This is a genomic window from Mycobacterium sp. SP-6446 (genome assembly GCF_001954045.1).
Taxonomy (GTDB): Bacteria; Actinomycetota; Actinomycetes; order Mycobacteriales; family Mycobacteriaceae; genus Mycobacterium.
The window spans coordinates 1-44,359 of record NZ_MBEM01000230.1 but is presented as its reverse complement, the minus strand read 5'-3'; the positions used below and the strand labels follow the sequence as shown (position 1 = coordinate 44,359).

At 66.3% G+C, this 44,359-nt stretch carries 46 protein-coding genes and 1 pseudogene; 20 read left to right on the top strand and 27 right to left on the bottom strand.

The features are described 5' to 3' along the window. Both A5736_RS20445 and A5736_RS20440 read right to left on the bottom strand, forming a co-directional pair. A partial coding sequence (locus tag A5736_RS20445; RefSeq protein WP_175611346.1) for a ribonucleotide-diphosphate reductase subunit beta occupies positions 1-536 on the bottom strand: 536 nt, incomplete at its 3' end. A gap of 195 nt (positions 537-731) precedes the next feature. Further along, on the bottom strand, positions 732-1,346 hold the full coding sequence (locus A5736_RS20440) for a TetR/AcrR family transcriptional regulator (RefSeq protein WP_076248249.1): 615 nt from the start codon (positions 1,344-1,346) through the stop codon (positions 732-734). A gap of 80 nt (positions 1,347-1,426) precedes the next feature. On the opposite strand from A5736_RS20440, the gene A5736_RS20435 reads away from it, so the two are divergent. From A5736_RS20435 to A5736_RS20425, 3 genes are read left to right on the top strand one after another with little or no spacing between them, the layout of a single operon-like run. Continuing rightward, the gene (locus A5736_RS20435) at positions 1,427-3,007 is read left to right on the top strand and encodes an NAD(P)/FAD-dependent oxidoreductase (RefSeq protein ID WP_076248247.1); all 1,581 of its coding nucleotides are present in this window, start codon (positions 1,427-1,429) and stop codon (positions 3,005-3,007) included. Between the two features lie 34 nt (positions 3,008-3,041). Next, positions 3,042-3,488, top strand: a complete 447-nt coding sequence (locus A5736_RS20430) for an SRPBCC family protein (RefSeq protein WP_076121673.1) — start codon at positions 3,042-3,044, stop codon at positions 3,486-3,488. Then, positions 3,472-4,014, top strand: a complete 543-nt coding sequence (locus tag A5736_RS20425; RefSeq protein WP_076248245.1) for a TetR/AcrR family transcriptional regulator — start codon at positions 3,472-3,474, stop codon at positions 4,012-4,014. Before A5736_RS20430 ends, A5736_RS20425 begins: the two co-directional genes overlap by 17 nt. An 8-nt stretch (positions 4,015-4,022) precedes the next feature. On the opposite strand, the gene A5736_RS20420 is transcribed toward A5736_RS20425, so the two are convergent. The 7 genes from A5736_RS20420 to A5736_RS20385 all read right to left on the bottom strand — a co-directional run bounded on the left by A5736_RS20420 (position 4,023) and on the right by A5736_RS20385 (position 10,972). Beyond that, positions 4,023-4,481 (bottom strand): universal stress protein, encoded by a 459-nt coding sequence (locus A5736_RS20420; protein ID WP_076121678.1) that lies wholly within the window; start codon positions 4,479-4,481, stop codon positions 4,023-4,025. Between the two features lie 31 nt (positions 4,482-4,512). Then, positions 4,513-6,057 carry an NAD(P)/FAD-dependent oxidoreductase gene (locus tag A5736_RS20415; RefSeq protein ID WP_076248244.1) on the bottom strand — a complete coding sequence of 515 codons (1,545 nt, stop codon included), beginning with the start codon at positions 6,055-6,057 and terminating at the stop codon, positions 4,513-4,515. A gap of 101 nt (positions 6,058-6,158) precedes the next feature. Then, positions 6,159-6,890: a TetR/AcrR family transcriptional regulator gene (locus tag A5736_RS20410; RefSeq protein ID WP_139333467.1), complete on the bottom strand. Its 732-nt coding sequence runs from the start codon at positions 6,888-6,890 to the stop codon at positions 6,159-6,161. Between the two features lie 134 nt (positions 6,891-7,024). After that, positions 7,025-9,190: a class 1b ribonucleoside-diphosphate reductase subunit alpha gene (gene nrdE / locus A5736_RS20405; RefSeq protein WP_076121683.1), complete on the bottom strand. Its 2,166-nt coding sequence runs from the start codon at positions 9,188-9,190 to the stop codon at positions 7,025-7,027. Beyond that, positions 9,160-9,612, bottom strand: coding sequence for a class Ib ribonucleoside-diphosphate reductase assembly flavoprotein NrdI (nrdI, locus tag A5736_RS20400; protein WP_076121685.1), 453 nt, complete (start codon positions 9,610-9,612; stop codon positions 9,160-9,162). Before nrdI ends, nrdE begins: the two co-directional genes overlap by 31 nt. A gap of 35 nt (positions 9,613-9,647) precedes the next feature. Beyond that, positions 9,648-9,887 (bottom strand): redoxin NrdH, encoded by a 240-nt coding sequence (locus A5736_RS20395; RefSeq protein ID WP_076063331.1) that lies wholly within the window; start codon positions 9,885-9,887, stop codon positions 9,648-9,650. Between the two features lie 515 nt (positions 9,888-10,402). Then, positions 10,403-10,972, bottom strand: coding sequence for an NAD(P)H-dependent oxidoreductase (locus A5736_RS20385; RefSeq protein ID WP_139333466.1), 570 nt, complete (start codon positions 10,970-10,972; stop codon positions 10,403-10,405). Positions 10,973-11,062: 90 nt separating this feature from the next. On the opposite strand from A5736_RS20385, the gene A5736_RS20380 reads away from it, so the two are divergent. Together A5736_RS20380 and A5736_RS20375 are read left to right on the top strand one after the other, a co-directional pair. Beyond that, positions 11,063-11,671: a TetR/AcrR family transcriptional regulator gene (locus A5736_RS20380; protein WP_076248242.1), complete on the top strand. Its 609-nt coding sequence runs from the start codon at positions 11,063-11,065 to the stop codon at positions 11,669-11,671. Further along, the gene (locus A5736_RS20375) at positions 11,659-12,699 is read left to right on the top strand and encodes a DNA polymerase IV (RefSeq protein ID WP_175611347.1); all 1,041 of its coding nucleotides are present in this window, start codon (positions 11,659-11,661) and stop codon (positions 12,697-12,699) included. Before A5736_RS20380 ends, A5736_RS20375 begins: the two co-directional genes overlap by 13 nt. On the opposite strand, the gene A5736_RS20370 is transcribed toward A5736_RS20375, so the two are convergent. Continuing rightward, the gene (locus tag A5736_RS20370) at positions 12,661-13,557 is read right to left on the bottom strand and encodes an SDR family oxidoreductase (RefSeq protein ID WP_076248240.1); all 897 of its coding nucleotides are present in this window, start codon (positions 13,555-13,557) and stop codon (positions 12,661-12,663) included. The two genes, A5736_RS20375 and A5736_RS20370, sit on opposite strands and share 39 nt — an antisense overlap. A 27-nt stretch (positions 13,558-13,584) precedes the next feature. Next, positions 13,585-14,217 carry a TetR/AcrR family transcriptional regulator gene (locus tag A5736_RS20365; protein ID WP_076248238.1) on the bottom strand — a complete coding sequence of 211 codons (633 nt, stop codon included), beginning with the start codon at positions 14,215-14,217 and terminating at the stop codon, positions 13,585-13,587. A gap of 117 nt (positions 14,218-14,334) precedes the next feature. Here A5736_RS20365 and A5736_RS20360 point away from each other — a divergent pair, with 117 nt between their 5' ends. After that, complete coding sequence (locus A5736_RS20360; protein WP_076248237.1) at positions 14,335-15,816, top strand: cytochrome P450; 1,482 nt, start codon at positions 14,335-14,337, stop codon at positions 15,814-15,816. A gap of 10 nt (positions 15,817-15,826) precedes the next feature. On the opposite strand, the pseudogene A5736_RS20355 reads toward A5736_RS20360, so the two are convergent. Next, positions 15,827-16,255 (bottom strand): annotated as a pseudogene (locus tag A5736_RS20355) (homocitrate synthase); the annotation flags it as partial. A gap of 418 nt (positions 16,256-16,673) precedes the next feature. On the opposite strand from A5736_RS20355, the gene A5736_RS26125 reads away from it, so the two are divergent. Beyond that, positions 16,674-16,844 carry a hypothetical protein gene (locus A5736_RS26125; protein ID WP_158070244.1) on the top strand — a complete coding sequence of 57 codons (171 nt, stop codon included), beginning with the start codon at positions 16,674-16,676 and terminating at the stop codon, positions 16,842-16,844. Between the two features lie 70 nt (positions 16,845-16,914). On the opposite strand, the gene A5736_RS20350 is transcribed toward A5736_RS26125, so the two are convergent. Next, positions 16,915-17,673: a prolipoprotein diacylglyceryl transferase gene (locus tag A5736_RS20350; protein WP_175611345.1), complete on the bottom strand. Its 759-nt coding sequence runs from the start codon at positions 17,671-17,673 to the stop codon at positions 16,915-16,917. A 450-nt stretch (positions 17,674-18,123) separates the two neighbouring features. Here A5736_RS20350 and A5736_RS26120 point away from each other — a divergent pair, with 450 nt between their 5' ends. Beyond that, positions 18,124-18,303, top strand: a complete 180-nt coding sequence (locus tag A5736_RS26120; protein WP_139333463.1) for a hypothetical protein — start codon at positions 18,124-18,126, stop codon at positions 18,301-18,303. A gap of 64 nt (positions 18,304-18,367) precedes the next feature. Here A5736_RS26120 and A5736_RS20345 read toward each other — a convergent pair whose 3' ends face one another. The 3 genes from A5736_RS20345 to A5736_RS20335 form a co-directional block, all read right to left on the bottom strand. Next, positions 18,368-19,363 (bottom strand): sensor histidine kinase, encoded by a 996-nt coding sequence (locus A5736_RS20345; protein WP_076248233.1) that lies wholly within the window; start codon positions 19,361-19,363, stop codon positions 18,368-18,370. A 120-nt stretch (positions 19,364-19,483) separates the two neighbouring features. Then, positions 19,484-20,932: a FadR/GntR family transcriptional regulator gene (locus A5736_RS20340; protein WP_076248232.1), complete on the bottom strand. Its 1,449-nt coding sequence runs from the start codon at positions 20,930-20,932 to the stop codon at positions 19,484-19,486. Positions 20,933-20,936: 4 nt separating this feature from the next. Beyond that, positions 20,937-22,127 (bottom strand): thiolase family protein, encoded by a 1,191-nt coding sequence (locus A5736_RS20335; RefSeq protein WP_076248230.1) that lies wholly within the window; start codon positions 22,125-22,127, stop codon positions 20,937-20,939. 59 nt (positions 22,128-22,186) lie between these two features. Here A5736_RS20335 and A5736_RS20330 point away from each other — a divergent pair, with 59 nt between their 5' ends. The 3 genes from A5736_RS20330 to A5736_RS26910 all read left to right on the top strand — a co-directional run bounded on the left by A5736_RS20330 (position 22,187) and on the right by A5736_RS26910 (position 24,203). Next, positions 22,187-22,537, top strand: a complete 351-nt coding sequence (locus A5736_RS20330) for a Zn-ribbon domain-containing OB-fold protein (protein WP_076121706.1) — start codon at positions 22,187-22,189, stop codon at positions 22,535-22,537. A gap of 533 nt (positions 22,538-23,070) precedes the next feature. Then, complete coding sequence (locus tag A5736_RS26915; RefSeq protein WP_254848417.1) at positions 23,071-23,775, top strand: hypothetical protein; 705 nt, start codon at positions 23,071-23,073, stop codon at positions 23,773-23,775. Continuing rightward, the gene (locus tag A5736_RS26910) at positions 23,718-24,203 is read left to right on the top strand and encodes a hypothetical protein (RefSeq protein WP_254848416.1); all 486 of its coding nucleotides are present in this window, start codon (positions 23,718-23,720) and stop codon (positions 24,201-24,203) included. The genes A5736_RS26915 and A5736_RS26910 overlap by 58 nt, the downstream gene beginning before the upstream one ends. A gap of 28 nt (positions 24,204-24,231) precedes the next feature. Here A5736_RS26910 and A5736_RS20315 read toward each other — a convergent pair whose 3' ends face one another. Both A5736_RS20315 and A5736_RS20310 read right to left on the bottom strand, forming a co-directional pair. Then, positions 24,232-26,394, bottom strand: coding sequence for an acyl-CoA dehydrogenase (locus A5736_RS20315; RefSeq protein WP_076248228.1), 2,163 nt, complete (start codon positions 26,392-26,394; stop codon positions 24,232-24,234). Positions 26,395-26,510: 116 nt separating this feature from the next. Then, the gene (locus A5736_RS20310) at positions 26,511-27,269 is read right to left on the bottom strand and encodes an SDR family NAD(P)-dependent oxidoreductase (protein WP_076121712.1); all 759 of its coding nucleotides are present in this window, start codon (positions 27,267-27,269) and stop codon (positions 26,511-26,513) included. A gap of 112 nt (positions 27,270-27,381) precedes the next feature. Here A5736_RS20310 and A5736_RS20305 point away from each other — a divergent pair, with 112 nt between their 5' ends. The 6 genes from A5736_RS20305 (at position 27,382) to A5736_RS20280 (ending at position 34,691) form a co-directional block, all read left to right on the top strand. Further along, positions 27,382-28,911 carry an ATP-dependent DNA ligase gene (locus tag A5736_RS20305; RefSeq protein WP_076248253.1) on the top strand — a complete coding sequence of 510 codons (1,530 nt, stop codon included), beginning with the start codon at positions 27,382-27,384 and terminating at the stop codon, positions 28,909-28,911. A 44-nt stretch (positions 28,912-28,955) separates the two neighbouring features. Further along, positions 28,956-31,199 (top strand): carbon starvation CstA family protein, encoded by a 2,244-nt coding sequence (locus A5736_RS20300; RefSeq protein WP_254848415.1) that lies wholly within the window; start codon positions 28,956-28,958, stop codon positions 31,197-31,199. A 90-nt stretch (positions 31,200-31,289) separates the two neighbouring features. Beyond that, a complete protein-coding gene (locus tag A5736_RS20295; protein WP_076248225.1) occupies positions 31,290-32,120 on the top strand; it encodes an oxidoreductase in 831 nt (276 codons plus the stop codon). A 119-nt stretch (positions 32,121-32,239) separates the two neighbouring features. Next, positions 32,240-32,482 (top strand): DUF1918 domain-containing protein, encoded by a 243-nt coding sequence (locus A5736_RS20290; protein WP_076248224.1) that lies wholly within the window; start codon positions 32,240-32,242, stop codon positions 32,480-32,482. Between the two features lie 112 nt (positions 32,483-32,594). Continuing rightward, positions 32,595-33,371, top strand: a complete 777-nt coding sequence (locus A5736_RS20285; protein ID WP_076248222.1) for an enoyl-CoA hydratase/isomerase family protein — start codon at positions 32,595-32,597, stop codon at positions 33,369-33,371. Between the two features lie 24 nt (positions 33,372-33,395). Next, positions 33,396-34,691, top strand: coding sequence for an acyl-CoA dehydrogenase family protein (locus tag A5736_RS20280; protein WP_076248220.1), 1,296 nt, complete (start codon positions 33,396-33,398; stop codon positions 34,689-34,691). A 7-nt stretch (positions 34,692-34,698) separates the two neighbouring features. Here the strand turns inward: A5736_RS20280 and A5736_RS20275 are convergent, their stop codons facing one another. Further along, positions 34,699-35,385 carry an MspA family porin gene (locus tag A5736_RS20275; protein WP_371328398.1) on the bottom strand — a complete coding sequence of 229 codons (687 nt, stop codon included), beginning with the start codon at positions 35,383-35,385 and terminating at the stop codon, positions 34,699-34,701. A gap of 170 nt (positions 35,386-35,555) precedes the next feature. Here A5736_RS20275 and A5736_RS20270 point away from each other — a divergent pair, with 170 nt between their 5' ends. Next, entirely contained in the window at positions 35,556-35,807 is a 252-nt protein-coding gene (locus tag A5736_RS20270; RefSeq protein ID WP_076121726.1) for a hypothetical protein, read from the top strand. On the opposite strand, the gene A5736_RS20265 is transcribed toward A5736_RS20270, so the two are convergent. Next, entirely contained in the window at positions 35,804-36,754 is a 951-nt protein-coding gene (locus A5736_RS20265) for a phosphotransferase family protein (protein ID WP_076248251.1), read from the bottom strand. The genes A5736_RS20270 and A5736_RS20265 overlap by 4 nt on opposite strands. Positions 36,755-36,764: 10 nt before the next feature. Continuing rightward, complete coding sequence (locus A5736_RS20260) at positions 36,765-37,565, bottom strand: SDR family NAD(P)-dependent oxidoreductase (RefSeq protein ID WP_076121728.1); 801 nt, start codon at positions 37,563-37,565, stop codon at positions 36,765-36,767. Positions 37,566-37,741: 176 nt separating this feature from the next. Here A5736_RS20260 and A5736_RS20255 point away from each other — a divergent pair, with 176 nt between their 5' ends. Then, positions 37,742-38,377 (top strand): HD domain-containing protein, encoded by a 636-nt coding sequence (locus A5736_RS20255; RefSeq protein ID WP_076121730.1) that lies wholly within the window; start codon positions 37,742-37,744, stop codon positions 38,375-38,377. A gap of 2 nt (positions 38,378-38,379) precedes the next feature. Here the strand turns inward: A5736_RS20255 and A5736_RS20250 are convergent, their stop codons facing one another. Beyond that, entirely contained in the window at positions 38,380-38,808 is a 429-nt protein-coding gene (locus tag A5736_RS20250; protein ID WP_076121733.1) for a DoxX family protein, read from the bottom strand. A 70-nt stretch (positions 38,809-38,878) separates the two neighbouring features. After that, on the bottom strand, positions 38,879-40,363 hold the full coding sequence (locus A5736_RS20245) for an MFS transporter (RefSeq protein WP_076248216.1): 1,485 nt from the start codon (positions 40,361-40,363) through the stop codon (positions 38,879-38,881). Between the two features lie 65 nt (positions 40,364-40,428). On the opposite strand from A5736_RS20245, the gene A5736_RS20240 reads away from it, so the two are divergent. Further along, positions 40,429-41,040, top strand: a complete 612-nt coding sequence (locus A5736_RS20240; RefSeq protein ID WP_076248214.1) for a hypothetical protein — start codon at positions 40,429-40,431, stop codon at positions 41,038-41,040. On the opposite strand, the gene A5736_RS20235 is transcribed toward A5736_RS20240, so the two are convergent. From A5736_RS20235 to A5736_RS20215, 4 genes are all read right to left on the bottom strand, one after another. Continuing rightward, positions 41,034-41,846 carry an SDR family oxidoreductase gene (locus A5736_RS20235; RefSeq protein WP_076121903.1) on the bottom strand — a complete coding sequence of 271 codons (813 nt, stop codon included), beginning with the start codon at positions 41,844-41,846 and terminating at the stop codon, positions 41,034-41,036. The two genes, A5736_RS20240 and A5736_RS20235, sit on opposite strands and share 7 nt — an antisense overlap. Continuing rightward, positions 41,843-42,562 carry an MBL fold metallo-hydrolase gene (locus A5736_RS20230; RefSeq protein ID WP_076248212.1) on the bottom strand — a complete coding sequence of 240 codons (720 nt, stop codon included), beginning with the start codon at positions 42,560-42,562 and terminating at the stop codon, positions 41,843-41,845. The genes A5736_RS20235 and A5736_RS20230 overlap by 4 nt, the downstream gene beginning before the upstream one ends. 23 nt (positions 42,563-42,585) lie before the next feature. Continuing rightward, positions 42,586-43,326, bottom strand: a complete 741-nt coding sequence (locus tag A5736_RS20225) for an SDR family NAD(P)-dependent oxidoreductase (RefSeq protein WP_076248210.1) — start codon at positions 43,324-43,326, stop codon at positions 42,586-42,588. A 261-nt stretch (positions 43,327-43,587) separates the two neighbouring features. Beyond that, a partial coding sequence (locus A5736_RS20215; RefSeq protein ID WP_139333462.1) for an amidohydrolase family protein occupies positions 43,588-44,359 on the bottom strand: 772 nt, incomplete at its 5' end.

Genomic DNA, 44,359 nt, shown 5'->3' with positions numbered 1-44,359 from the left:
CTCGACCAGTACATCGGCAGATAGAACCCGGAGTAGAAGAGGAAACTCTCCAGCAGCGTGGAGGCCACCTTGCGCTTGAGCGGCTCGTCGCCCTTGTAGTACTGCATGACGATCTCGGCTTTGCGCTGCAGGTTGGGGTTCTCCTCCGACCAGCGGAACGCGTCGTCGATCTCGGCGGTCGAGCACAACGTCGAGAAGATGTTGCTGTAGCTGCGCGCGTGCACCGACTCCATGAACGCGATGTTCGTGTACACCGCTTCCTCGTGCGGGGTCAGCGCGTCGGGGATCAGGCTCACCGCCCCGACCGTGCCCTGGATGGTGTCCAGCAGCGTCAGGCCAGTGAAAACCCGCATGGTCATCTGCTTTTCGTGAGCCGTCAGCGTGCCCCAGGACGGGATGTCGTTGGACACCGGCACCTTCTCGGGCAGCCAGAAATTGCCGGTCAGCCGATCCCAGACCTCGGCGTCTTTTTCGTCTTGCAGCCGGTTCCAGTTGATCGCCGAGACGCGGTCAATCAGCTTCAATTTTTCGCTCACCAGAACCCCACTTCACCAGACGTTTGCCTGCGGTACTCAGGCTTCAAACACTACCCCTGGGGTGCGACAACCCGCCGCAACACAAGACGTTGTGCTTGCGTGTCGCGAACTCTCGCTTCACCGAGCGTGTACTCATTGCGAAAAACGGACCGAAATCTCGCAGTGAGTGCACGTTCGGCGCGGAGGCAGCGCGGCCTAGTCCAGTCCCACCTTGCGCAACGTGTGGGTGAGCCCATCCTCCAGTGCGCTCAGCGCCATGTCGGTCAGCCGGCCCAGGTCGTCGATGTCGTGCTCGTCTTTTGCCATCCACGCCTCCAGCGCGACGAACACCGCGGTCGCCAGGCTGTGCGCCGCGATGTCGGCGATCATGGCCCCGTCGGCGGCGGGCGCCGATCGTTCGTGGATGAAGCGCGCGATCTCGTCGGCGACCTGATCGCGCATCCGTCGAATGTGCGTGGTGATGATGTCCTGATCCAGGTCGCGAGATCGGATGGTGGCGGCCTCGCGGACCATCGCGAAGTCAAAAGGGAAGGCGTCCACGGCTTTTCGCACCGACGCCGTGATGGGCTCGCCGTGCGGGCGCAGCGCCAACGCGCGGGCGAACCATTCGAAGCCGATGTCGTAGTCGGCGAATATCACCGCGTGCTTGGACGGGAAGTGCCGATAGAAGGTCCGCTCGGTCACCCCGACGTCGCCGGCGATGTCGGCGACGCTGGTTTGGTGCACGCCGTCGGCGACGAAACGCTTCATCGCCGCGTGCAGCAACGCCTGACGCGTGCGCTGCCTACGCGATTCCACGCCTGCCAGCATGCCACAAAATGTCACCATTGACGCAAATATGTCATATGTGACATTGTGCGTTCAGATGCGCTCACACTCGAGGAGTCACCATGGCGGACTACGACGCGATCGTCATCGGGGCCGGTCACAACGGTCTGGTTGCGGCGAACGTGCTGGCTAAGGGCGGCGCGAAAGTGCTTGTGCTGGAACGGGCGCACTTCCTCGGCGGGATGGCCGCGACCCGGGAACTCTTCGACGGCTACAAGCACAGCGTCGGCGCGTGGGCGGTGCTGATCTGGCGCCAGGAGATGACCGAGCGCCTGGAGCTGACCAAGTGGGGCTTCGAGCTGATGGACCAATGGACGTCGACGTGCACGTTCGGCGAGCCCGGGGACACCCCCTTCGTGATGTACAACGACCTCGAACGCATGGCCCGCCACCTGCTCGACGATCATGGCGCCGACACGGCGGCGGCGCTGGGCGGCTTGTTCGCCCACATCGGCCGGTTCGCACCGTATTTCGTCGATTCGGCTTTCGGTCCCCCGCTGGACATCATCGAGGTGATCGCCGCCCAGCCCACGCCCGAGGACCGCCACGACTTCGCCCAGATGTGGTACGGCAGCACGATGGACACGGTCCGCCGCTTCCTGGCGCCGGACCAGGCCCGTTGCATCCAGGGCTCGCTGGCGGCGATGTCCATCGATGCGTTCGACGGCGGCCCGTGGACCCCGGGCTCGAACGCGTCGACGCTGTATCACTACCTGATCGGCGGCGGCAACGTCGAATACATCATGCCGCGCGGCGGCATCGGCTCACTCAGCACGGCGCTGTGCCGGCGCGCGGAATCGCTGGGCGCCGAGGTGCAGCTCAAACAGCACGTCAAGCAGATCCTGGTCACCGACGGGCGGGCCACCGGTGTCGAATTGCGCGACGGCACAACGATTTCGGCCGACGTCGTGCTCTCCTCGCTCGACCCGTACACCACCTTCGTGAATCTCGCCGGCGCGCAACATTTTCCGCCCGACTACATCCGGAAGATCAAGGAAATCAACTTCAATCTCGGATACATCCAGGCGCACCTGACGATCGACCAGGCGCCCCAGTGGATCGAGCGACTGCAGCCTTTCATGCACGACAATGGACAATGGTGTCCCACCGTCGCGTACGCGCCATCACCGGAATACATCAGCGACGCGTGGGAGCAATACCGCAAGGGCCAGCTTCCCGACGCCCCGCCCACCTACCTGTACATCCCCAGCATGGTCGACTCATCGCTGGCGCCCGAAGGCAAGCACAGCGCAACGATCTTCACGCCCTACTTCCCGACCGGGCTCGACGCCGACGAAAACCGAAGCTGGAAAGAGCAATACGCCGACACCTGCGTAAGAATCTTCGACACGTTCGCGCCCGGGTTCGCCGACTCCGTCACCAACCGGGTCGTGTTCTCCAACCGCTACTTCGGCAGCACCTTCAGCGCGCACGCCGGCGACTACTCGCATGGCCTGCTGCAGCCCAACCAGCTGTGGACCGGCCGCGTCGTCGAGGGAGCCGACAAGTTCGCCACGCCGCTCGACGGGCTCTTCCTCTGCGGCCAGTGCACCCACCCCGGTCCGGGAGTGACCGGCATCCCGGGATGGAACGGCGCCGAAGCGGCGCTCAAGCGTCTCGACGCCCGCATCGGCCAGGCCTAGGCAAAGCCCGACCCGTAGATGTACCATTTGGTACATGTTTAACGAGGACAGCATCGAGATCGACGCACCGCCGCAATTGGTATGGGAGGTCTTCAGCGACGTCGAGCACTGGCCCGACTGGACGGCATCAGTGACGTCGCTGGTCGGGCAGGACGGACCAGCGCTCGCCGTCGGCAGGCGGTTCGCGATCAAGCAGCCCGGCATGCAGAAGCTGGTCTGGCAGGTCACCGAGGTCGACCCGGGCTCGTCGTGGACCTGGGTGCAGCGCTCCCCCGGCTCGCTGGTGACCGCTCGCCACTACGTCGACGCCCAACCCGGCGGCCGCACGCTGGTGCGCCAGCAGCTCGACCAACGGGGTCCACTCGGTGCGCTCGTCGGGCGGCTGATGGTCAAGAAGACCAAGCGCTTCCTGCAACTCGAGGCCCAAGGTCTCAAGGCCCGGTCTGAACAGCTCAGCCGCGCCGATGGCCCGCACTCCTGACTCCCAACGGCGCCGCCAGCTCCTCGATGCGCTGATCGAGGAATTCGCCGCGAACGGCATCGGCGACCGGTCGCTGCGCGACGTGGCCGCCGCGGTCGGCACCAGCCATCGAATGCTGTTGCACCACTTCGGGTCTCGCGAGGATCTGCTGGTGGCGGTCGTCGAGGAGGTCGAGCGCCGGCAGATGGCTCTCGTCCCCGGCTTGCCGATCAACCCGGCCGAAGGCTTCGCCGCGATGTGGGCCGACCTCCGCCGCCCCGAATTGCGCCAGCTGGAGCGGCTCTTCTTCGAGTGCTACTCGCGGGCGGCCCAAGGCGAAAAGCCGTTCACGCGCATGATTCCCGGCGCCGTCGACGACTGGCTGCGCGAGGTCGAGGCTTCCGCCGACGTTCCCTACGACGGCGCGATGGCAAGGCTCGGGCTCGCGGTCACTCGTGGCCTGCTGCTGGATCTGGTGGCCACGAACGACGACGCCGCGGTGGATGCGGCTGCGAAAGCCTTCTCAGAGCTATTAGGCCGCGATTAACGAGTGCTTCAGCCGGTGGTGTGGACGATCAGCACGTCGGTCTTGGACCTGCGGGAGACTTCCGATGGGACTGATCCCAGCAGCCGCCCGGCGACGCTGCTGAGCCCGACGTTGCCGACGACCAGCAGGTCGGCATCGACGTCCTCGGCGAGCTGCACCAGCGCGTTGATGGGGGCGCCGACGATCGACTTCTCCTCCACGTTCCGGGCCCCGGCTTGATGCGCGCGCTCCCTGGCGTTCTGCAGGATCGCGTAGTAGGGGGCCTCGCCCACCGTCCGGTAGTCCTGGCCGTGGTCGCTCCCGGGCGGGATGGCGTAGCGGCCCTTTTCTTCCGGGACGGGCAGATGGGCCGTCGCAACGATCAATTTCGCGCCGTTGTCCGCAGCGATCGCGGCCGCGCGCTCCACCGCTCGCAGCGACGAGTCCGAGCCATCGGTGCCAACCACGACGGTCTGATAGGCGCTCATAAGCCTCCTAGCGTAAAGCGCGGTTCCCCTACTAGGAAGCCTGAACTCGGCTTCTGCCTACCTTGCCCACGCCGAAGAACTGGTATTCCTCCGGTTTGACCGAACGGGTCGCCATCCAGTACTGCCACGTGTAGCCACCCCAGAGCACGGTGTTCTTGCCGTGCTCGTCGAGGTACCAGCTGCTGCACCCGCCGGTGTTCCAGACCGAGTCGGCGAGCTTGCGCTGCAGCTCGTCGTTGAAGCGGTCCTGCGCTTCGCGGGTCGGAGCCAGCGCCTGCGCGCCCATCTTGTCGCATTTCGCGATCGCGTCGGCGACGTAGCGGATCTGCGATTCGATCATGAACACCACGGAGTTGTGGCCCAGCCCCGTATTCGGTCCCAGCAGGAAGAACAGGTTGGGCACGTCGGCGACGGTGATGCCGCGATGCGCACCGATGCCCTCGCGGTTCCAGCGATCGACCAAGTCTTCGCCGTGCTGCCCCTTGATCTGGACGTAGGTGTAGGAGTCGGTGACGTGGAAGCCGGTGGCGTACACGATCACGTCGGCCCGGTGTTCGGTGCCGTCCGCGGTGACGATCCCGTCGCGCGTGATGCGGGTGATGCCGTCGGTGATCAGTTTGGTCTTCGGGTCCGCGACGGCGCCATAGTAGGTGGAGGAGTTCAGGATTCGCTTGCAACCGATGCGGTACTTAGGCGTTAGCTTGCGGCGCAGCTCACGGTCTTTCACCGAGCGCCAAATGTTCCACTTGCAATACGCCTCAATGAATTTCAGCGCATTGGGGCGCTTGGTCATGCCGAAGGCCAGCGCCTCCTGCCCCCAGTAGATCGCCAGGCGCACCAGCGGACGAAGCCCGGGGACGTTTTCCATCGCCGTGCGCAGCGCCGACGGGATCTCGGGGTTGGAGCGCGGCACCACCCACGGGGGGGTGCGTTGGTAGAGCTGGAGCTCGGCGACCTGCCCGACGATCTCGGGCACGATCTGGATGGCGCTGGCTCCGGTCCCGATGATCGCCACCCGCTTGCCGGTCAGGTCGACGCTGTGATCCCACTCGGCGGAATGGAAAGCGGGACCGGCGAATTCGTCGCGACCCTCGATGTCGGGGAACGAGGGAATGTGTAACGCGCCGGCCCCCGAGACCAGGAACTGGGCGACGTATTCGCGCCCGTCGACGGTGAACACGTGCCAGCGATACTCGTCGTCGTCCCAATAGGCGCGATCGACCAGCGAGTTGAATTCGATGAAGCGGCGCAGGCCGTACTTCTCGGTGACTCCCTTGAGGTAGTCCCAGATCTCGGGCTGATACGAGAACGGGTTCTTCCAGTCCGGCTTGGGCTCGAAGGAGAACGAGTACAGGTGCGAGGGGATGTCGCACGCGCAGCCGGGATAGCTGTTGTCGCGCCAGGTGCCGCCGACGTCGTCGGCCTTCTCCAGGATGACGAAGTCCACGCTCTGCTGCTGCAGCGCGATGGCCATGCCCAACCCGGAGAACCCCGTCCCGATGATGACGACGCGGGTATGGACGGGCGGTTGGTCGGACTGCGGCCGCGGATCGGCTTCGGTTACGACATCGGTCATGGTGGATCGGGCTTCCTTCAGCTGACGCAATACCCAGTACCCAGGGTATCGGATAAGGCGAGTGTTATCGACGGCCGCGGCGATGTCAACGTCGCGGCCGCTCAGCTGGCGGCCGGGTTGCTGGGCACGACGCTGTGGATCGGCTGGTCGGGGTCCATCGTGATGCCCAGCGCCTCGGCGGTGCCGACGATGACCCCCATCATGATGGTGGTCAGATGGGCCACGAATTGTTCGCGCGGCATGCGTCGCGGGCTGTCGGGGTCGGGGCCCAACCACCACTCCGTGGCCGAGGCGGCCGATCCGAAGGCGGCGTGTCCGGCGAGTTCGATCGCCGCGTGGTCGAGCTCCATCTCACGGAGCTCGTTGTCGAACATGTCGGCCATGGCCAGAGTGATGCCCCGGCCCTCGTCGAGGATCTTTGGGCTCGCGGCGGAACGGCCCTGGATGAAGACCCGCAGGACGTTCGGGTGTTTGTCGACGAGGTTGACGTACTCCTCGACGCTGCGCTGGATCACGTCGCGGGCCGAATCGGTTTTCAGGTCGATCGACGGGAATATGGCCGCCCACAGCATGTCGCGGAGGCGTTGCCCGATCGCCTCGAACAGGTCGGACTTGTCGTGGAAGTGCCGGTAGATCTTCGGCTTGGCGGTGCCGGCCTCCTCGGCGATTTCCCGCACGCTCAGCTCGGGCCCGAGGCGGTCGATGGCGCGGAAGGCGGCGTCGACGATCTCGCCGCGCACCTTCTTGCGGTGCTCGCGCCAGCGTTCGCTGCGCGCGTCGACCTTGCGCCCGGGCTTCACGCTCGGGTGCGGTGGTCGCGGAATTCTCACCACGTCATGCACCATACCGCGCGGGCGCCGCTGACCAGGGCAGACCAGCTAATTCGCAGCTCGGCGAGTGTGAATTTCTCGACGCGACACGCCGTGAATCCGTCGCGAGATTCACGCTCGGCGAACCCGCCGCAGTGTCACAGCATGCAGGAGACGCAGCCCTCGACCTCGGTGCCTTCCAGCGCCAACTGGCGCAGCCGGATGTAGTAGAGCGTCTTGATTCCCTTGCGCCAGGCGTAGATCTGCGCCTTGTTCACGTCGCGGGTGGTGGCGGTGTCCTTGAAGAACAGCGTCAGCGACAGCCCCTGGTCCACGTGTTGGGTGGCCGCGGCGTAGGTGTCGATGATCTTCTCGTAGCCGATCTCGTAGGCGTCCTGGTAGTACTCCAGGTTGTCGTTGGTCATGTAGGGCGCCGGGTAGTAGACCCGCCCGATCTTGCCCTCCTTGCGGATTTCGACCTTCGACACGATCGGGTGGATCGACGACGTCGAGTGGTTGATGTAGGAGATCGACCCGGTCGGCGGGACCGCCTGCAGGTTCTGGTTGTAGATGCCGTGCGCCTGAACCGATTCCTTCAGGCGCTTCCAATCGTCCTGCGTGGGAATGCGGATCTCGGCATCGGCGAACAGCTGACGCACCTTGTCGGTCGCCGGCTCCCACACCTGCTCGGTGTACTTGTCGAAGAACTCGCCCGACGCGTACTTGGACCGCTCGAAACCCTTGAAGTGCGTGCCGCGTTCGATCGCGATGCGGTTGGAGGCCCGCAGCGCGTGATATAGCACCGTGTAGAAGTAGATGTTGGTGAAGTCGACACCTTCCTCGGAACCGTAGAAGATGCCCTCGCGGGCCAGGTAGCCGTGCAGGTTCATCTGCCCGAGCCCGATCGCGTGAGAATCGTTGTTGCCCTGCTCGATCGAGGGCACCGAGGTGATATGCGTCTGGTCGCTGACCGCGGTCAGCGCGCGGATCGCGACCTCGATCGACTGGGCGAAGTCCGGCGAGTCCATCGTCTTCGCGATGTTCAGCGATCCCAGGTTGCACGAAATGTCTTTGCCCACTTTGGCATACGACAAGTCGTCGTTGAACACCGACGGCGTCGACACCTGCAGGATCTCCGAGCACAGGTTGGAATGGGTGATCTTGCCCTCGATGGGATTGGCCCGGTTCACCGTGTCCTCGAACATGATGTACGGGTAGCCGGACTCGAACTGCAGCTCGGCCAGCGTCTGGAAGAACTCCCGCGCCTTGATCTTGGTCTTGCGGATGCGCGCGTCGTCGACCATCTCGTAGTACTTCTCGGTCACCGAGATATCGGCGAACGGCACGCCGTACACCCGCTCCACGTCGTACGGCGAGAACAGGTACATGTCCTCGTTCTTCTTGGCCAGCTCGAAGGTGATGTCGGGGATCACCACGCCGAGGCTCAGCGTTTTGATGCGGATCTTCTCGTCGGCGTTCTCCCGCTTGGTGTCCAGGAAGCGATAGATGTCGGGGTGATGCGCCTGCAGATACACCGCGCCGGCGCCCTGGCGCGCCCCCAGCTGATTGGCGTAGGAGAAGGAGTCCTCGAGCAGCTTCATGATCGGGATGACGCCCGAGGACTGGTTCTCGATGTTCTTGATCGGCGCGCCGTGCTCGCGAATGTTGGAGAGCAGCAAGGCAACTCCCCCACCGCGCTTGGACAGTTGCAGGGCGGAGTTGATCGATCGCCCGATCGACTCCATGTTGTCCTCGATGCGCAAAAGGAAGCACGAAACCGGTTCACCGCGCTGCTTCTTGCCCGAGTTCAAGAACGTCGGGGTGGCCGGCTGGAACCGGCCGTCGATGATCTCGTCGACCAGCTTCTCGGCCAGTCCGGTGTCGCCGGCCGCCAGCGTCAGCGCGACCATGACCACGCGGTCCTCGAAGCGCTCCAGGTAGCGCTTGCCGTCGAACGTCTTCAGCGTGTAGGAGGTGTAGTACTTGAACGCGCCCAGAAACGTCGGGAAGCGGAACTTCTTGGCGTAGGCGCGGTCCAGCAGCTCCTTAACGAAGTTGCGCGAGTACTGGTCGAGAACCTCACGCTCGTAATAGTTTTCGCGAATCAGGTAGTCGAGCTTCTCGTCCTGATTGTGGAAGAAGACCGTGTTCTGGTTGACGTGCTCCAGGAAGTACTGGCGCGCCGCCAGCACGTCCTTGTCGAACTGAATCCTGCCGTCCTTGTCGTACAGGTTCAGCATCGCGTTCAGAGCGTGGTAGTCCGTCTCCTCGGGCGACACGTGCGTGCCGGCGGCTACAGGCTCTGCAGTGACGGTTGGTGGCACGTCTGTTCCTTCCAAAAGTCGGCGAGACCGGCTCGGACGGCATCCACGTCGTCCGGGGTTCCCATCAGTTCGAAGCGGTAGAGGTACGGAACGCCGCACTTGCGGGAGACCACTTCACCCGCGTAGGCGAATTCCGCACCGAAGTTGTTGTTGCCCGCCGCGATGACGCCGCGGATCAACGACCTGTTGTGCTCGTTGTTCAAAAAGGCGATGACCTGTTTCGGGACGTAGCCACCGTCGTTGATGTCCGGCGTGGCCCGGCCGCCGCCGTACGTCGGCAGTATCAGCACGTATGGCTGATCGACCTCGATCCGGCCATGCAGCGGGATTCGGGTGGCGGGAACACCCAGCTTCTGCACGAAGCGATGGGTGTTCTCCGACACCGACGAAAAATAGACCAGGTTGCGCTGCGTGGTGTCCATGGCACCGCAACCTCCTTACTTGCTCATCTACTGCACTAGGCGCTCAGCGCGGCTCCAGCAAGCGCCTTGATGCGATCGGGCCGGAAGCCGGACCAGTGGTCGTTGCCGGCCACCACCACGGGGGCTTGCAGGTAGCCCAGCGCCATCACGTAGTCGCGGGACTCGGAGTCCAGGGTGATGTCGACCTTGTCGTAGGCGATGCCCTGTTTGTCCAGAGCCTTGAAGGTGGCGCTGCACTGCACGCATGCCGGCTTGGTGTACACGGTGACGCTCATGGATGCCGCTCCTTTGCGGAAGGGAACTTATAACGGACTGGCAACTGCTGGGGGTACTACGTCTGTGCTATGTTCAGCGGCCCGTCAAGGCCCCAGATTCCCGTTTTGCGGAGGTCAGACCGAACGGCCTGGCGGTACCGATTCCGGGAGGTGCCCCATGCCCGGCCAGCTTGGGGATCCTGGGATCTGCCGGTGCTCGAAACACTACACCTAGTGGCCGACAAGTTGTCGAGATACAAGATGTTCGGAATAACAATTTTGAAATTCCCTGGTCGTAAGGCTTGCGACGGCCACGCGCTCGGCGTGTCGCAGATCACATATCGCCCCGCGGATGCCCATACGGACCGGTATATCACCGGCCACCGACATTGCGTGTTTTGAGCCGGTTCGGGCGGCGCGTTCGCCCCGCGCTAGCAAAGCCGCCAGCGGCAACTGGCGGCTTTGGCTATTCGGTTGTCGAAACGGTGCTGGTCGCCGCGGGGCGGCTTGTCGGCTTTCCCCAAATTCAAGCCAAATCAACCGACTTCCGCGGCGAGCTTGCCCACAACGTCGCGCACATTCGCCGACAGCTCGGCGTGCTCCGCGGGAGCCCTGCCTTCCAACGTTTTGAACGGCACCGACAGCTTGATCGACTCGACCACCGACGCGCCGGCAATCCCGAACGACTTGCGGGTTTCGTCGTGCGCCCATACCCCGCCGTACTGGCCGAACGACCCCCCGATCACCGCCAGCGGCTTGCCCTTCAGCGCGCCGTTTCCGAACGGTCGCGAGAGCCAGTCGATCGCGTTCTTGACGACGGCCGGGATGCTGCCGTTGTACTCGGGGGTGACCACCAAAGCGGCGTCCGCGTCGGCCGCCGCCCCGCGCAGCGCCTCCACCGCAGCCAGCGCCGGGGCATCGGGCGTCATCGCGTCGTCGATCTCCTCGTTGTAGAACGGCACCTGTGCAAGCCCTTCGAACAGCGTGACACTGACGCCGTCGGGAGCGACCGCCGCCGCCAGCTCGGCAATCTGACGGTTGATCGACGCTGCTCGCAGGCTGCCCACCAACGCCAAGACTTTGATGTCGGACTTGTTCTCTGGCACTGTTCGGTTCCCTTCGGTTCTTGGTGTACATCTTTGCACGACCAAACCGGACCCTGGTCCGTTTTATTCCGAACGCGTTAAAGTGCAGGTATGAGCGATGGGTTGCGCGAGTTGCCGGTGTCCGCTCCCCAACAGCTCCCTCAGGAGCGAGGTGACGCGGCGCGCAATCGCGCGCTCCTGCTGGACGCCGCGCGCAACCTGGTCAAGCTGCGCGGCGCGGACGCCGTCACCATGGACGATGTCGCTGCGGCCGCCGGGGTCGGCAAGGGCACCGTCTTCCGCCGATTCGGCAACCGGGCCGGCCTGATGATGGTGCTGCTCGACGACGACGAGCGGGCGAGTCAGCAGGCATTCCTGTTCGGGCCGCCGCCGCTGGGTCCCGATGCGCCCCCGATGGATCGGCTGGTGGCCTTCGGCCAGGAGCGCATGCGATTCGTCCACGCCCACCACGAGCTGCTGTCGGAAGCCCACCGCGATCCGCAGACCCGCAACAGCGCGCCCGTCTTGGTACACCGCACCCACGTCCGGGTGCTGCTCCAGGCGGCGCACACCACCGGCGACCTCGACGCTCAGGCCGACGCCCTGCTCGCACTGCTCAATGTGAACTACGTCGAGCACCAACTCAAGGACGGTGGCCACACCCTCGAGACGTTGGGCGACGCGTGGGAAAGCGTGGCGCGCAAGCTGTGCGGGCGGTGACCAACTGGGTCCTGCACGTGGACCTCGACCAGTTTCTGGCGTCGGTCGAACTGCGGCGCCACCCCGAACTGGCCGGGCTGCCGGTGATCGTCGGCGGCAGCGGCGATCCCACCGAACCGCGCAAGGTCGTCACCTGCGCCTCGTACGAGGCGCGCGAGTTCGGTGTGCACGCGGGCATGCCGTTACGCACCGCCGCTCGCCGCTGCCCGGGCGCCACGTTCCTCCCGTCGGATCCCGCCGCCTACGACGCGGCGTCCGACGAGGTGATGGGATTACTGCGCGACCTGGGGCACCCCGTCGAGGTGTGGGGCTGGGACGAGGCCTACGTCGGTTTCGCCGGCGAGCACCCCATCGAAATCGCCGAAAAGATCCAGACCGTCATCTCCTCCGAGACCGGGCTGTCCTGCTCGGTGGGCATCAGCGACAACAAACAGCGGGCCAAGGTCGCCACCGGCTTCGCGAAACCGGCCGGCGTCTTCGTCCTCACCGACGCGAACTGGATGAATGTGATGGCCGACCGGCCCGTCGACGCCTTGTGGGGCGTCGGCCCCAAGACTGCGAAAAAGCTTGCGGCCCTGGGGATAACGACGGTTCGCGAACTCGCCCACGGCGACGCCGAGCTGCTGACGTCCACCTTCGGCCCGCGCACCGGCCTCTGGCTGTTGCTGCTCGCCAAGGGTGGCGGCGACGCGGAAGTCAGCGCGGAGCCGTGGGTTCCGCGCTCCCGAAGCCACGTTGTGACGTTTCCGCGCGATCTCACCGATCGCGCCGAAATGGATTCGGCGGTAACGGCATTGGCCCGCCAAGCGCTCGACGATGTCGTGGCGGACGGGCGGATCGTCACCCGGGTCGCGGTCACCGTGCGCACCGCGACGTTCTACACCCGCACCAAGATCCGCAAGCTGGCCGCGCCCACCACCGACGCCGACGTCATCGTCGCGGCCGCGCTGCGCGTCCTGGACCTCTTCGAACTCGACCGGCCGGTCCGGCTACTCGGGGTGCGACTCGAGTTGGTCCTGCCGGCGTGACGGCACCGGGGCGGGCCGTAGCGCGCGCGTGAAAATGACGTTGACCCGGCGCATCGCCACGCTGTAGGGCCACCACGCCAGCCGCTTGAACGCGTACAGCGCCCGGATGTCCTGCGAGGTATAGATGAGGTACTTGTTCTTTGCGACCCCGGACAAGATCTTGTCGGCCGCCCTCTCCGGCGAGACGGCGTGACCGCTGAAGCGATCTATCCACCGGCGGACGTTGGGGTCCTCGCGATCGACCCCGGCGATCTCGACGGTGTTGACCAACGGGGTCTTCACCGCGCCGGGCACCACGAGCGACACCCCGATGCGGTGCCGGGCCAGGTCGAAGCGCAGCACTTCGGATACGCCACGCAGTCCGAACTTGCTGGCGCTGTACGCGGCGTGCCAGGGCAGCGCGACCAGCCCGGCCGCCGACGACACGTTGACCAAGTGCCCACCCCGCCGGGCTGCCACCATCGCGGGGACGAACGTCTCGATGACGTGGATCGGACCCATCAGGTTGATCGCGACCATCTTGCTCCACTGCTCATGGGTCAACCGGTCGACGGTTCCCCAGGCCGATACCCCGGCGATGTTCATCACCACGTCCATGCTGGGTTGCTTGGCATGAATGGCGGCGGCGAACGCCGCCACGTCGTCATAGTCGGCGATGTCCAGGGCCCGGTACTCCGGCACGCTCGCGCCCGCCGCGCGGGCGTCGGCGGCCGTCAGCTCAAGGCCTTCGGGATTGCGGTCGGTCAGATACAGTTCGGCTCCCTGCGCGGCCAGCCGTAACGCGGTGGCGCGGCCGATGCCGCTCGCCGCACCGGTGACCAGACACCGCTTCCCCGCGAAATATCCATTCTGCGCCATGGCCGTGACGATACCGCCGGTAACGCCTTAGCTCTGACCGCCGCCCCACAGCGAATTGAGCCACAACTGCTCGAGCACCCGCACGCCGCGCTCCACGTCACGGTCGGCACCGAGGAAGGTGACGTCGCCCGACAGCATCATCGCCGTGGTCGCGCCGAGCATGCGGACGAGAGCCGGTACATCGTCACTGATCGGATGCGCTGTGCCGGCGGCGATTTCGTCGTCGACGATGCTGACAATCTGGTCGATCACGACGTCGATCTGGCCGTCCAGGATTTCCCGGATCTTCGCGTCCGTGTTCCGCGCGTCGTTGCACGCGGTCATGATCGGGTCGTTGTGGGCGAACACCGTGGCGGCGCTGCCGACCATCCGCCGCGCAAACGCCGCCGGCGTCTCGCCGGGCGCGCGCGGCGCGAAGTACTGCGTGAGCTCCTCGAGTTCGTGCGTTGCCTCGGCCAGGATCACGGCGAGCACGTCGTACTTGGAGTCGAAGTAGAAGTAGAAGCCCGACCGTGCGATGCGGGCCCGCTCGCTGATGGTGCTAACGGACAGGTCCGCGAACGAACCCTCTTGCAGCAGTTCCCGCACCGCGCTGACGATCGCCTCCCGCTGAAGATCGCCGCGGCTACGCCGGGCGGTGGGCGTCGGGTCGGCTGCCATGGTCTGACCTTGTCATCCCGTTCAGAAAAGACCAAAACTTGACAGGCGTCAAGTTCGGACTTCAGGATGGGCTGAAGTGCTAGCGCGCACGTGTCCCGGGATCGCAAAGGAGCGTCCATGGCCGCCACCATCAGCACCCCGCACTACCTGCTCGACCAGGCGCGGCGCCGATTTACCCCGTCGATCAACAACTTTCCCGGCATGGGACTGGTCGAACGAAGGCTGCTGAACACCCAATTTCCGGAGCACAAGCTCGCCGATCCGCCGCCCGGCAGCGGGCTCAAGCCGGTCCTGGGTGACGCGGGACTGCCGGTCATCGGGCACATCATCGAGATGCTGCGCGGCGGGCCGGACTATCTGATGTTCCTCTACCAGACCAAGGGGCCGGTCGTGTTCGGGGACTCGCCCGTCCTGCCGGGGGTCGCGGCGCTGGGCCCGGACGCCGCGCAGGTCATCTACTCCAACCGCAACAAGGACTACTCGCAGCAGGGCTGGGTCCCGGTGATCGGGCCGTTCTTCCACCGCGGGCTGATGCTGCTCGACTTCGACGAGCACATGTTCCACCGCCGGATCATGCAGGAGGCGTTCGTCCGCTCCCGGCTGGTCAGCTACGTCGAGCAGATGGACAAGGTCGTGTCGCAGGTGGTCGCCGACGATTGGGTGATCAACGACGCGCGCTTCCTGCTTTACCCGGCGATGAAGGAGCTGACCCTCGACATCGCGTCGATGGTGTTCATGGGCCACGAGCCCGGCACCGACCACGAGTTGGTCACCAAGATCAACAAGGCATTCACCGTCACCACCCGCGCGGGCAACGCGATCATCCGCACCAGCGTGCCGCCGTTCACCTGGTGGCGCGGCCTCAAAGCGCGCGAGCTGCTGGAGAACTACTTCCGCGAACGGGTCAAGGAACAACGCGGAAAGAACGGCACCGATCTGCTGTCGGTGTTGTGCGAGTCCGAGGACGAAGACGGCAACAAGTTCTCCGACGAGGACATCGTCAACCACATGATCTTCTTGATGATGGCCGCCCACGACACGTCGACATCGACCGCGACGACGATGGTTTATCACCTGGCGGCCAATCCGGAATGGCAGCAGCGCTGCCGCGACGAATCCGACCGCCTAGGCGACGGCCCGCTCGACATCGAGTCGCTGGAGAAGCTGGAGTCACTCGACCTGGTGATGGACGAGTCGATTCGGATCGTGACCCCGGTGCAGTGGGCGATGCGGCAGACGGTGCGCGACACCGACCTGCTTGGCTACTACATTCCCAAGGGCACCAACGTCATTGCGTACCCCGGGATGAATCATCGCCTGCCGGAACTCTGGACGGATCCGTTGAAGTTCGACCCGGAGCGGTTCTGCGAGCCGCGCAGCGAGCACAAGCGACACCGCTACGCGTTCACGCCATTCGGTGGCGGTGCACACAAGTGCATCGGGATGACCTTCGGGCGGTTGGAGGTCAAGACGATCCTGCACCGGCTGCTGCGCCGCTACCGACTGGAACTGCCCCGGCCCGGCTACCAGCCGAGCTGGGACTACGGCGGCATGCCGATTCCGAAGGACGGCATGCCGATCGTGCTGCGCCCGCTCTGACGCGGCCGGCCTAGGCGGCTGCGAGCAGCCGGTTGGCGCAGGCGATGACCGCGCGCAGCGCCGACTGCGTCGGATCCTCCGACCAGCCCATCGCCCACTCGGAGCGGATCCCGTTGCTGCCGCAGATGAAGGTGGCGGTGAATTCGCCCGATCGCAGCTGATGGAACCTCAGTGTCTCGACGGTGATTCCGCGCTCGTGCAGCATCTCGGTGAGTGCGGCGATCGGTCCGGTGGCAGAGGCGGTGGAGACGCTGATGCGGTCGCCGACGGCGATCATCGCCCGAAAGTTGCGGGCTTGCGGACCCAGTCGCGCCGCGGGCCGATCGGCGTCCGTGCACGCCCAGTGCCCGAGTCGCAGCGGGCCGGCCGTGGGGCCGTAGGTCGCGACGAAGTTCTCCCACGTCATCGCCTCGGCTCGCTCCCGCAGACCGCGCGGCAACGTGGGAAGAGGCTGCGAAACTGGCTTCGAAAGGGGCATGGTGTCGGGCTTCTCTGATCAGCAGGAGCGACCGACGGCGTAGCTTCCGACCCACAGCGGGGGGTCGGTCTGGATCAGACCCCGCTGCGGGTACTGGCTACTACGGCACGCTTGAGAAGACGCACGAGCGCCGAGGCTAGCCGTCGCCGGCGGGCAACGCAACTGCCTTTACGGCGGTTTCACTACGAACGCCCGCAGCGAAACGAAATGCCAAGTCGCCCAATGCTAGACAGGTACCTTCGCCCCAACCGGCGCGACGACCGCTCTTCGGCGTGCTTTTCGCCCGAAAAACTTACTTGTGCGTCAAAAAAGGCATAGCATCTGCTTGGTGGTTCTAGGCGCGATCGTGGTCACCTACAGGCACGTGAAAGGCAAGCCAATGAATGCGAAGCGCAAAAAGGTTCTGAAAGCCGTGGCACTCGGCGCGGGACTTGTCGGGCTATTGCTGCTACCGACGGGATGTCTGATGACGTCGTCGCCGGTCGAGATTCCCGCGGGATCTCTGGGAGCGCCGGTCACGGTCGTGGCGCCGCCGCCCACGGTCGAGTAAAAGGTTCAACAGGGCACCCACGCGGGCACGTCGTCGTCGTCGGGCTTTTCGGCCGGCACAACGACGGCGGTTACCGCAGTTTGAGTACGAACGCCCCCAGCGAGACCGCCGCCAGCACCGCGGAAAACGCCACATTGAGACGCGTCGGCAGGGCGGTGCTCGCGGCGTCCGCGCGCAGCAATTCCAGACCGAGCCGGCCAGTCCCGTACGCCGCGGCCGAACCCAGAAATAGCAATCCGGGACGTGCGGACGGCTCGTACAACCACACTCCCACACCCAAAATCATTGCCGACCAACCCGCTTCGAAGAGCTGTGTCGGGTACCGCCGCTTCCATTCGCCGCGCTCGTCGGGCAGCCATAACCCGAAGGGCCCCTGCGTTTCTCGTCCAGAGCAGCAGCCATTGATCAGGCAGCCGATGCGCGTCACGGCCATCCCGACGAGCATGATGATGCCCACGCCGTCCCAGGCTCGCCAGAACTCCAGCCCCATGAGGTGCAGCACCGGCCACGAGACCGCGAAGCTGAGCACCAAGCCGCCGTAGAGCGCGGCGCCGGCGTCCTGCACGCGCACGGCACCTTCGGCAAGCGATTGCGGGTGGCCAATGAAGTACCAGATGCGCGCGCCGATCAGGGCGAACACCAGCAGGATTAGCGCGGCCGGCGCGAAACGCGAGTAACCCAAGCCGGTTTCGTGCCCACCGAATGCCACACCGAGCGCAAAGCCGACGTAAAGGAGTCCCGCGAAGGTCGGGATGCCATGTCGCCCAATGTGGAACAGGTACCGTCGCCCCAACCACCGCGACGTCCGGGTAGTCGGCGTGCTTTTCACCCGCAGTATCTTACTTGTGTCTAATAAAAGGCATAGCATCTGCTTGGTGGTGTCAGGCGCAATTCGTGGCCACGCACCGGCAAGTGAAAGGGCAAGTCGATGGATGCGAAGAACAAGAGGCCCCTGAAAGCCGCGGCATTGGGCGCGGGCCTTGTTGCGGTCGTCCTCCCGACGGGGTGTGCGGCACAAACAGGAGAGCCGGCGCCGATTCCGGCCCCGGCTGCGGGGCCACCTTCCTCGGTAATGGCGCCGCCGCCCACCGTCGCGTAACAGGTTCAACCAAGCACCCACCCGGGGCGCGTCGTCCCGCGGCCGATCGGCCGCGGGCCCGTTGACCTGCGGGATGTCGGCCCAAACCTCTTGGTTTACATGTGTTGAATAGTGGTTATCCCCTGTCGTTGGTGGTGTTAGCTCCCTACGCCTAGCACCCGCGCATGAAAGGCAGGATTCATGAACAACACGAGGAAGACCCTGAAAATCGCCACGATGTCCGCCGGGCTCGTCGCGGTCTTGCTACCGACGGGGTGTTCGACCACCACCGGATCGGGCAACGGGATCGACGTCGGGGTCAACCTCATGCCTGCTCCGGGAGCGACCCATACGGTCGACGCGCCGCCCGTCCCGAGCTAGTCGATACAACGGGCGCGACTCGCTGGGACCGCGGCGCGGGGGTCGGTTCCAGCGGGTCGCCTTTTTATCCAACCGGCCGCGGTGAGGGATCAAGCCGCAGATAGGCCTGGATGGTCGTGCCCGCCGGCGTGCAGTGGGTGCGCACCAAATCCGATATGGCGTTCACCAGAAATAGTCCCCGGCTGGCGGGTCCGCTGGGGCCCGGATTCAGCCGTCCAACCAACGGGTCGTCGAGGCGTCCGCTGTCGCGCGCCTCGCAGACCAAGTGCTCGTCGTCTCGCCAAAACGCCAATCGGCACGCGCCGTCGGTGTACATCAAGCTGTTGCTGGCCAGCTCGGTGGCGATCAACTGCAGATCCTCGATGCAGTCCTGCGACAGTCCGACCCAGTCGGCATAGTTCACGGCGAAAGCCCGCGCCAGGCGCAAATCCGCGGACTTGCGAACCATGCACGTGACGGCCCCGGGATTGATCGGCAAGGGTTCGTTGCAGCGCGCCATCACGGCGTCGGGCGCGTAATCGGCGCTGGGATGCAGCGAACCGCTGCTCCACAGCATCGGGTGGGTGGCACGGACGTCCGCCAGCACGTCCTCATCCAGACGGCTGGCATCGTAGAGGCACAACCCCGTCACCGCGTGACCGTCAAATGCCTCGTTCACCAGCGCCTCACGCTCTACGCAGGCCCAAAGCTCATCGTCGGTACGGCCCGGCCAGAAGACTTCGCTGACGATTCGCACCCGCCGGTTGGGGTGTTCCTCGACGAAGGAACCCTCCATGGCCATGAATCGATTCGGATTGCGGGCGACCTCGGTGGTGTCGGCCATCCGCAGGCCGTCCGGCGCCCCGCCCGCGCCGGACAGCTCGTCATGTACGAGCGCCATCATGTCGCCGGGCACGGCGACGAGCACCGGTTCGTCCATCGCAAGCCCGTCAATGACGAAGGCCGCCACGAAATCCAGGTACTCCCGCTGAGAGTGATAGAGGAGCGCGGTGTGAACGAAGCCCTGACGTTCCCTTTCCGTGCCCCAGCTCACTTTTTCGGCGCTCCCGCTTTCGATCACAATGCCAACCCCCTGCTGGACCGGCGCCCTGCCTACGCGTTACCTACCCCAGTACCCCGTGCGCGCGTGGGCTATGCAGGTTATGGGTCACAAAGCGGGCTCGCCCCAACTGCGGCTCGATCACAGCCACCAGGAGGCCGCGGCGTCCAGATGACGACGGATGCGGTAACGCGCGAGGCTGTCGTCCCCGGCGGCCATCGCCTCGAGAATCCGACGGTGCGCGTGTTCGACGGCGACGACGTCGGCCGCGGTCGGCAGCGCCCCGCCGGTGCTGAACCCGTGCCGGCGGAACAGCTCGACGATGATCCTGAGGAACAGGTCCAGCAACGCGTTGCCGGCCAGTCGCGCCAGTCCGACGTGGAACCGGAATTCTTCGACGGTGGCCGTGCGCACTTCGTCTGCGGTTTGGTGGTTCTCGCCGAATGCGGGCCCATGCGTCTCGAGGAAGGCAGCCACGTCGGGTTCGCTGCGCCGCTTGACGACTTTGGCGACGTTGTCGATCTCGATCGCGTCCCGGACGCAGCGTAAGTCTTCGCGGCTCGGCTTGCGGTACTGCAGATGCAGCGCGATGGTGTCGATGCTGGCTTGCGCCTGGGGTTGGGTGACGACGAGCCCGCCGCCGGGTCCGCGCCGCATCCGAGCCACCGAGTGATATTCGAGCAGCCGCACCGCTTCGCGCAGCACCGCGCGGCTGACCCGGTAGCGCGCCAGCAGCTCCGTCTCGGTCCCGAAGACCGACCCGACCCGCCAGCCGGCGCCCGCGATGTCGTCGCCGATGTTGGCCGCCAGCACCTCGGCCAGCTTGGCCCGCGGCGCCTCGGGGTTGAGTCGCCGCTGGCGTGCCCTGCTACGGCGCCCGTCGCCATGCTGCTGCAGCCAGGCGGTGACCGCTTCCACGTGGCGCTCGGACAGCGTCTTGGCTCGCGCCGAATCACCGGCGGTGACGGCGGCGACGATTTCGGAATGGTCGTTGTGCATGTAGTCGATCGCCTCGATGGCCTCGCTTGCCGACTCGGTTCGCGACTGCAGCGCGTATCGCTTGGTGAGCCGCATCAAGATTTCGATAAACAATTGCAGGACGGGGTTTTTGGATCGCTCGGCCAGCGCGATGTGGAATTCGTCTCGCGGCACCGGCAGACCCGGCCTCCAGTGTTCCTCCGCGCGCAGCACCGCTCGCAGCCGACCGATGCCGGCTTCGTCGATTCGCTCGGCGGCAAGGGAGGCCGCCAGCGGCTCGAGGACCAGGCGCGCGTTGAGCAGGTCGGCCGGCGTCGTGCCAAGGTACTCGAGATAGATGACGATGGCGCGGGTCGCCGGGCCAGCGTCCGGCTCGCAGATGAGCAGTCCACCGTTGGGTCCGCGGCGCATCCGGGCGACCTGATGATGCTCCACCAGCCGAACGGCTTCCCGCAGCACGGATCGGCTCACGCAAAAGCGTTGTTGCAGAGCGTGTTCGGAACCCAGCGACTCGCCGACAGGCCAGCCGCGGCGAACGATGTCCGCCTCGATCTCGCGGGCGATCGTCGAAGCCAATTTGTTCGCTGGGCTGGCCTGCGGAGTGGTACTCATCGTTTCAACAGGTGAGCAACATGCATCCCGCGACGGGGCCACCGCCCACCGAAACCACGCCGACCTCCGGGCGCCGCGACACCTGCCGCTCCCCCGCTTCGCCGCGCAACTGCAGACACCCTTCGTGCAACGCCCAGTACCCGTGCATGCGCCCGGCCGAGAGTTGGCCGCCATAGGTGTTCAGCGGCAGCACGCCGTCGCGGGCTATCCGGGCACCGCCCTCGACGAACGGGCCGGCCTCGCCGTCACCGCATACGCCCAGCGCCTCCAGCCAGGCCAGCGTGAGAAACGTGAAGCCGTCGTACAACTCGGCGAGTTCGAGGTCCGCGGGCTTCAATTCGGTGCGCGACCACATCCCTGTCGTAGCGTCCGACATCGCCATCTTGGGGTAGTCGTCGCGGTGGAACCAACCACCGGCGCCGTCGGACCCGCCGATCGCTTCCACCCGCACGGCGCGGTGTGGGCAGTCGCGGGCGTAGTCCGCGTGCGAGACCACCACGGCGATCGATCCGTCGATGGGGACATCGCAGTCCAGCAGGCCGAACGGTGTCGACACCGGCCGCGCGGCCAGGTAGTCGGCCATCGTCATCGGTTCGCGGTACACCGCAAGGGGATTCAGCGCGGCATTGCGTCTGCCGTTGAGCGCCAGCCAGCCCAGCTGCTCCTTCGTGGTTCCGTACAACTCCATGTGCCGACGGCAGTTCAACGCCAGCCAGTTCGCGGCGGAATACGCCTGTGCCGCAACCAGATCGTTGACGTCGTCCATCGCGCCGACGGCGGGACGCTCGGCGCCTTCGGGTGTCTCGAACATGCGCGCGAGCGCCGGCGCCGGCGCATTCTCTTCCTGCTTTAGGACCGTGCCGCCCAGCATCTGGATGGTCCGGTAGACCACCACGTGGCGGGCGCGGCGCTCGGCGACCGCCCGGCACGCCGACATCACCGGGCTCAGCAGGCCGCCGGTGCCGAATCCGGAGCCGCAGTCGGCCGCCTCGACCCGCAGGGCGGCGTTGACCTCCGCGGCCGGGGTGTCGCCCAGGGTCGCGATGCCGTCGATGTCGGCGGCCCCCAGACCGGCGTCGGCGATGGCGGATCGCACCGCCTCCATGGTCAGTTCGAATCCCGGGATGCCGGTGCGACGGCCTATTCGCGAGATCCCGATGCCCGACAAGATCGCGTCTTTTTCGAAATACGTCATATGCACCGCCCGAAGGACCAAACCCCACCGCACACACTGGACCAATAGAGTGTACTGTATTGGCCGTGCCAGCCGAGTCGCCGTCCCACCTGCTCATCGAGCATTGCGACCATTGCGGCCGCTGGGTTCATCCGGCTTCCGGCGAATGTCGCGTATGCGGCGGCCCACTGGTGGCGCGACCGGTCTCCGGACGCGGCACGGTGTTCACCTACACGGTCAACCACCACCCGTACAACCCCGAGATACCGGTCCCCTACGTGATCGCGATCGTCGAGCTCGCCGAACAAAGCGGCCTACGCGTGGCCGCCAATATCGTTGACTGCGAACCGGATTCGGTCAAGTGCGGGATGACCGTCGAGGCACGGCCCGAGAAGGGCGCCGGCGGCGCCCCATTGTTCGCGCCCGCCTAACCTCCGAATTCTCTTCCGCGGCACAGCGCCGCGCAGTATGCTGCGGGTCCTTAACGACTGCGAATGATCCTTGGGCGAAAGGTTCGAAAAGCTTTGTTGGGATCGGTAGCGAACCGATCCCGGTGTAATTGCGAAAGCGGCGCCGAGGTAGGCGACGCACGGGACAAAGGACCCCGCATGAACCTCAGTCGAAAAATCTCGCGAATCATTGCCGGTGCACTGCTGTCCGGCGGCGTTGCCGTCGTCGGCGTAGGGCTGGTCCCAGGTATCGCTCACGCCAACAAGGGACCATTTACCTGGTGCCCAGGGCAGTCGATGGAGTGGCCGAGTGGCCCGAACTCGTCTCGTGGCGTCGCACAGAACTACGCCTGGGATATGAGCGTGTGCCATACCTGGTACATCGTCGCCGACGGATGGGGCAACGTTCCCCGAATTGCGCTCAACGGGCAGCCGACGCTGCAGAGTTCGCATACTTGGGACGGAGACAATCCCCCGCCCGATAATCCCTCGGGTGTCAATTGCGGCCCAGGCTGGTGTCCCGTCCCGCCGCACTACGACCCGGGGTTCCACGGATAGCCGTCGACGGCAGCGGAAAGAAAAGAGGCGGCATGAGCATTAGCGACCAATCGGCCACATCGCGTCAGTTCGCAGCGTCCTCTGGGGCCTTCTCGCCCAACTGGATTCGATACTGGAAGGTCGGCTATTCGGCGATTTTTGCGGTGGCCGTCTTGTTTGGCGGGCTGCAGGTCTTGCGAGTGTTAAAGGTCATTCGCCTGCCCTCCCCACATATCGGCGCCCCGGTCATCTACGGCGTCGTGGTCGGGCTGCTGGTTGTCGGGGTGGGTGTTGCCGCCCGCATCTTTTGGCGATCGCGCCGCAAGTACCTCATCACCGTGAACAGCGACGGGCTCACCATCGATCGGCGGCGCGGTGATGTCTACCCACTCGTTGATGCGCAGCTGGGCCTCTGGTTAGACAACGGGGTCGCGCTCCATCTGCAATGTGGCCGTCGCGATTTTGTTCTGGGCGGACGCGATCGTCGCATCGCTCCGGCGACACCGCTCGACGCGCCGCCGGTGTGGGTCGTCGACGCATGGCTGGCGGAGTCAGACTTCGATGAGCTGCTGCTCCTGGGTGGCCGGTCCGCTGCGCGCGGGCCCGCACCAGGAGAACCGACCCGGTGCCTGCTGTTTCCCAACCCGCTGCTGATCCAGGAAATGGGGCATTCGCGCTCGTAAAGAAACACCGACTGACGCAATCGCTCTCGCAACCCCAACTGTTCATTGACGTCGACAACGACACGATCCAAGTGATCGACCCAAAAACCAACGCGCCCAATGCCCGGGCATCGGCTTCGCAGGTGACCGCTACACCGGCTACCTACCAGCTCTCGGCAGGCCATGCGTTCCCGTCGGCCCAAAATGTCGCCTCAGATGCTGCGGGCCAGTACTTTTCGACGACGCCCGCCATGTCCGTCTGCGTTCCGGGCATGCAACCGCTGACCATCGGATGCCGCAATTTCGAAGGGCTCAAGCGGCGATTTTCGTGGTCCGCCAACGCGCCCGTAACGAATCAACCCCCTGCCTATACGGTCTCGGCGGCCGACTGGCTGACACTGACCGAAAACCTCGGCTTGGCGCCGTATCTAGAAGACACGTCGACCTAGCGCGGACGACAGAACAGGCCTTCCGTCGTTAGTTGATCAGCGGGTCGCGCGGCATGCCGAGAATCCGCTCGGCGATCTGGTTTCGGGTCACCTCCGAGGTGCCGCCCGCGATCGCCATGCCGCGGGCGCCCATCATCATGCGGCCCACGATCGCGCCGGGCCCGTCGAGCAGTGCGACCTCGGGCCCCAGCAACGCCGCTGAGATCGCGCCGCCCTCGATCATGTGCTCGGCCAGCTTGAGTTTGGTGACGTTGCCTTCCGGACCCGGTCCCGCGCCCTCCACGCTGCGCGCGGCGCGGCGCAGGTTCAGCAGCCGCAGCGCGTGATCGTCGGCGAGGAAGTTTCCGACCCGGATTCGCGCTCCCGCCAACCGATCTGACGCCTGAGCAAGCTGCACTAGTTTCGACGCCAGGCCCTCGTAGAACGATCCGCTGCCGCCGATGCTGACTCGCTCGTTGCCCAGCGTCGCCCGCGCTACCGTCCACCCCGAATTGGGCGCGCCGACGACATCTTCGTCGGGGACGAACAGGTCGTTGAAGAACACCTCGTTGAACTCCGAGCCGCCGGTGATCTGCCGCAGCGGCCGCACCTCGACCTCGGGCGCGTTCATGTCGACGATCACGGTGGTGATGCCGGCGTGCTTGGGGGCGTCGGGGTCGGTGCGCACGGTGGCCAGGCCACGCGCGCAGTACTGCGCCCCGCTGGTCCACACCTTCTGCCCGTTGATCTTCCAGCCGCCGTCCACCCGGGTGGCGCGAGTCTTCACCGACGCCGCGTCCGATCCGGCTTCGGGCTCGGAGAACAGCTGGCACCAGATCTCGTCCTGACGCAGCGCCTTCTCCACGAATCTTTCGATCTGCCAAGGAGTTCCGTGCTGGATCAGGGTCAGGATCACCCAACCGGTGATCGAGTAATCGGGGCGCTTGATGCCCGCCGCGCGGAACTCCTCTTCGATCACCAACTGTTCCACGGCGTCGGCTGCGCGACCCCACGGCTTGGGCCAGTGCGGCATCACATAGCCCGTCTCGATCAGCTTGTCGCGCTGGGCCTTCTTGTCCAGCGCGGCGATCTCGGCGGCGTCGGCGTGGATCCGCTTGCGCAGTTCTTCGGCCTCGGGCGGCAGGTCCAGGCTGTTCTCCCGGACGGCGCCGGCCGCGGTGCGATCGAAGACGTCGCCGGCCGGCGCGTCGCCGCCGAACAGCGCCGAACTCACCAGCGCCCGGCGCAGGTGCAGATGCGCATCGTGTTCCCAGGTGAAGCCGATGCCGCCATGCACCTGGATGTTGAGTTCGGCGTTGCGCGCATAGGCCGGGAATGCCAGCGCCGCAGCCACTGCGGCGATGAGGCGGAACTGCTCCTCATCCTCCGCCGCGGCACGCGAGGCGTCCCATACCGCGGCGATGGCCGATTCGACGGCCACCAACATGTTCGCGCAATGATGCTTCACCGCTTGGAAAGTGGCGATGGTGCGGCCGAACTGCTGGCGCACCTTCGCATAGTCGACGGCGGCGTCGACACAGTCTGACGCCCCGCCCACCGCCTCCGCGGCCAGCAAGGTCCGCGCCCGCGCCAACGCCGATTCCCGGGCCCCCGGCAGGATGTCCTCGGCGGCGATGCTCACATTCTCCAGGCGCACCCGCCCGGAACGCCGGGTCGGATCGAAGTTGTCGGGCACGTCCACCGACATACCGGCGCGGCCGCGGTCCAGCACCAGCACGTCGTCGCCGGCCGCGATCAGCACCAGCTCGGCAAGCCCGGCGCCCAACACGATCCCGGCCTCACCGTCTGCGGTGCCGTCCTTGACCCGCACCTGGCCGTGCAGGCCGATGCCAGCGGTGAGCGTCCCGTCGATCAGGCCGGGCAGCAGCCGCGACTTCTGCTCGGCGCTACCGTCTTTGGCGATCACCGCCGACGCGATCACCGTCGGCACAAACGGTCCCGGCGCCACCGCGCGGCCGAGTTCTTCGGTCACCACCACGAGTTCGGGCAGCCCGTAGCCCGAGCCGCCGTGTTCTTCGTCGACGTGCAGGCCGAGCCAGCCGAGTTCCACCAGGTTCTGCCAGAACGGGGGCCGGGGTTCGTCCGGCGAATCGAGCAGCGAGCGCGCCGCCCAGCGCGCCTTCTGCGAGGTGAGGAACGCGCGGGCTACCTCGGCGAGTTCGCGATGGTCGTCGGTCAGTGCGATACCCATCGGGCCTCCTCGCTACCGGGCTGACTGCCTGCCCCGCTCCGAGGGGGAGCGGGGCGGCTGCCTAAAGAGGATACTGTATTGCCGCGAGGCCGCCGGCCCGGGGGCCGCGGGGTTGTTTACTTGGGCGCGAACCGTTGTCCCGCATCCAGCCGCAGGCATTGGCCGTTGAGCATCGGGTTGTCCACGATGGCGGCGACCAGCTTGGCGTACTCCTCGGGCCGGCCCAGACGCTTGGGGAAGGCCGCGTCCTTGGTCAGCGCCGAGGCGAATTCCTCCGGAATGCCCTTGGTCAGACCCGTGGCGAACAGGCTGGGCGCGATCGCCAGCACCCGGATGCCCAGCGACCCGAGGTCGCGCGCCATGGTCAGGCACATGCCGGCGATGCCCGCCTTGGCGGCGGTGTAGGCGACCTGCCCGATCTGGCCCTCGAAGGCCGCGATGGACGCGGTGTTGATGATGACGCCCCGCTCCTCGTCCTCGGGCTCGTTCTTGCTCATGTGTGCCGCGGCCAGTCGGCTGATGTTGAAGCTGGCGATGAGGTTGAGATCGACGACGGACTGGAAGGACTCCAGGTCGTGGGGGCCGGTCTTGGTCATGGTCCGCTTGGCGATGCCGCCGCCCGCGGTGGTCACCACGACGTGCAGCCCACCCAGGTCGTCGACCGCGGCCTGCAACGTTTCCTCGGTGCCGCCGAAGTCGGTGACGTCGACGGGGTAGAACTTGCCGCCGACGCCTTCTGCGACCTCCTTGCCGTCGGAGCCCTCACGGTCGAGCACCGCGACCTGCGCGCCGCGCTCGTGCAGAAGTTCGGCGCTGGCACGCCCCATGCCCGAAGCGCCGCCGATGACGACGACCTTCTTCCCGTTGATCTCCATCCGGACCTCCCTTTTTTGGCTTGTCAGATTCCACGCAATCTGTAACGTTATCTAGGCACGCTAGCGTGTCGGCTCCGAAGGCTTGTCACCGAGCCATGCCAAGCTGGCGACCGTGCTCCTCCTCGACGTGGCGACGACGTCTGCGGACGTCGGCGGCACCGCGTCGCGCCTGACCAAGGTCGCCCACATCGCCGGGCTGCTCCGCCGCGCGGCGCCGGATCCCGAGCTCGTCTCGATCATCGTGTCGTGGCTCTCGGGTGAGCTGCGGCAACGCCAGATCGGCGTGGGATGGGCGTCGCTGCGGTCGCGTCCGCCCGCGGCGTCGCATCCGACCCTGACCGTCAGCGGTGTCGACGCCGCGTTCTCCGAGATCGGTGCCGTCTCGGGCAAAGGGTCCCAGGCGCGGCGCGCCGAACTCGTGGCGGGCCTGTTCTCCGCCGCGACAGAAACCGAACAGACCTTTCTGCTGCGACTCATGAGCGGCGAACTGCGCCAGGGCGCGCTGGCCGGGATCATGGCCGACGCCGTGGCCCGCGCCGCCGGAATTCCTGCCGCCGCGGTGCAGCGCGCCGCGATGCTGGGCGGGGATCTACCCGCGGTAGCGGCGGCCGGTCTTACCGGCGGGGCCGCCGCCCTAGAGGAGTTCACGCTGCGGGTGGGCCTCCCGGGCGGCCCGATGCTGGCCCAGACCGCGACCAGCGTCGCCGATGCGCTCGAACGCCATGGCGGCGCAACGATTTTCGAGGCAAAGCTGGACGGTGCGCGCGTGCAGATCCACCGCGCCGGTGACCAGGTCACGGTCTACACCCGAAGCCTCGACGACGTCACCGCCCGGCTGCCCGAGGTGGTCGAGGCGACGCTGGCACTACCGGTGAGCGAGTTCATCGCCGACGGCGAAGCGATCGCGCTGCGCCCAGACAACCGGCCACACCGCTTCCAGGTCACCGCATCACGCTTCGGCCGTTCCGTCGACGTGGCCGCAGCCCAACTGGCGCAGCCACTTTCGGTGTTCTTCTTCGACATCTTGCACCGCGACGGCGTCGACCTGCTCGATGCCCCGACCACCGACCGGCTGGCCGCCCTGGACGCGCTGGTGCCACCCGCGCAGCGGGTCGACCGGCTCGTCACGTCCGACCCCGCGGCCGCCACCGACTTCCTGGACGCGACACTGGCCGCTGGGCACGAAGGCGTCATGGCGAAAGCGCCGGCGGCGCCATATCAAGCGGGCCGTCGCGGAGCCGGCTGGCTCAAGGTCAAGCCGGTGCACACGGTCGATCTGGTGGTGCTCGCCGTGGAGTGGGGCTCGGGGCGCCGACGCGGAAAACTCTCCAATATCCATCTGGGCGCGCGTGATCCGGCCACCGGCGGCTTCGTCATGCTGGGCAAGACCTTCAAGGGAATGACCGACGCCATGCTGGATTGGCAGACCGTCCGGTTCACCGAGCTCGCCGTCGGCGGCACCGACGGGCACGTCGTCGTGGTGCGGCCCGAGCAGGTCGTCGAGATCGCGTTCGACGGGCTACAAAAGTCGTCGCGCTACCCGGGCGGGCTGGCGCTGCGGTTCGCCCGCGTCGTGCGCTACCGCGACGACAAGAGCCCGGCCGAAGCTGACACCATCGACACCGTGCGAGCGCTGTACTGATTCTCCCCGGGCGGCAGACCCCCGGCCGTCGTAGGGTTTTGAGCGTGACGGAGCGCATCGCAGCACGCGAAAGCGATAACAGCCAGGTCAGCTACATCCGCACCGACGAGGACTTACCGGCCGTCGCGATCATCGACCACTCACCGATAACCGTCCGGCACAAGATCGTCTTCGCGGTGATCGCCGTGCTCGGTGCCATTGCCTGGGCGATCATCGCGTTCGCCCGCGGGGAGACGGTGAACGCGGTCTGGTTCGTGGTCGCGGCGATCTGCACGTACATCATCGGGTTCCGGTTCTATGCCCGGCTGATCGAAATGAAGATCGTCCGCCCGCGGGACGACCACGCCACGCCGGCCGAGGTCCTCGACGACGGCACCGATTACGTGCCCACCGACCGGCGCGTGTTGTTCGGCCATCATTTCGCCGCCATCGCCGGAGCCGGACCGCTCGTAGGTCCGGTGCTCGCAACCCAGATGGGCTACCTGCCGTGCAGCATCTGGATCATCGTCGGCGCCGTCTTCGCCGGCGCGGTGCAGGACTACTTGGTGTTGTGGATCTCCACCCGGCGCCGGGGCCGTTCGCTGGGCCAGATGGCCCGCGACGAGCTCGGCGCGACCGGCGGTGCCGCCGCCCTGGTCGGGGCGTTCGCGATCATGGTGATCATCATCGCGGTGCTGGCGCTCGTGGTGGTGCGGGGGCTGGCGCAGAGTCCCTGGGGCGTTTTCTCCATCGCCATGACCATCCCGATCGCCGTTTTCATGGGCTGCTACCTGCGGTTCCTGCGGCCCGGGCGGGTGGCGGAGGTGTCGATCATCGGCTTCGTGCTGCTGATGCTCGCCGTGGCGGCCGGCGACTGGGTCGCCGAAACCCCTTGGGGCGCATCGTGGTTGAACCTGTCACCGGTGATGGTGTCGTGGTTGATCGTCATCTACGGCTTCGTCGCGTCGGTGCTGCCGGTGTGGTTGCTGCTTGCGCCGCGGGATTACCTGTCGACCTTCATGAAGGTCGGCGCCGTCGCCTTGCTGGCGGTCGGCATCTGCATCGCGCAGCCGATCATGCGGGCGCCCGCCATCTCGGGATTCGCCACACGCGGCGACGGACCGGTGTTCCCCGGCTCGCTGTTCCCGTTCCTGTTCATCACAATCGCGTGCGGCGCACTGTCCGGGTTTCACGCGCTGATCTCGTCGGGGACGACGCCGAAGATGCTGGAGAAGGAAAGCCAGATGCGCCTTATCGGCTACGGCGGGATGCTCACCGAATCGTTCGTCGCCGTGATGGCGCTGATCAGCGCGGCGATCCTCGACCAGCACCTGTACTTCACCCTCAACGCCCCGGCCGCGCAGACCGGCGGCACCGCGGCCAGCGCCGCCCACTACGTCAACGGGCTGGGGTTGTCGGGCGCGCCCGCGACCGCCGACCAGCTCAACCAGGCCGCCGCGAGCGTCGGCGAAAAGTCGATCGTGTCGCGCACCGGCGGCGCCCCCACGCTGGCGGTAGGCATGTCCGAGGTACTGAATCGGGCGTTCGGCGGCGCCGGGCTCAAGGCGTTCTGGTACCACTTCGCGATCATGTTCGAGGCGCTGTTCATCCTGACCGCCGTCGACGCGGGAACCCGGGTCGCTCGTTTCATGCTCTCCGACACGCTCGGAAACTTCGGCGGCCCGCTGGCCAAGCTGCGAAACCCGAGCTGGCGCCCCGGTGTATGGCTTTGCAGTCTCGCCGTGGTCGCCGCGTGGGGCAGCATCCTGCTGATGGGCGTGACCGACCCGCTGGGCGGAATCAACACGCTGTTCCCCCTGTTCGGCATCGCGAACCAACTCCTCGCAGCGATCGCGCTGACCGTCGTCACTGTGGTCGTCATCAAAAAGGGCCTGGCCAGCTGGGCGTGGATCCCCGGAGTGCCGCTGCTGTGGGACCTGGCCGTCACGTTGACCGCGTCGTGGCAGAAGATCTTCTCCGGGGATCCCGCGGTCGGGTACTGGACCCAGCACGCGCAGTACCTGGCGGCAAGAAGCGCGGGGAGGACGGCGTTCGGTTCGGCGAAGAACGCCCATCAGCTCGACGACGTCATTCGGAACACGTTCATCCAGGGCACCCTGTCGATCCTCTTCGCGCTGGTTGTCGTGATCGTGTTCATCGCCGGAATCGTCGTTGCGCTCAAGGCAATTCGAGGCGGCGGCAGGCCGTTGACCGAGGACGACCCGGTGGCGTCGAAGTTGTTCGCGCCGTCGGGCCTGGTGCCCACGCCCAGCGAACGCAAGGTGAAGCGGCAGTGGGACGCCCTATGATTACGCGCCGAACGTCGACTTGTCGGGACGGGATGGGGCGAAATAGCGCAAGAAGTCGACGCTCGACCCACTAGGTACGGAGACATTCTGATGTCCACCTGGCTCATCACCGGCTGCTCGACCGGACTCGGCCGCGCGCTCGCCGAAGCCGTCATCGCCGCCGGCCACAACGCCGTCGTCACCGCCCGCGACGTCGCGAAGGTCGCCGACCTGGAAGATCCCGAGACGCAGCGCGTGCTCCCGGTCGCGCTTGACGTCACCAAGCCCGATCAGGTCACCTCCGCCGTTGCGCAGGCCGACGAGAGGTTCGGTGCCGTCGACGTTCTGGTTAACAACGCCGGCTACGGCTATCGCGCCGCGGTCGAGGAAGGCGACGACGCCGAAGTCCGCGCCCTGTTCGAGACGCACTTCTTCGGCACCGTCGCGATGATCAAGGCCGTGCTACCCGGCATGCGGGCCCGCCGGAGCGGCGCGATCGTCAACATCTCCTCCATCGGCGCCACCGTGAATCCGGTGGGGTCCGGCTACTACTCGGCCGCCAAGGCCGCCATCGAGGGCATGAGCGGCTCGCTTCGCGGCGAACTCGCTCCCCTGGGCATTTCGGTGACCGTCGTTGAGCCCGGGGCCTTCCGGACGGACTTCGCGGGACGCTCGCTCGTGCAGTCGGCCACCATCATCGATGACTACGCCGGGACCGCGGGGCAGCGCCGCAAGGAAAACGACACGATGGACGGCAACCAGGCCGGCGATCCCGCCAAGGCCGCCTCGGCGATCATCGCTGCGGTCGAGTCGGACGAGCCCCCGGGGTTCCTGCTGCTGGGGCCCGACGCCCTGGGCCTGTACCGCTATGTCGCCGACGCCCGCGCTGACGAGATCGCGAAATGGGAAGCCCTGACCGCCGGCACGAACTTCGACACCTGAACCCGCCGCTGCCCCAGTCATTTTCGGATTGCGCCCGCTGCGTCTTCCGTTGGGTGAGCAAAGCGCGCACGATTGGAGGGGTCGGCACGTCTCACAACCCCGAGAGAAGGGAGCGGGCGATGAAGGCCAGGGTCGGCGACTTCCTCGTTGTCAAGGGCACGACGACGGAAAGGCATGATCAGCATGCGGAGATCATCGGGGTGCGCGCTGAGGACGGCTCGCCGCCGTACGTGGTGCGATGGCTGGTGACGGGCCACGAGGCGACGGTCTATCCCGGATCCGACGCGGTGGTGGTGACCGCGGCGGAGCACACCGAGGCCGCCCGGCGGGCCGCCGCGCGGGCCGGCCACCCGCGGACATAGCGACGCTTCCGGACGGCGACCCCAACGGAGAATAGCTTCGCCGTCTAGGAGAGGGATATTCTCCTCAGCCGAGAGACACATTACGATCGGTGATGATCGAAGGGGATCTCTGCTGACCAACACGCTGGAACTCGAACGGCCGCGCGACGGTGTCGCCGTCGTGCGTCTGAACCGACCCGACCGCCTCAACGCGATCAACGAGGCTATGCAGTCCGAGTTGCGTCGGGCGCTGGCCGATGCCTCAATCGACAACGCGGTACGCGCAGTGGTTTTGACCGGCGCCGGTCGCGGCTTCTGCGCCGGCATCGACATGCGTGACTTCGGGCCCAACGTGCCCGAGGCCGGCGCGCCGGCGGCGGACCGTTTGCGGTTCCAGGAGGACATGGCCGGATTGGCCGAAGCTATCCGTCAATTGCCGCAGCCCGTCATCGCCGCGGTCAACGGCCCCTGTGTCGGTGCGGGATTCGCGTTGTGTCTCGCCTGCGACATCCGGATCTGTTCGGCCGCGGCATCATTCGGCAACGGGGCCATCCTGCTCGGGTTGTCGGGGGCAGAGATGGGCATGAGCTATCACCTGCCCCGCATCGTCGGGACCAGCGTCGCGGCCGATTGGATGCTCACCGGCCGCACTGTTTCGGCCGCCGAGGCCGATCGGCGCGCTCTGGTCAGCGAAGTCGTCGAGCCGGATCGGTTGGCCGACCGCGCGCTGGAGCTGGCGTCGCTGATCGCGGATCTTGCCCCGCTCGGTGTGCAACTGACAAAGCGCGCGCTGCAAGTGAACACCGACGCGGCCGGTCTCTCGTCGGCGCTCGAACTGGAGAACCGCAACCAGGTGATCGCACATGCCACCGACGAGGCGGCGCAGCGCCGCGAAAAGTGGTCTCGCTGAGCCGCAACGCAGAGAGGACGACACATGGCGTGGGACTTCTCCACCGACTCCCAGTGGGCGCAACAACTCGAATGGGTCGAGGACTTCGTGCGCAGCGAATGCGAGCCGATCGACTTGATCGTCAAGGAGTCTCACGACCTAGGCGATCCGGTGCGTCAGGCGCTGATCCCGCCGCTGCAGCAGATCGTCAAGCAGCGCGGCCTGTGGGCCACCCACCTGGGGCCGCATCTAGGCGGTCCCGGCTACGGTCAGGTGAAACTGGCTCTGCTCAACGAGATTCTGGGCCGGTCGGAATGCGCGCCGATAGTCTTCGGGTCGCAGGCACCCGATTCCGGCAACAGTGAGATCCTGGCGCACTACGGCACTCCCGAGCTCAAAGCGCGCTACCTCGAGCCGCTGCTGGACAACCGCATCGTGTCGTGCTTCTCGATGACCGAACCGCAGGGCGGCGCGGACCCGAAGGTGTTCCGCACCACCGCGGTGCCCGATGGTGATCACTGGATCATCAACGGAGAGAAGTGGTTTTCGTCGTTCGCGTCGATGGCGTCGTTCATCATCGTGATGGCGATGACCGACCCCGAGGCGCCACCGTATCAGCGCTACTCGATGTTCGTCGTGCCCGGCGACACGCCCGGCATCAACGTGATGCGCGACGTCGGACTGGGGTATCAGCCGCCGGGCGGTGGGCGCGAAGGCTACGTGCGTTACGAAAACGTGCGGGTGCCGGCCGACCACATGCTCGGCCCGCGCGGCGGGGCCTTCGTCGTCGCACAAACCCGGTTGGGCGGCGGACGCATTCACCACGCGATGCGCACGGTGGGGCTGGTCCGGCGCATCTTCGACATGATCTGTGAGCGGGCGGTGTCGCGCTACACCCAGGGCGAGGTGTTGGCGAACAAGCAACTGGTCCAGGAGATGGTCGCCGACTCGTGGATGGAGATCGAGGCCTTTCGGCTGCTCACACTCCAAACCGCTTGGAAGATCGACCAATTCAACGACTACAAGGCGGTACGCGCCGACATCTCGGCGGTCAAGGCGATGATGCAGAAGCTGCTGCACGACGTGTCGTCGCGGGCGCTTCAGTTACACGGATCGTTGGGTACCACTCATGAGATGCCCTTTGTGCAATACCTGGTGGAGTCGTTCGTGCTCGGCCTTGCCGACGGTCCGACCGAAGTACACAAGGTGACGCTGGCCCGCCAATTGCTGAAAGACCGCGTGCCGGCTCCCGATCTGTTCCCCTCCGAGCACCTGCTGCGGCTGCGCGAGGCCGCCGAGGCGAAGTTCGCGGACAAGCTGGCCGGGATCGCGCGCGGCTAGGCGGCTTTCAAACGGCTTTCGTGACGCCGACGTAGGACAGCACCACGTCGGATTCATCGGTCACTCGAGTCAGGGTCGCGTAGGAGCGGATGAACGACTGACCCACGCATCCGTCGATCTTGACGTGGAAGTTGCTGATCATGACCCAGGGATCGGAACCCTTGAACTGTTTCTTGACCACCGGAACCACGATGATGATGCCGGGCTTGAGCCCTACGCTGAGCACGCCGTTCATCGGCGTGGTCACCAACGGCACGACACCGGGGACCCCGGTGAATATTCCTGTAAAGGCGAGGCCCGGGCTGAGGCCGGCGCTACCCGCCATCGTGACGCCGTTGGACGTGCTCATGTCGATTCCGCAGCCGATCTCGTAACCCACCTCGAGGACGCCTCGAGGCGGTTCCGGTCCTTTCAGCGAAGCAACGAATGTCCCGCTGGCGAGGTATTCGCGAGACGAGACCGCCGTCGTCAACGGCGCGACGGGAACTTGCGACTCGTCCCTCGCCCCGAGGGTCAACGTCCAGCCATCGGGAGTGTCCAAGGCTGCCGGATCGGCCGAGGGTACCTGCCCGTCGGCCGGTGGGGCCGCCTCGGCGGCGGCGGGCTCAACTTCAGGATCCGCAGTTCCCGGGGGCGCCATGGCCACCGATATGACGAAGCAGACGGCGACAGCCGCAACGCGGTGCATAACCACAGCGATCGGCCTCACGCGCGACACCGTACGCAGCGCGAGATGCGAGGCGCGAAATTTGCTGGCCAGCCAATCAAAGCTGTTGCACGTTCGTAATTGACCTGCGATCTTGCCACGCAAGAACGCGGGAAATTCTGTATCCTCCTCATTCGCCGGGCGGTAGAATCGGCGGCATGAAATTTCGCGCGTGCGCGGCCGGACTGTTTGCCGGCGCGGTATGTGCCGCGAACTTCTTCGGCGCCACTGGTCTGGCCAACGCGGACCCACAAACTGATGGGTCGGGCGGCGCCAACATCGTCATCAACCAATTGATATCGGGGGCGGTCCCCGCACTGCGAGCGCCTACGCAAGACGAAGGCGATTCGGAACAGAACTGGGGTGGCGTCGGAATGTACTGTGAAAACCCGTTCGTGCGGTGCCATTAGTCCAGCATCAACCGCGCGCGCTCGAGTAACCGTGGGACGGTCGCGGCCATGGCCTCCAATTCGGCTCGCGGAGAGCGCCTTCGGCGGTTGTGCTTGACAATGAGCGACCATGTCGCCACTGACTTGAAGCACGCCAACGCGATGAACCAATCCAAGTCGCTGACCTCGCAACCCGGCTCGCGTTGATAGATGTCGGCAAGCTCAGCGACGGGCGGTGCCATTCCAGCCGAGGCCGAGACGCGCCCATAGGTATCAGGATCGCTGTTGATCAGGAACCAGCCCACGTCGGCGCGCGGGTCGCCGATCGACCAGATCTCCCAGTCGATCACCGCATTGACGCGCGCTCCGACGGACACCAGGTTGCCCAGCCGGAAGTCACCGTGCACCACGCTCGGCGTCAAACCCGTTGGTGCGCAACCTAACAACGCGTCACGCACGCCCTGCCAGCCTGGCACCAGTGCGGCGTCGACGGTGCGCAACGTGTCGCACCAGCGCCGGACTTCCGATACCGGATCGATGACCGGTTCACTGCCCAACCCCAAGTCGCTCGGCGACAGGCTGTGTAAGGCGGCCATCGCCCGGCATGCATTGCGGTATCGCTCGGCGAGGTCAGGGGTCGATGGGCAACCGTCGAACAACGGCTCCACACAGTCGCCTTCCACATGGGACATGACGAACAGGGGCGGTTTTCTGGCGTCCTCCCACAGGACCTCGGGAACCGGAACCCGCGTCGCGGCAAGCGCTTTGATGATGCGGGCCTGGCGCAACACGTCGCGGTGCGCGACCGGCTCGACGCCGGGCGGAGCGACCTTGATCACCACCGCCCGGCCATCGCGCACGCCCCGAAAGGTGAGGCTGGACGCTCCCCCGGCCAGTGACTCGACTCCGGTGACACCCGCGCCGGCCAGTCGCCGCCGCAGGTCGTCGACGTCGAGTTCGGCGGCCATGCTCATCCGGTCAGCCAGCCGATTCCAGCCAGCCGACTTCGGCCAGAAACGGCTGGGTGTGCGCGATGCGACCGGTCATGGTCTTCGGATCGCCCGTGCACAACCGGAAGACGGTCTCGGTGATCAGCTCGATCCCCTCGGTGTCGGTCTTGGCCAGGTCGAGGGCGCCGGCCCCGGGGGTCGCCACGGGATTCGACGGAGCGGCCGCGTTGACGGCGATGCCATCGTCATAGAGTTCGGCGGCAAGGCTTTTGGTGAGCCGATTGAGCGCGGCCTTGGCGGTGCCGTATATCCCGAAGCCGGCGGCGCGGTCGAAATCGGAGAACGGTGGCCCGGGCGGCAGGTCGCCGCCCACCGACGTCACGTTCAGAATCCAGCCCCGCCCGCGCTCGCGCATCGCGGGAATTGCCAACTGGCACAGATGCAACGGGCCGAGGACGTGCATCTCCATCATCAGCCGGGCCCGTCGCTCGGGAAACCCGTCGAGTGGCCGCAGGAAGGTCACCGCGGCGTTGTTGACCAGGATGTCGGGTGCGCCGACGGCTTGCACCACCTCGGCGAAGAGCCGTTCACGCTCCTCGGATTGGGATAGGTCCGCTTGCACCGCGATGGCCCGACCCCCTGCGGCCGCGATCTCGTCGCGGGTTTGGGCCAGCGACCCTTGGTATTTGGGATCGGGATCCATCGTGCGCGCGGTCAGCGCCACCGTCGCACCCTCGGCCGCAAGCCGCGCGGCGATGGCCTTGCCCAGCCCGCGGCTGCTTCCGGTTACCAGGGCGACCTTCCCGTCGCACCGTTGGTCTGCGCCCATCGTCAATCTCCTCCGGAACCGGCATGCGGAAATGGCTTCTCCGAACTAGAGAATGTCATTATCACCGTCCGATCGGAAGCACGCCCCGGCGCCCCAAACGCATGGCCTAAATCGTGGGAAGCATGGCGTTGCAGCCACTCACCACGTCACACACGCGCCGGCCTAACGTAATGCCCATGCAGCAAGTTCCGGATCTGATCGACACCGCCGTCGCGCAGGCCGCGATGCGGCTGGCCCAGTCCACCGAGTCGCCGTCGGTGTTCAACCACAGCGTGCGCAGCTACCTGTTCGGGGAGCTGCTCGCGGCCCGCGAGGGGATGCGGCCGGGCGCCGACTATGACAGTGAGGCCTTGTTTTTGGGGTGCGTCCTGCACGACCTCGGCGTGGGGACCGCGGCGCCCGGCAAGCAGCGGTTTGAGGTCGAGGGAGCGGATCTCGCGGCGGCTTTCCTAACCGAACAGGGCTGCGAGCGCGCGGTCGTGGATGGCGTCTGGGAAGCCATCGCCCTACATACCTCGATTGGCATCGCCAATCGGCGCGGGGCGCTCTGCTTGCTGACGCAGTCAGGCATCGGTGCGGATTTCGGCCGCAACGCCGAGGCCATAGACGCGCAGACGGCCGCGGCAATCCATGACCGGTACCCGCGGCTATCCATGGCGCGCACACTGGTGGACGCGATCGTCGCGCACGCGCAACGCAGCCCCGAGGCGGCGCCACCCTATTCGATGCCGGGCGACCTACTGCGTGAACGCCAGTCCGGAAGCCCCGCTCTGGTGGAGGTCATGGCGTCGCACGGCCGCTGGGGCGAGTGAGATCAGCGCCGCGGGTTGCCGCGTCGAGCATCGATTGAATGGCTCCCCCCGCCCATGAAGAGCAGCAGGAAGAAACCGAAGCAGAAGAGAATCGCCAACGTTCCACCATTGCCCGCCGGGGGATCTCCGATCGGCCAGAGCGTCCGCGGCTGATGCATCCAGAAATACGCGACCGCCATTTCGCCCGAGGCAATGAACGCCGCGGCGCGGGTGAACAATCCGGCCGCGATCAGCAACCCCGCCACGAGTTCGATCAAGCCGGCATACCAGGCGGGCCAGGCTCCCACCTCGACCGGCCACGCCGGACGGACGGGCCAACCGAACAGGATCATCGAACCGTATCCGGCGAAAAGAAGACCGTAGACCAACCGAAACAGGCTAAGCACGGCCGGCGCATGGCGGGCGAGGCGATAGTTCAGATTTCTCGTCATACGACAGACGTTACGGTCGCGCCCAGTCGAGCTACCGGGCCAGCGGCTTGTAGCAGACCAACCCGTTGGACTACGCCGCGTCGCGCGTGCTGGCAGGGCGTCTGGTGCAGGGCTGCTGGCACGCGTGGTTGATTCCCGGCAGCACCTGTCGTGTGATGTCGGCGCCGGTGCGGATGGTCAGGAACGAGATGATGGCGCCGACGACGCAGACGACCGCGGTGATGGCCATCGCGAGCGCGAAGCCGGCGCCGAGCGGCTGCCCGGGGCCCGCTCGGATTCCGGCCGCGATCGGCAGGACGGCGACCGCGATCAGTCCGGCGACGCGCGCAATGGCGTTGTTGACGCCCGACGCGGTCCCGGCATAGCCGTCGGGTACGGCCGAAAGAACGGCCGCGGTAAGCGGCGCAACGGTGATGGCCAGGCCTACACCGAACACGACCGCAGCAGGCAGCACCACGGCCAGATACGTTGCCCCGGGCACGATTCGCGTCATCAACGCCAGGCCGGCCGCGGCGATCAGCGGACCGACCGTCATGGGCAGCCGTGGCCCGGTGCGCTGCGCGAGCGCGCCGGCCCACGGGGAGCCGATCAGCATGATGATCGTCAAGGGCAACATCGACAGGCCGGCGGCGAGCGCGGAGTAACGCAGGCTCTGTTGCAGCTGCAGGGCTACGAGGAACAAGGCTCCGCCGACCGCCGTGTAGACGGCCAGGGTCGTGAGGTTGGCTCCGGTGAATTGCCGGGAGCGAAACAGGTTCAGGGGCAACAGCGGCGACTGCGCACGGCGTTCGATCAGCGGGAACGCAACCAACGCCGACGCACCGACGGCGGCGGCGGTCACCGTCGCCAATGTCCAACCGCGGGAAGGAAATTCGATGAGCGCGTAGATCACCCCGGCCAGGCCCACCGTGATTGCGGCGGTCCCCAGGATGTCGGGGCGGCCGCGCAGCGTTGGATCGCGGGATTCGCTGACGTGACGGGCCGCGATCCACACCACAGCCACGGCGAGCGGGACGTTCAAAAAGAACACCCAGCGCCATGACGCCGTATCCACCAACCAGCCGCCGATGAACGGACCCAGCGCCGTTGTCACTCCGGACATCCCCGCCCAGATTCCCACCGCACGGCCCCGATCCTCATCGGAGATGCCGGCATCGATCAACGCAAGGCTCCCGGGAACCAGCGCCGCCGCACCGACGCCCTGAACCAGCCGGGCGCCGATCAGCCACCCGATGGTCGGTGCGAGACCGCAACCGAGTGAGGCGGCGGTGAAAACGACCAGTCCCGCAACGAAGATTCGGCGGCGGCCGTAACGATCTCCGGCAGCGCCACCCGCAAGCAGCAACGCACTCAACGTCAGCAGGTAGCCGTCGAGGACCCACTGTTGACCGGTCAAGCCCGCACCCATCTCACGGCCGATGGCCGGCAGCGCGACGTTGACAACGGTGGCGTCCAACAGCGCGATTCCCGAACCGAGGACGGCCGCGGCGATCAGCCAGCGCGCGCCCGCCGCCGCCAATGGCAGCTGACGTGGCGCGCTCGCGGGCCGGTCCACGATGCCGATTCTGCGCCATTGGGCAGCCGGAGCAATTAGCGGGATCAAGGGTCTACCATCTCGGCATGCCGATTCTCGGAGGCGCAACCGCTGTCGCCGCGCGAGTGACCAGGTCGACGTCCAATGCACTGCGGGTTCAGCTCACGACTCCCGACGGCGCCGAATTGGGGCAAGCAAAGCAAAAAGGCGGCGCCGCCGTCCTGCTCGGATTCAAGAACGGGGGCAAGAGCGAGTACACGCTGTCCAGCCCCGCGGGCGAGGAATTCCGGATCGCGGTGGCGGGAACCACCACAATCACCAAGGACAACACGCCGGTGGGAAGGATCGTGCCGACCGACGGTGCGGCGCGGTTCGAGGACGGTGGCGGCACCGTCCTAGCGGTGGTACAGCCGCACACCGGATTCAAGGCCGACACCGCCTGGCATCACCGGTTGCTGTCGCCCTCCGGACAGGAACTCGGTGTCCTTACCCTGATGACGGTTCGCACCGGTTGGAAAGACATCGAAGAAACGGCCTATCAATTGCTGCTCGACTACAACGTCACCAGCCTGAAAGCGCCGTCCGCCGGTGCAATGCTCCAACTCAGCGCGCCGGTGGCACCAGAGGTGGGCGACGTGTTGGCCGCGGCGTGCGTCGATTTCTCGGTGCTGCCCCGCGGGTACATCGCCAGTCAGTGATAACCGGGCAGATCCGGCACCCCATCGGCGGTCAGCCAACCGCCGCCGTCGACGACTAGGGTTGCGCCCGTTACGTAAGACGCGCCATCACTGGCCAGGAATAGCACGGCTTCGGCGACCTCGGTGGTCGACCCCGGTCGTCGCAGCGGGCTTCGTGCGGTGCGCTGGCGATCGTCGCCGGCGATTCGCTTGACTCCCTCGGTCCCCGACATCGCCCCGGGCGCAACGATATTCACCCTGACCCCGTCGGGACCCCATTCGATGGCGCACGTGCGGGTCAGCGCGTCGACGCCCGCCTTGGCCGAAACGACGTGCGCCTGCAGCGCCATGCCTCGGTATTGGATTGCCGCGCTGATGTTCACCACGGCGCCGCCGTGATCGCGCAGCCACAGGTCGTACGCCACCTTCGATACGTTGAACGTCCCCAGCAGGTCGATGTCGACGACGGCCTTGAATCCGTTGGGACTCAGGTCGCTGATCGGGACGGGGAAGTTTCCGGCGGCATTGTTGACGACGATGTCGAGTTGACCGAACGTCTGCAGCACTTCCTCGACGACCGCCGTGACCTCGTCGTGGCGGCGCACGTCGCAGACGCCGTACACCGCGTCGATCCCCTCTTGCCGCAGCGCCGCGACGGCCTCTTGAAGGTTCGGTTCCTTGCGACTGCAGATTGCGACGCGGGCGCCGTGGCCGCCCAGCACGCGCGCGACTTCCAGGCCGAGACCGGTGGCGCCGCCGGTGACCAGTGCCACCTTCCCCTGCAGCAGGTCGTCCCGGAACGGGCTCCGGCGATCGGTTGCGGTCAACCGGCCATCCCCGCATATCCGTCGGCGAGGCCGCGTAGTTGTGCGGCGCCGTCGCCGGCGAAGGAGGCGCCGTGCATCAGCGCCAGGGTCGTGGGCCGCAACTGCGCGAGCTGCTCGAGCGTGGGTCCCAGGTTGGGGGTCAGCGCGGTGGCGCGGAAGGCCGCCTCAGCCTCTAAAGCCGGTGCGATGCAGTCGGATTCGGTGAGCGCGGGGCACTGACCGGTGTGGGTGAGCAGATCTCCGGCCAGCAGCGTGGAGGTTGTCTCGTCGAACCAAAGCCCGCTTTCCCAATTGTGCGGCACGTGTGGGGTGGGGATGAATCGCAGTCGATGACCGCCGATATCGTGCACGTCACCGGCGACTACCGGGGGCCGGTCGCACATGTCGTTGAGCGAGAGCATGCACGCCAGCGGCCCGTGAATGACCTCGGCCTGCGGCGCCCCGGCCAGCAGCGCGTTCATCGCCCCACACTCGTCGGCCTCGATATGGGCGAACGAAATCCAGCGCAGGCGTTCCAGTGGTATCACCTTGGCGATGGCCGCGGACACCAGCGGGAAGAGCTGCCGCATCCCGCAGTGGAACAGAAACGGCTGCTCCCCGGTCAGCAGGAACTGGTTGAACGTGAAGCCGTGTTCGGTGATGCCCGGTACCCAGGTGGAAAACCGGAAGATACCGTCGGCGATTTCATCGACGGTGGTTTGGAGCTCACTACTCATCACAGCAGGCTACGCCCGCCGTGCTAGCCGGCTCCCTTGCCGTTGTCGACCCGGTAGACGGCGCCGTGGATGGCGACCGCGGCGTCGCTGGCCAGGAAGCCGATCACGTTCGCGACGTCGAGGGGCTGCATCATTCCGCGCGGCGACGCGGTGCGCATGATCAGGTCGTAGTTCGGGTTGTCGGGCGCGCTGAACTGCTCGAGTTGCGGTGTGAGCATGCCGCCGGGGCACACGGCGTTGACCCGCAGGCGATCGGCGGTGTACTCCACCGCCAACGCACGCGTGAGCCCGATCAGCCCATGCTTGGCGGCGCAGTAGCCGGCCGAATACGCCTGGCCTTCGACGCCGGCGATGGAGCTGACGTTGACGATGTTGCCGCCCCGCTCCAGCAGATGGGGCAGCGCGGCCCTGCACAGGTAATACGGCCCGTTCAGGTTGACGCCGAGATCTTGTGCCCAGTCGTCGTCGGTCATCGACTCGGTTCTGCGCATCTGGTGCTTGCCGGCGATGTTGACCAGGACGTCCAGCCCGCCGAACTCGCGGACGCATTGATCGACCGCGTCCCTACATGCCTGCGCCACGCCAACATCCACCGATGCGTACGAACCCTGCTCCACATCGGCGAACACCTCGGCCAAGCGTTCGGTATCCCGACCGATGCCGAAAACCGTTGCGCCCTGGCGGGAAAACAGCCGGGCCGTTTCGGCGCCCAGGCCCGACGACGCGCCGGTCACCAGTGCGACCTTGTCCCGCAGTGCCGACATGTCAGGCTCGCATCCGCGCGGCGCTGATCCGGATGCGGCGTGCTGTCATTAACACGAGCAGACTGATCGCCATCCTCCCCAGCGCCATCCGGCTCGTCCGCCTCTTCCAGCTCGGTCGCCGCGAGCCCACGCGCCGGCCGAAATAGTAGCCGACGCATGCTGCCATCGCGAGAGCGGCGATTGCCGCGAGCACCGTCATCATGACGAGCGTGCTTCGTCACCGTCGCGGCGAGGTCACGCGCGAGGCACAGCTCAGCCGCTCTATCGGTTGAGCAACGAGTCGACGTTGGCGTGAAAGAGACCGGGCATTTCCGGCCCGTCGCAGCCCATCCGCCGATAGTCGTCGAGCGGCGTCGCTGTCCCCTCGGAGTGCGGGTAGTCGCTGCAGAACATGAACACGTCCCCGGCCATCTGGGCCAGCTGCTTGGGGTTCTCGTATGAGAAAGAGGACACCCGGACGTGGTCGAGAAAGTATTCGCTGGGTCGCCGAGACAGGTTGGCCACCGGCTTGCCGTTGAGCTGGGCTGTGAACGCGGACGCACCGTCCAACAGCATCAGAAATTGCGGCACCCAGGCGGAGCTGAGCTCGACCACGCCGAACCGCAGGCGTGGATGACGGTCGAACACGCCGTGCAGGATGAGGTCGGACAACGCCAGCGCCGGTGGCACCCATAGGAATACGGCCTCGGTGGCGGGCACCAGATCCTGCACCGGATCGTCTTGATACCAGCAATCGTCGAAGACCCGAACCTGATCGGCGACGTGGAAGACCGGCGTGACACCGTGGTCGACGAATGCGGACCACATCCGGTCGTGGTCGGGGTGCGACAACTCGCGCCCGTCCACCGGTCCTGCGCCGATCATGGCGAGCGTGATACCGGCGGCCGCCAGTGTCTCCAGCTCGGCCTCGAGCCACTCCGGGTCGCGCAACGTCAGGTGCGCGACAGGATGCAGTCGCCCGCCACCTTCGGCCTGAACGGCGGCGCACCACCGGTTCCATGCCGCCATGTTGGCGGCCAGCGCCGGAAGCCTC

Coding starts and splice junctions, on each gene's coding strand:
- A5736_RS20440 (WP_076248249.1), bottom strand. CDS start 1,346: ATGCTGGCAGGCGTGGAATCGCGTAGGCAGCGCACGCGTCAGGCGTTG.
- A5736_RS20435 (WP_076248247.1), top strand. CDS start 1,427: ATGGCGGACTACGACGCGATCGTCATCGGGGCCGGTCACAACGGTCTG.
- A5736_RS20430 (WP_076121673.1), top strand. CDS start 3,042: ATGTTTAACGAGGACAGCATCGAGATCGACGCACCGCCGCAATTGGTA.
- A5736_RS20425 (WP_076248245.1), top strand. CDS start 3,472: ATGGCCCGCACTCCTGACTCCCAACGGCGCCGCCAGCTCCTCGATGCG.
- A5736_RS20420 (WP_076121678.1), bottom strand. CDS start 4,481: ATGAGCGCCTATCAGACCGTCGTGGTTGGCACCGATGGCTCGGACTCG.
- A5736_RS20415 (WP_076248244.1), bottom strand. CDS start 6,057: ATGACCGATGTCGTAACCGAAGCCGATCCGCGGCCGCAGTCCGACCAA.
- nrdI (WP_076121685.1), bottom strand. CDS start 9,612: ATGGACACCACGCAGCGCAACCTGGTCTATTTTTCGTCGGTGTCGGAG.
- A5736_RS20395 (WP_076063331.1), bottom strand. CDS start 9,887: ATGAGCGTCACCGTGTACACCAAGCCGGCATGCGTGCAGTGCAGCGCC.
- A5736_RS20380 (WP_076248242.1), top strand. CDS start 11,063: ATGAGCGATGGGTTGCGCGAGTTGCCGGTGTCCGCTCCCCAACAGCTC.
- A5736_RS20370 (WP_076248240.1), bottom strand. CDS start 13,557: ATGGCGCAGAATGGATATTTCGCGGGGAAGCGGTGTCTGGTCACCGGT.
- A5736_RS20365 (WP_076248238.1), bottom strand. CDS start 14,217: ATGGCAGCCGACCCGACGCCCACCGCCCGGCGTAGCCGCGGCGATCTT.
- A5736_RS20360 (WP_076248237.1), top strand. CDS start 14,335: ATGGCCGCCACCATCAGCACCCCGCACTACCTGCTCGACCAGGCGCGG.
- A5736_RS26125 (WP_158070244.1), top strand. CDS start 16,674: ATGAATGCGAAGCGCAAAAAGGTTCTGAAAGCCGTGGCACTCGGCGCG.
- A5736_RS26120 (WP_139333463.1), top strand. CDS start 18,124: ATGAACAACACGAGGAAGACCCTGAAAATCGCCACGATGTCCGCCGGG.
- A5736_RS20340 (WP_076248232.1), bottom strand. CDS start 20,932: ATGAGTACCACTCCGCAGGCCAGCCCAGCGAACAAATTGGCTTCGACG.
- A5736_RS20335 (WP_076248230.1), bottom strand. CDS start 22,127: ATGACGTATTTCGAAAAAGACGCGATCTTGTCGGGCATCGGGATCTCG.
- A5736_RS20315 (WP_076248228.1), bottom strand. CDS start 26,394: ATGGGTATCGCACTGACCGACGACCATCGCGAACTCGCCGAGGTAGCC.
- A5736_RS20310 (WP_076121712.1), bottom strand. CDS start 27,269: ATGGAGATCAACGGGAAGAAGGTCGTCGTCATCGGCGGCGCTTCGGGC.
- A5736_RS20295 (WP_076248225.1), top strand. CDS start 31,290: ATGTCCACCTGGCTCATCACCGGCTGCTCGACCGGACTCGGCCGCGCG.
- A5736_RS20290 (WP_076248224.1), top strand. CDS start 32,240: ATGAAGGCCAGGGTCGGCGACTTCCTCGTTGTCAAGGGCACGACGACG.
- A5736_RS20280 (WP_076248220.1), top strand. CDS start 33,396: ATGGCGTGGGACTTCTCCACCGACTCCCAGTGGGCGCAACAACTCGAA.
- A5736_RS20270 (WP_076121726.1), top strand. CDS start 35,556: ATGAAATTTCGCGCGTGCGCGGCCGGACTGTTTGCCGGCGCGGTATGT.
- A5736_RS20265 (WP_076248251.1), bottom strand. CDS start 36,754: ATGGCCGCCGAACTCGACGTCGACGACCTGCGGCGGCGACTGGCCGGC.
- A5736_RS20260 (WP_076121728.1), bottom strand. CDS start 37,565: ATGGGCGCAGACCAACGGTGCGACGGGAAGGTCGCCCTGGTAACCGGA.
- A5736_RS20255 (WP_076121730.1), top strand. CDS start 37,742: ATGCAGCAAGTTCCGGATCTGATCGACACCGCCGTCGCGCAGGCCGCG.
- A5736_RS20250 (WP_076121733.1), bottom strand. CDS start 38,808: ATGACGAGAAATCTGAACTATCGCCTCGCCCGCCATGCGCCGGCCGTG.
- A5736_RS20240 (WP_076248214.1), top strand. CDS start 40,429: ATGCCGATTCTCGGAGGCGCAACCGCTGTCGCCGCGCGAGTGACCAGG.
- A5736_RS20230 (WP_076248212.1), bottom strand. CDS start 42,562: ATGAGTAGTGAGCTCCAAACCACCGTCGATGAAATCGCCGACGGTATC.
- A5736_RS20225 (WP_076248210.1), bottom strand. CDS start 43,326: ATGTCGGCACTGCGGGACAAGGTCGCACTGGTGACCGGCGCGTCGTCG.